The sequence below is a fragment of the Nonomuraea sp. NPDC050663 genome (assembly GCF_044456985.1).
Lineage (GTDB): Bacteria > Actinomycetota > Actinomycetes > Streptosporangiales > Streptosporangiaceae > Nonomuraea.
In genome coordinates this window covers 1-55,485 of sequence record NZ_JBITGL010000019.1, presented here as the reverse complement: position 1 = coordinate 55,485, position 55,485 = coordinate 1, and the positions used below count along the sequence as shown (strand labels likewise).

At 70.1% G+C, this 55,485-nt stretch carries 52 protein-coding genes, 1 tRNA gene and 2 pseudogenes (1 of these 55 only partly in view); 25 read left to right on the top strand and 30 right to left on the bottom strand.

Annotated features, from left to right (window positions below):
- Window positions 1-136: the beginning of an adenylyl-sulfate kinase gene (gene cysC / locus ACIBH1_RS40150; protein WP_397319305.1), read on the bottom strand. Its footprint begins 1,043 nt before the window's first position; 136 of the gene's 1,179 nt are visible here — the first part of the coding sequence; its start codon is at window positions 134-136; its stop codon lies off the left edge, out of view.
- 131 nt (window positions 137-267) lie between these two features.
- On the opposite strand from cysC, the gene ACIBH1_RS40145 reads away from it, so the two are divergent.
- Both ACIBH1_RS40145 and ACIBH1_RS40140 read left to right on the top strand, forming a co-directional pair.
- Window positions 268-777 (top strand): SigE family RNA polymerase sigma factor, encoded by a 510-nt coding sequence (locus tag ACIBH1_RS40145; protein ID WP_397319304.1) that lies wholly within the window; start codon window positions 268-270, stop codon window positions 775-777.
- Complete coding sequence (locus tag ACIBH1_RS40140) at window positions 774-1,976, top strand: hypothetical protein (RefSeq protein ID WP_397319303.1); 1,203 nt, start codon at window positions 774-776, stop codon at window positions 1,974-1,976. The genes ACIBH1_RS40145 and ACIBH1_RS40140 overlap by 4 nt, the downstream gene beginning before the upstream one ends.
- On the opposite strand, the gene ACIBH1_RS40135 is transcribed toward ACIBH1_RS40140, so the two are convergent.
- On the bottom strand, window positions 1,973-2,680 hold the full coding sequence (locus tag ACIBH1_RS40135; RefSeq protein ID WP_397319302.1) for a methyltransferase domain-containing protein: 708 nt from the start codon (window positions 2,678-2,680) through the stop codon (window positions 1,973-1,975). The genes ACIBH1_RS40140 and ACIBH1_RS40135 overlap by 4 nt on opposite strands.
- 148 nt (window positions 2,681-2,828) lie before the next feature.
- Between ACIBH1_RS40135 and mfd the strand changes: the two genes are divergently transcribed.
- The 3 genes and pseudogenes from mfd to ACIBH1_RS40120 all read left to right on the top strand — a co-directional run bounded on the left by mfd (window position 2,829) and on the right by ACIBH1_RS40120 (window position 7,867).
- Window positions 2,829-6,311 carry a transcription-repair coupling factor gene (gene mfd, locus ACIBH1_RS40130; RefSeq protein WP_397319301.1) on the top strand — a complete coding sequence of 1,161 codons (3,483 nt, stop codon included), beginning with the start codon at window positions 2,829-2,831 and terminating at the stop codon, window positions 6,309-6,311.
- Between the two features lie 19 nt (window positions 6,312-6,330).
- A pseudogene (locus tag ACIBH1_RS40125) lies at window positions 6,331-6,945 on the top strand (SurA N-terminal domain-containing protein); the annotation flags it as partial.
- 1 nt (window position 6,946) lies between these two features.
- Window positions 6,947-7,867 (top strand): MazG family protein, encoded by a 921-nt coding sequence (locus ACIBH1_RS40120; protein WP_397319300.1) that lies wholly within the window; start codon window positions 6,947-6,949, stop codon window positions 7,865-7,867.
- Here the strand turns inward: ACIBH1_RS40120 and ACIBH1_RS40115 are convergent.
- From ACIBH1_RS40115 to ACIBH1_RS40105, 3 genes are read right to left on the bottom strand one after another with little or no spacing between them, the layout of a single operon-like run.
- Window positions 7,864-8,391 (bottom strand): hypothetical protein, encoded by a 528-nt coding sequence (locus ACIBH1_RS40115; protein WP_397319299.1) that lies wholly within the window; start codon window positions 8,389-8,391, stop codon window positions 7,864-7,866. The genes ACIBH1_RS40120 and ACIBH1_RS40115 overlap by 4 nt on opposite strands.
- On the bottom strand, window positions 8,388-9,092 hold the full coding sequence (locus tag ACIBH1_RS40110) for a class I SAM-dependent methyltransferase (protein ID WP_397319298.1): 705 nt from the start codon (window positions 9,090-9,092) through the stop codon (window positions 8,388-8,390). Before ACIBH1_RS40110 ends, ACIBH1_RS40115 begins: the two co-directional genes overlap by 4 nt.
- A gap of 4 nt (window positions 9,093-9,096) precedes the next feature.
- Window positions 9,097-10,245 carry an endonuclease/exonuclease/phosphatase family protein gene (locus ACIBH1_RS40105; protein ID WP_397319429.1) on the bottom strand — a complete coding sequence of 383 codons (1,149 nt, stop codon included), beginning with the start codon at window positions 10,243-10,245 and terminating at the stop codon, window positions 9,097-9,099.
- A gap of 159 nt (window positions 10,246-10,404) precedes the next feature.
- Here ACIBH1_RS40105 and ACIBH1_RS40100 point away from each other — a divergent pair, with 159 nt between their 5' ends.
- The 11 genes from ACIBH1_RS40100 to ACIBH1_RS40050 all read left to right on the top strand — a co-directional run bounded on the left by ACIBH1_RS40100 (window position 10,405) and on the right by ACIBH1_RS40050 (window position 21,216).
- A complete protein-coding gene (locus tag ACIBH1_RS40100) occupies window positions 10,405-12,225 on the top strand; it encodes a protein kinase (RefSeq protein WP_397319297.1) in 1,821 nt (606 codons plus the stop codon).
- Window positions 12,226-12,292: 67 nt separating this feature from the next.
- The gene (eno, locus tag ACIBH1_RS40095) at window positions 12,293-13,570 is read left to right on the top strand and encodes a phosphopyruvate hydratase (protein WP_181614318.1); all 1,278 of its coding nucleotides are present in this window, start codon (window positions 12,293-12,295) and stop codon (window positions 13,568-13,570) included.
- A gap of 45 nt (window positions 13,571-13,615) precedes the next feature.
- Complete coding sequence (locus tag ACIBH1_RS40090) at window positions 13,616-14,248, top strand: septum formation initiator family protein (RefSeq protein WP_397319296.1); 633 nt, start codon at window positions 13,616-13,618, stop codon at window positions 14,246-14,248.
- A complete protein-coding gene (locus tag ACIBH1_RS40085; protein ID WP_397319295.1) occupies window positions 14,238-14,726 on the top strand; it encodes a DUF501 domain-containing protein in 489 nt (162 codons plus the stop codon). Before ACIBH1_RS40090 ends, ACIBH1_RS40085 begins: the two co-directional genes overlap by 11 nt.
- Entirely contained in the window at window positions 14,717-15,634 is a 918-nt protein-coding gene (locus ACIBH1_RS40080; protein ID WP_397319294.1) for an exopolyphosphatase, read from the top strand. Before ACIBH1_RS40085 ends, ACIBH1_RS40080 begins: the two co-directional genes overlap by 10 nt.
- Before the next feature lie 269 nt (window positions 15,635-15,903).
- Window positions 15,904-17,289: a hypothetical protein gene (locus ACIBH1_RS40075; RefSeq protein WP_397319293.1), complete on the top strand. Its 1,386-nt coding sequence runs from the start codon at window positions 15,904-15,906 to the stop codon at window positions 17,287-17,289.
- A gap of 96 nt (window positions 17,290-17,385) precedes the next feature.
- Window positions 17,386-18,147: a uracil-DNA glycosylase gene (locus tag ACIBH1_RS40070; RefSeq protein ID WP_397319292.1), complete on the top strand. Its 762-nt coding sequence runs from the start codon at window positions 17,386-17,388 to the stop codon at window positions 18,145-18,147.
- A gap of 93 nt (window positions 18,148-18,240) precedes the next feature.
- On the top strand, window positions 18,241-19,545 hold the full coding sequence (locus ACIBH1_RS40065; RefSeq protein ID WP_397319291.1) for an NAD(P)/FAD-dependent oxidoreductase: 1,305 nt from the start codon (window positions 18,241-18,243) through the stop codon (window positions 19,543-19,545).
- Window positions 19,546-19,762: 217 nt separating this feature from the next.
- Window positions 19,763-19,835: transfer RNA gene (locus ACIBH1_RS40060), tRNA-Leu, on the top strand.
- A gap of 202 nt (window positions 19,836-20,037) precedes the next feature.
- Window positions 20,038-20,826: a Bax inhibitor-1/YccA family protein gene (locus ACIBH1_RS40055; RefSeq protein WP_397319290.1), complete on the top strand. Its 789-nt coding sequence runs from the start codon at window positions 20,038-20,040 to the stop codon at window positions 20,824-20,826.
- Between the two features lie 156 nt (window positions 20,827-20,982).
- On the top strand, window positions 20,983-21,216 hold the full coding sequence (locus ACIBH1_RS40050) for a DUF4287 domain-containing protein (protein WP_181614325.1): 234 nt from the start codon (window positions 20,983-20,985) through the stop codon (window positions 21,214-21,216).
- Between the two features lie 53 nt (window positions 21,217-21,269).
- On the opposite strand, the gene ACIBH1_RS40045 is transcribed toward ACIBH1_RS40050, so the two are convergent.
- From ACIBH1_RS40045 to ACIBH1_RS40035, 3 genes are all read right to left on the bottom strand, one after another.
- A complete protein-coding gene (locus ACIBH1_RS40045; protein WP_397319289.1) occupies window positions 21,270-22,487 on the bottom strand; it encodes an acetyl-CoA C-acetyltransferase in 1,218 nt (405 codons plus the stop codon).
- 141 nt (window positions 22,488-22,628) lie between these two features.
- Entirely contained in the window at window positions 22,629-23,969 is a 1,341-nt protein-coding gene (locus ACIBH1_RS40040; RefSeq protein WP_397319288.1) for a PQQ-binding-like beta-propeller repeat protein, read from the bottom strand.
- 52 nt (window positions 23,970-24,021) lie between these two features.
- Entirely contained in the window at window positions 24,022-24,996 is a 975-nt protein-coding gene (locus ACIBH1_RS40035) for an SGNH/GDSL hydrolase family protein (protein WP_397319287.1), read from the bottom strand.
- Window positions 24,997-25,139: 143 nt separating this feature from the next.
- On the opposite strand from ACIBH1_RS40035, the gene ACIBH1_RS40030 reads away from it, so the two are divergent.
- The gene (locus ACIBH1_RS40030) at window positions 25,140-26,513 is read left to right on the top strand and encodes a cystathionine beta-synthase (RefSeq protein ID WP_397319286.1); all 1,374 of its coding nucleotides are present in this window, start codon (window positions 25,140-25,142) and stop codon (window positions 26,511-26,513) included.
- Between the two features lie 60 nt (window positions 26,514-26,573).
- Here ACIBH1_RS40030 and ACIBH1_RS40025 read toward each other — a convergent pair whose 3' ends face one another.
- The gene (locus tag ACIBH1_RS40025) at window positions 26,574-27,752 is read right to left on the bottom strand and encodes a sensor histidine kinase (RefSeq protein WP_397319285.1); all 1,179 of its coding nucleotides are present in this window, start codon (window positions 27,750-27,752) and stop codon (window positions 26,574-26,576) included.
- Between the two features lie 141 nt (window positions 27,753-27,893).
- Here ACIBH1_RS40025 and ACIBH1_RS40020 point away from each other — a divergent pair, with 141 nt between their 5' ends.
- Window positions 27,894-28,124 carry a hypothetical protein gene (locus tag ACIBH1_RS40020; RefSeq protein ID WP_397319284.1) on the top strand — a complete coding sequence of 77 codons (231 nt, stop codon included), beginning with the start codon at window positions 27,894-27,896 and terminating at the stop codon, window positions 28,122-28,124.
- 321 nt (window positions 28,125-28,445) lie between these two features.
- Here ACIBH1_RS40020 and ACIBH1_RS40015 read toward each other — a convergent pair whose 3' ends face one another.
- Both ACIBH1_RS40015 and ACIBH1_RS40010 read right to left on the bottom strand, forming a co-directional pair.
- Entirely contained in the window at window positions 28,446-29,372 is a 927-nt protein-coding gene (locus ACIBH1_RS40015) for an RNA polymerase sigma-70 factor (RefSeq protein ID WP_397319283.1), read from the bottom strand.
- 43 nt (window positions 29,373-29,415) lie between these two features.
- A complete protein-coding gene (locus ACIBH1_RS40010; protein WP_397319282.1) occupies window positions 29,416-29,799 on the bottom strand; it encodes a DoxX family protein in 384 nt (127 codons plus the stop codon).
- Between the two features lie 811 nt (window positions 29,800-30,610).
- Between ACIBH1_RS40010 and ACIBH1_RS40005 the strand changes: the two genes are divergently transcribed.
- Window positions 30,611-31,750 (top strand): cystathionine gamma-synthase, encoded by a 1,140-nt coding sequence (locus ACIBH1_RS40005; protein ID WP_181614333.1) that lies wholly within the window; start codon window positions 30,611-30,613, stop codon window positions 31,748-31,750.
- Window positions 31,751-31,763: 13 nt separating this feature from the next.
- Here the strand turns inward: ACIBH1_RS40005 and ACIBH1_RS40000 are convergent, their stop codons facing one another.
- The 3 genes from ACIBH1_RS40000 to ACIBH1_RS39990 form a co-directional block, all read right to left on the bottom strand.
- The gene (locus tag ACIBH1_RS40000; RefSeq protein ID WP_397319281.1) at window positions 31,764-32,504 is read right to left on the bottom strand and encodes a hypothetical protein; all 741 of its coding nucleotides are present in this window, start codon (window positions 32,502-32,504) and stop codon (window positions 31,764-31,766) included.
- Window positions 32,505-32,604: 100 nt separating this feature from the next.
- Window positions 32,605-33,036 (bottom strand): hypothetical protein, encoded by a 432-nt coding sequence (locus tag ACIBH1_RS39995; RefSeq protein ID WP_397319280.1) that lies wholly within the window; start codon window positions 33,034-33,036, stop codon window positions 32,605-32,607.
- 49 nt (window positions 33,037-33,085) lie between these two features.
- Window positions 33,086-33,208: a hypothetical protein gene (locus tag ACIBH1_RS39990; RefSeq protein WP_397319279.1), complete on the bottom strand. Its 123-nt coding sequence runs from the start codon at window positions 33,206-33,208 to the stop codon at window positions 33,086-33,088.
- A gap of 138 nt (window positions 33,209-33,346) precedes the next feature.
- Here ACIBH1_RS39990 and ACIBH1_RS39985 point away from each other — a divergent pair, with 138 nt between their 5' ends.
- Window positions 33,347-33,769 (top strand): DUF6292 family protein, encoded by a 423-nt coding sequence (locus tag ACIBH1_RS39985; RefSeq protein ID WP_397319278.1) that lies wholly within the window; start codon window positions 33,347-33,349, stop codon window positions 33,767-33,769.
- Window positions 33,770-33,813: 44 nt separating this feature from the next.
- Here the strand turns inward: ACIBH1_RS39985 and ACIBH1_RS39980 are convergent, their stop codons facing one another.
- Window positions 33,814-35,757, bottom strand: coding sequence for a hypothetical protein (locus ACIBH1_RS39980; protein ID WP_397319277.1), 1,944 nt, complete (start codon window positions 35,755-35,757; stop codon window positions 33,814-33,816).
- Window positions 35,758-35,781: 24 nt separating this feature from the next.
- On the opposite strand from ACIBH1_RS39980, the gene ACIBH1_RS39975 reads away from it, so the two are divergent.
- Window positions 35,782-38,733: an ATP-binding protein gene (locus ACIBH1_RS39975; RefSeq protein ID WP_397319276.1), complete on the top strand. Its 2,952-nt coding sequence runs from the start codon at window positions 35,782-35,784 to the stop codon at window positions 38,731-38,733.
- Window positions 38,734-38,739: 6 nt separating this feature from the next.
- Here ACIBH1_RS39975 and ACIBH1_RS39970 read toward each other — a convergent pair whose 3' ends face one another.
- The 3 genes from ACIBH1_RS39970 to ACIBH1_RS39960 are packed head-to-tail and all read right to left on the bottom strand — an operon-like array spanning window position 38,740 to window position 41,815.
- The gene (locus tag ACIBH1_RS39970; protein WP_397319275.1) at window positions 38,740-39,579 is read right to left on the bottom strand and encodes an NAD(P)H-binding protein; all 840 of its coding nucleotides are present in this window, start codon (window positions 39,577-39,579) and stop codon (window positions 38,740-38,742) included.
- A 53-nt stretch (window positions 39,580-39,632) separates the two neighbouring features.
- The gene (locus tag ACIBH1_RS39965; RefSeq protein ID WP_397319274.1) at window positions 39,633-40,337 is read right to left on the bottom strand and encodes a hypothetical protein; all 705 of its coding nucleotides are present in this window, start codon (window positions 40,335-40,337) and stop codon (window positions 39,633-39,635) included.
- Between the two features lie 56 nt (window positions 40,338-40,393).
- The gene (locus tag ACIBH1_RS39960) at window positions 40,394-41,815 is read right to left on the bottom strand and encodes a sigma 54-interacting transcriptional regulator (RefSeq protein ID WP_397319273.1); all 1,422 of its coding nucleotides are present in this window, start codon (window positions 41,813-41,815) and stop codon (window positions 40,394-40,396) included.
- Between the two features lie 77 nt (window positions 41,816-41,892).
- Here ACIBH1_RS39960 and ACIBH1_RS39955 point away from each other — a divergent pair, with 77 nt between their 5' ends.
- Together ACIBH1_RS39955 and ACIBH1_RS39950 are read left to right on the top strand one after the other, a co-directional pair.
- Window positions 41,893-43,053, top strand: coding sequence for an FIST N-terminal domain-containing protein (locus ACIBH1_RS39955; protein WP_397319272.1), 1,161 nt, complete (start codon window positions 41,893-41,895; stop codon window positions 43,051-43,053).
- Between the two features lie 64 nt (window positions 43,054-43,117).
- Window positions 43,118-44,053, top strand: a complete 936-nt coding sequence (locus ACIBH1_RS39950; protein ID WP_397319271.1) for an ROK family protein — start codon at window positions 43,118-43,120, stop codon at window positions 44,051-44,053.
- A 4-nt stretch (window positions 44,054-44,057) separates the two neighbouring features.
- Here ACIBH1_RS39950 and ACIBH1_RS39945 read toward each other — a convergent pair whose 3' ends face one another.
- From ACIBH1_RS39945 to hppD, 11 genes are all read right to left on the bottom strand, one after another.
- Window positions 44,058-44,909: a hypothetical protein gene (locus tag ACIBH1_RS39945; protein WP_397319270.1), complete on the bottom strand. Its 852-nt coding sequence runs from the start codon at window positions 44,907-44,909 to the stop codon at window positions 44,058-44,060.
- Complete coding sequence (locus ACIBH1_RS39940; RefSeq protein WP_397319269.1) at window positions 44,906-45,745, bottom strand: hypothetical protein; 840 nt, start codon at window positions 45,743-45,745, stop codon at window positions 44,906-44,908. The genes ACIBH1_RS39945 and ACIBH1_RS39940 overlap by 4 nt, the downstream gene beginning before the upstream one ends.
- 14 nt (window positions 45,746-45,759) lie before the next feature.
- On the bottom strand, window positions 45,760-46,650 hold the full coding sequence (locus ACIBH1_RS39935; protein ID WP_397319268.1) for a hypothetical protein: 891 nt from the start codon (window positions 46,648-46,650) through the stop codon (window positions 45,760-45,762).
- Window positions 46,647-46,979, bottom strand: coding sequence for a PadR family transcriptional regulator (locus ACIBH1_RS39930; RefSeq protein WP_397319267.1), 333 nt, complete (start codon window positions 46,977-46,979; stop codon window positions 46,647-46,649). The genes ACIBH1_RS39935 and ACIBH1_RS39930 overlap by 4 nt, the downstream gene beginning before the upstream one ends.
- Before the next feature lie 37 nt (window positions 46,980-47,016).
- Window positions 47,017-47,895 (bottom strand): hypothetical protein, encoded by an 879-nt coding sequence (locus tag ACIBH1_RS39925; RefSeq protein WP_397319266.1) that lies wholly within the window; start codon window positions 47,893-47,895, stop codon window positions 47,017-47,019.
- Complete coding sequence (locus ACIBH1_RS39920; RefSeq protein ID WP_246379898.1) at window positions 47,892-48,215, bottom strand: PadR family transcriptional regulator; 324 nt, start codon at window positions 48,213-48,215, stop codon at window positions 47,892-47,894. Before ACIBH1_RS39920 ends, ACIBH1_RS39925 begins: the two co-directional genes overlap by 4 nt.
- A 27-nt stretch (window positions 48,216-48,242) precedes the next feature.
- Window positions 48,243-49,055, bottom strand: coding sequence for an alpha/beta fold hydrolase (locus ACIBH1_RS39915; RefSeq protein WP_397319265.1), 813 nt, complete (start codon window positions 49,053-49,055; stop codon window positions 48,243-48,245).
- Window positions 49,052-49,447, bottom strand: a complete 396-nt coding sequence (locus ACIBH1_RS39910; protein WP_397319264.1) for a helix-turn-helix domain-containing protein — start codon at window positions 49,445-49,447, stop codon at window positions 49,052-49,054. The genes ACIBH1_RS39915 and ACIBH1_RS39910 overlap by 4 nt, the downstream gene beginning before the upstream one ends.
- 66 nt (window positions 49,448-49,513) lie before the next feature.
- On the bottom strand, window positions 49,514-50,935 hold the full coding sequence (locus tag ACIBH1_RS39905) for a M1 family metallopeptidase (RefSeq protein WP_397319263.1): 1,422 nt from the start codon (window positions 50,933-50,935) through the stop codon (window positions 49,514-49,516).
- A 34-nt stretch (window positions 50,936-50,969) separates the two neighbouring features.
- Window positions 50,970-51,401: an RDD family protein gene (locus ACIBH1_RS39900; RefSeq protein WP_397319262.1), complete on the bottom strand. Its 432-nt coding sequence runs from the start codon at window positions 51,399-51,401 to the stop codon at window positions 50,970-50,972.
- A 34-nt stretch (window positions 51,402-51,435) separates the two neighbouring features.
- Window positions 51,436-52,545, bottom strand: coding sequence for a 4-hydroxyphenylpyruvate dioxygenase (gene hppD / locus ACIBH1_RS39895; RefSeq protein ID WP_397319261.1), 1,110 nt, complete (start codon window positions 52,543-52,545; stop codon window positions 51,436-51,438).
- A 67-nt stretch (window positions 52,546-52,612) separates the two neighbouring features.
- Here hppD and ACIBH1_RS39890 point away from each other — a divergent pair, with 67 nt between their 5' ends.
- Window positions 52,613-53,092, top strand: a complete 480-nt coding sequence (locus tag ACIBH1_RS39890) for an Lrp/AsnC family transcriptional regulator (RefSeq protein WP_181614355.1) — start codon at window positions 52,613-52,615, stop codon at window positions 53,090-53,092.
- Between the two features lie 98 nt (window positions 53,093-53,190).
- A complete protein-coding gene (locus tag ACIBH1_RS39885; protein ID WP_397319260.1) occupies window positions 53,191-55,299 on the top strand; it encodes a transglycosylase domain-containing protein in 2,109 nt (702 codons plus the stop codon).
- Between the two features lie 87 nt (window positions 55,300-55,386).
- Here ACIBH1_RS39885 and ACIBH1_RS39880 read toward each other — a convergent pair.
- Window positions 55,387-55,485, bottom strand: a pseudogene (locus ACIBH1_RS39880) (IS481 family transposase); the annotation flags it as partial.

Below are 55,485 nucleotides of genomic sequence, written 5' to 3'. Positions count from 1 at the left end.
TGCCGTCGACGAGCGTGCCGCGCTCGACGACGGAGTGGGCGTCGTCGTGGCCCATGAAGCCGGTGAGCGGGGCGAAGGCGCCGTTGAGCAGCAGCTCGAGGTCGGCGAGCTCGCGGGCGTCTGGCGTGTACGTCATCCAACTATTCCGATCAGCTTGGTAGGAAACACTCTAGCTTGTGATCCAAGTCTTACGGAAGCCAGGCATAGCGAGAGGGCCGATGAGGCGTCTGGGAGGGTGTCGAAAGCAAAACTCCCCTGGAGGTGATCGTGGACGCCGCAGACGAACGAGGCTTCCGCGAGTTCGTTTCCGCGCGCTCACCCGCGCTGATGCGCCTGGGCTACCTGCTGGCGGGCGGTGACCAGCACGCTGCGGAGGATCTCGTGCAGGCCGCGCTCGCCAAGCTGGCGGTCAAGTGGAAGCGGGTCGATGCGCCGGAGGCCTACGTCAAGCAGGTGATGTACCGCCAGCAGATCAGCTGGTGGCGTACGGCGTCGCGGCGGCCGGAAGTGATTCAGGCGCGGTTGCCGGAGAGCCCGGGTCTCGACCGCACGCACCAGAGCGAGCTGCGCATGGTGCTGCGCGAGGCGCTGGCCAAGCTCACCCCCCGGCAGCGCACCGTGCTCGTGCTGCGTTACTTCGAGGATCTGCCCGACACCGAGGTCGCCAAGGAACTGGGCGTCTCGGTCGGAACCGTGCGCAGCACCGCGCACCGCTCGCTGGCCAGGCTCCGCGAGTTGTCACCCGAACTTGCCAGGGAACTGGAGACCGTGTCATGACCGACCTGCTGCGCGAGACGCTGGGAGAGTGGGCGGGCGACGCCCGTGTCCCGCACGACCTGGCCGAACGGGCGCTGAAGAAGCGCCGCCGGCCGATGCTCTGGATCGTTCCCGCTGTCGCCGTGGCCGCGGCGGCCGCCGTCGCGCTGGTGGTCGTACCGGGCGGCGAGAGCGCCGCGCCCGACCCGGCGGCGACCGTGAGCGTCGAGGTGACGCTCCCGCCCAGGCCGGAGCCGGAGAACGACATCAAGGCCGACGTCGACAACAACCCTCCCGCCACGCTGATCGCCGCCGGGCAGTACGCCGTCTCGGCCTTCTACACGCTGAAGGGCGGGCCCAACAACGGCGATCCGCTCGACCGCACGTGGTCGCTCTACGACCCGCGCACCGGCGGCTACGAGCGCACCGACTGGGCCTGGGTGGACGTCGCGCCAGGCCTGCACCTGGCCGCCGTCCTGGAGGGCCAGGACCTCGGCACCCGGATCGGCATCATGGACATGAAGACCAGGCAGATCCTGCGCTGGATCGACCTGCAGAACCCCACGGGCTCGGTGGTGTGGTCGCCCGACGGCACGAAGGTGCTGGCCACGACCTACTCCGACTACCCCGACATGGTGCAGGGAGAGGGCCGGCAGCACCCCGACGTGCACAAGCCGGCGCGCACCGGCTACTACATCGTCGACGTCGCCACCGGCCAGGCCGACCACCACGCCCTGCCCTCGATGCCCGACAACCAGATCGGCGACCCCGAGGGCAAGCCGTTCAACCCCAACCGCCGCCAGGACCTCGGCTGGAGCGTCGACGGTGCGCTGCTCTGGCAGCCGACCGCGACCCAGCCCGCCAAGGTCTACCTCACCTTCGACGGGCAGCCGGCGGATGCTCCCGACAAGGCCCAGGCCGACTCCTACCGTGACGAGCCGATCTGGTCGCCCGACGGCACCAAGCGGCTGTACGGCGACGGCCTGCCGACCCCGGTGCTCGACCGCGAAGGCAAGGAACTGGGCAGGCAGAAGCTGCTGCAGCAGTGGGCGTGGGCCGACAACGAGAACATCATCGGCCTGGGCTGCTACGGCGAGTGCGAGAACGAGTTCCACAGCAGCATCGTCGTGACCAGCGTCGACGGCACCAAGGTCACGCAGCTGTCCACCTACCAGAAGGGGGACGACGGCCGCTGGTGGCCGGTGCTGACCCGCCGCTAGATCAACCGGGCGAAGTGGTTCTGCGGCTTGCGGATGACCATGACGACCTCGTCATGAGCCGAGGTGTAACGGCCCCGGCTCATGCGCGAGACCAGTCCTACGGCCGCGGAGCCCAGCCGGCCCATCGCCGGCCCGCTCGTGGCCGTCTCCGAGTCGGTGACCATCAGGCCGCGCGAGAGGCAGAACGCCAGCATGCCCTCGCGCGAGGTGACCGGCTCGTAGACGGCGGGCAGCGGCCCGGCGCCGTCGTCTCCGGTCAGGTACGGCCAGGCCAGGCGGCGCAACCACGACGGCGTGACCCGGTCGCAGAACCCGTACGCGCTCGAACGGTCGCGCATGCGCAGCAGGAGCAGCCCGCCGGGCCGCAGCCCGTTGAGCATGCGGTCGAGCACCAGCTCGGTGTGGTGGATGCGCTCCAGCAGGAAGTTCACGAAGATCACGTCGAAGGAGCGCGGCGGGATCGGCACGGAGCGCAGGTCGCCCAGGCTCCACGAGTCGAGGCCGGTGTCACCCTCCAGGGCGGCGTGCACCTGCTCGAGGTCGTCGTCGACGCCGGAGATCCGCGCCTCGACCCGGTCGAGGACCAGGCCGTGCTCCCGCGCGCATCCGGCCACCAGCAGATCGAGCCGCCGGCCCAGCTGCTCGGTGTACTGCTCGCGGATGCGCTGGCCGAAGACGTCTCCTCTTACCCGCAGCTCAGACATGTCACTCAGAGTAACTTCATAACCGCCGTTCGTGAGGGATTTCCCCCACCTCACCTCACTGTCGGAGGCAGAGACTAGTCTGGGAAGCACAAACCCCCGTGTCCGGTCCGGCCGGGGGTGGTCGTGTTGCCGTCGTGGGGCTGTGGGCATGAGTCTTTCCGGTCTTCTTGATCTCGTCTCCGCTGACCAGAAACTGGCCGGCGCGCTGTCGTCCGAGGGGGACGTGGCGCTCATCGCGCCTGCCCCGATGCGGCCGTTCGCGGTGGGCGCCCTGGCGGGCCGCCGCACCGTGCTGGCCGTCACGGCGACCGGCCGGGAGGCCGAGGACCTGGCGGCCGCGTTGTCGTCGCTGATCGACCCGGTCACCGTCGCGGTCTTCCCCGCCTGGGAGACGCTGCCGCACGAGCGGCTGTCGCCGCGCAGCGACACCGTCGGCCAGCGCCTGGCCGTGCTCAGGAGGCTCGCCCACCCGATCGAGGGCGACCTGGCGGCGGGCCCGCTGCAGGTGATCGTCGCCCCCGTGCGCGCGCTCCTGCAGCCGATCGTGAAGGGCCTGGGCGACCTGGAGCCGATCCGGCTGAAGGCCGGCGGCGACGCCGACCTCGACGAGGTGGTGACGCGGCTGGTCGACAACGGCTACCACCGGGTCGACATGGTCGAGAAGCGCGGCGAGGTCGCGGTGCGTGGCGGCCTGCTCGACGTCTTCCCGCCGACCGAGGAGCACCCGCTGCGGCTGGAGTTCTGGGGCGACACGGTCGAGGAGATCCGCTGGTTCAAGGTGGCCGACCAGCGCTCGCTGGAGGTGGCCTCCGACGGGCTGTTCGCTCCGCCCTGCCGCGAGCTGCTGCTGACGGCCACGGTGCGCGAGCGCGCCAGAGCCCTGGCGCAGGAGCACCCCTCGCTGGCCGAGGTGCTCGACCAGCTGGGCGAGGGCTCGCCGGTCGAGGGCATGGAGGCTTTCGCCCCGGTGCTCGCGGGCGAGATGGACCTGCTCGTCGACCACCTGCCGAAGGACGCCGCGGTCTTCGTCTGCGATCCCGAGCGCATCAGGGGCCGGGCCGAGGAGCTCGTGCGCACCAGCCAGGAGTTCCTGGAGGCCTCCTGGATCAACGCGGCGGCGGGCGGCGAGGCGCCGATCGACCTGGGCGCCGCGGCCTTCCGCACCCTTGAGGAGATCCGCGACCACGCCGACTCCCTGGGCCAGGGCTGGTGGAGCATGGCGCCGTTCGGCAACGGCATCGAGCTCGACGCCCACGACAGCGAGGCCTACCGGGGCGACACCCGCAAGGCGCTTGGCGACATCAAGGCGTGGCTCGCGCAGGACAAGGCGATCGTGCTGCTCAGCGAGGGCCACGGGCCCGCCGAGCGCATGGTCGACCTGCTCAAGGAAGTCGACGTGCCCGCGCGGCTCGAGGAGTCGATCGACAAGCCGCCGGCCGGCGGCGTCGTGCTGGTCTCCACCGGCCTGCTGGAGCACGGCTTCGAGACCCCGACGCTGGCCGTCCTGACCCACCTCGACCTCGTCGGCCAGAAGGCCTCGACCAAGGACATGCGGCGGCTGCCCTCCCGCAGGCGCAACATGGTCGACCCGCTGCAGCTCAAGGTGGGCGACTACGTCGTGCACGAGCAGCACGGCGTCGGCCGCTACGTCGAGATGGTGCAGCGCACCGTGCAGGGCGCCACGCGCGAATACCTGGTCATCGAGTACGCCAAGGGCGACCGGCTCTACGTCCCCACCGACCAGCTCGACGAGGTCACCCGCTACGTGGGCGGCGAGGCGCCGACGCTCAACCGCATGGGCGGCGCCGACTGGGCCAAGGCCAAGTCGCGGGCGAAGAAGGCGGTCAAGGAGATCGCCGGCGAGCTCATCAGGCTCTACTCCGCCCGCATGGCCTCGCCCGGCCACCCCTTCGCGCCAGACTCACCGTGGCAGCGCGAGATGGAGGACGCCTTCCCCTACGCCGAGACCGGCGACCAGCTGGAGGCGATCGACGAGGTCAAGCGCGACATGGAGCGGCCGATCCCGATGGACCGGCTGATCTGCGGCGACGTCGGCTACGGCAAGACCGAGATCGCGGTGCGCGCGGCCTTCAAGGCGGTGCAGGACGGCAAGCAGGTGGCCGTGCTCGTGCCGACGACGCTGCTGGTGCAGCAGCACATGTCGACCTTCACCGAGCGGTTCTCCAACTTCCCCGTCGTGGTCAAGCCGGTCTCACGCTTCCAGACCGACGCCGACGTCAAGCAGACCCTCGAAGAGCTGCGCGAGGGCAAGGCCGACGTGGTCATCGGCACCCACCGCCTGCTCAACCCCGAGGTGCGCTTCAAGAACCTCGGCCTCATCATCATCGACGAGGAGCAGCGGTTCGGCGTCGAGCACAAGGAGGCCATGAAGCATCTGCGCACCCAGGTCGACGTGCTGGCCATGTCGGCCACGCCGATCCCGCGCACGCTGGAGATGGGCCTGACCGGCATCCGCGAGATGTCGACGATCCTGACCCCGCCGGAGGAGCGCCACCCGATCCTCACCTTCGTCGGGCCCTACGACGAGAAGCAGATCGCCGCGGCGATCCGCCGCGAGCTGATGCGCGACGGCCAGATCTTCTTCGTGCACAACCGGGTCGCCTCGATCAACAAGGTCGCCGCCCGCCTGAAGGAGCTCGTGCCAGAGGCGCGCGTCGCGGTGGCCCACGGGCAGATGAACGAACACCAGCTCGAGCAGATCATGGTCGGCTTCTGGGAGCGCGAATACGACCTGCTGGTCTCCACGACCATCGTCGAGTCTGGCCTCGACGTGCCCAACGCCAACACGCTGATCGTCGACCGGGCCGACAACTACGGCCTGTCGCAGCTGCACCAGCTGCGCGGGCGCGTCGGCCGTGGCCGCGAGCGCGGCTACGCCTACTTCCTCTACCCGCCGGAGCGCCCGCTGACCGAGACCGCGCACGAGCGGCTGGCGACCATCGCCCAGCACACCGAGATGGGCGCGGGCATGTACGTCGCGATGAAGGACCTGGAGATCCGCGGCGCGGGCAACGTGCTCGGCGCCGAGCAGTCGGGCTTCATCGCGGGCGTCGGCTTCGACCTGTACGTCCGGCTGATGGCCGAGGCCGTGCAGGAGCAGAAGGCCAAGCTCACCGGCGAACCCGCGGTCGAGGAGCGTCCCGACGTCCGGGTCGAGCTGCCGATCAACGCCCACATCCCGCACGACTACGTCACCTCCGAGCGGCTGCGGCTGGAGGCCTACAAGCGCATCGCCGCCATCGCCTCGGAGAACGACATCGTCGCCGTGCGCGAGGAGCTCACCGACAGGTACGGCAAGCCGCCGCTCGAGGTCGAGAACCTCCTGGAGGTGGCCAGGTTCCGCATCGCCGCGCGCAAGGCGGGCCTGTCCGATGTGGTGCTGCAGGGCACCAACATCAAGTTCGGTCCCGTGGTGCTGAGAGAATCCCAGCAGGTGCGGTTGCAGCGGCTCTACAAGACGGCGATCTACAAGCAGGCGGCGGAGACTCTGCTGGTTCCCGTGCCGAAGACCAAGCCGGTCGGCGGGCAGCCGCTACGCGACCTGGCCTTGTTGAAGTGGTGCGGCGACCTGGTCGAGGCGATGTTCCTCGAGCCCGCACGGGTAAGCTAAGCCGCGGTTTGTTCGGAAAGGGACCAACGTGAAGTCGATTCGAGTGGCCGGTGTCGCAATCGCCGCCGGGATTGCGCTGACCGCGTGCTCCCAGCCCGTCGAGGCCGGGGCCGCGGCCGTCGTGGGCCAGGACCGCATCTCCTCCAGCGCCTTGAACCAGGAAGTCCGGGCCTACACCGCGGCCCTGGAGCGGGCGAAGATCAACCCGGCGCAGCTCGGGGTGCCGGTCAACCAGTACGTCCTGCAGCGCATGGTCACCGAGTCGCGCTTCAGGCAGCTGGTCGCGAAGTACGACGTCGCCATCTCGGAGACCGAGGTCGACACGGCGCTGAAGAACCCGGGCCAGATGCAGACGCCCGAGATGAACCTCCTGGCCAAGGGGCTCGACCCGGCCGATCCGCGCGGATTCATCCGCTCAGAGCTGGGCGTCTACAAGATCATCGATCAGCTGGGCGGCCCGAACAACCAGCAGGCGATGCAGAAGGTCCAGCAGGAGTTCGGGTCGATCAAGGTCGCGTTCAACCCGCGCTACGGCGCCTACGACGGCCAGAACCAGACCTTCGTCGACACCGGCCGCTTCGGCAAGCTCACCTCGGTGCAACAGCAGCAGCCGCAGCAGGCGCCGCAGGGCTGACATGCCGCTGATCGTCGTCACCACCTCGCCGCGGGTCGCGCCCGGCCTGCTGTCGCCGCAGGCCTGGCGGGCCCTCACGGCCGGACCCGTGCACACCGCCGACCCCGGCCACCCGGCCCTGCCCTATCTGGCCGAGGCCGGGGTCGAGGTCGTCGTCGTGACCCCCGACCCGGCCTCGTGGGCGCGCCGGGCCGTCACCGAGACCGTCGTCTGGCTCGACGCCACCGAGGAGCAGATGCGCGGCTTCGGCCACGCCGCCCTCGCGCTGGAGACGCCGCCGGAGATCGAGGTCATCCCCGGCTCCTACGACCTGCCGGGCGCGCGGGTGCTCGACCTGGTCTCGGTCATGGACCGGCTGCGCACCGAGTGTCCGTGGGACCGCAAGCAGACCCACGCCTCGCTGGTGCCGTACCTCATCGAGGAGGCCTACGAGGTGCAGCACTCCGTCGAGTCCGGCGACCTCGACGCCCTGCGCGAGGAGCTCGGCGACGTGCTGCTGCAGGTCGCCTTCCACTCGCGGGTCGCCGAGCACTTCGACATCGACGACGTGGCGGCGGGCATCGTCGACAAGCTCGTCCGGCGCCACCCGCACGTCTTCAGCGACGTCTCGGCCGAGACCGCCGACGAGGTCAACGCCAACTGGGAGGCCATCAAGGCCGCCGAGCGCTCGTCGTCGGGCAAGAGCTCCGTCGACGGCGTGCCCACCGGCCAGCCCGCCCTTTCCCTGGCCGCCCAGCTCATCAAGCGCGCCGACCGCTCCGGCGTGCCGGAGTCGCTTGCCCACGCCGTGGGCCAGGGCGTCGCCCGCGAGCTCTTCGACCTGGTGCACCGGGCGCTGGAGGCCGGGCTCGACCCCGAGGCCGAGCTGCGGGCCGCCGCCCTGACCTACCGCGACCGCATCGTCGCCTGGGAGAACCGCTAGCCGACCACGGCCTGGAGCAGGCCGTAGACGAAGCGCGCCTGGTAGGGGCGGTCGTCGTGGGCGAAGTCGACCGTCCACTGCTGCGGCGCGGCCCCCTCGCCCTGCCTGGCGCCGGGGAAGCTCGCGCACACGTCGCCGATCACGCACGTCCACGGGCGCAGTCCGGCCATGGACACCTTCTTGTCGCCCGTCGGCCGGACGAACCACTGGTTCCACACGCGGCGGTCGGGCCCGACCATCACCTCGAACTCCAGCCCCGGCCAGTACGGCAACGCCCAGCGCACCACATCGCAGGTGACGGCGCCCAGGGAGTGCTCGCCCCGGTACGACGGCTCCCCGAGCGCCGAGCGGTACGGCGACAGGCCCTTGGCGTAGAAGGTGCGCCTGGTCCACTGGCTGTGCGCGGCGCCCTCCTCGCCCCGGCTCGCCCGCAGGTCGGTGAGCGCCTGCTGGACACGGTCGGAGTTGAGGTCGCGCATCCGGTGCATCAGCGTGAGCTGGAACTGGCGCACGCCGTAGGTCATCGGCTCGCCTCCACGTACTGGATGAACCCCGAGGTGCGCTGCGAGACGTCGGTGAAACCGCGCTCCCGCAGCGCCCCGGTCACCTCGTCGTCGGCGAACAGCCGTACGCCCGTGACCCGCCGCACGATCTCCTCCAGGCCCGGCACCCGCCGCGTGGTCATGAGCGCCAGCCGACCGCCCGGCCGCAGCACCCTGGTCATCGAGTCGAGTGCGTCGAAGGGCCGGTCGAACAGGTAGAGCGCGGCGAAACACGCGACCGCGTCGAACGTCTCGGAGGAGAACGGCAGGCTGACCGCGTCGCCCCGCACGTACTCCACGTTGGCGTCGCGCGTGTCGCGCACCGCGGTGTCGAGCATGGTCGCCGAGGCGTCGATGCCCACCACCAGGTCGGCGCCGGGAGCCAGAGCACGCGTGACGTTGCCGGGCCCGCAGGCGACGTCGAGGATCACCTCGCCGCCCGAGAGCCGGAGCATGTCGTGCAGCATCGCCATCTCCTGCACCGTGCTCGGCCCGAACGGCCCGCCCTTCGACAGGCCGATCAGGTAGGGCCGCCACAGCCGCTCGTAGACGAGCGGGAGCTGGGTGGACTGCATCAACCGTTGCGCGAAACTGAGCGGCACCTGCTCGGCCCCGAGCAGGTCGAGATAGCCGCGCGAGGAGTCGCCGCCGGGAACGTCGAGCAGTTTTCTGACTCGCTCCATGTGATCAGGATGACACGTCCACCCACACCAGCCGGTGATCGGAGCTGGGGAAGGGGAAGACTCCCGTCAGGCGCGACAGCGGGTCGCTGCGCACCGGCCAGAAGACGCCGCCGCCGAGCACCTTGAGCCCGTGACGGGAAGGCAGCACGTAGTCGGCACGCAGGTTGCCCGGAGCGGTGTCGGAGAAGTCCGCCGTGTCGTAGCGCGGGTCGCCCCTGTGGGTGGTGTTGGCGCCGCCCTGCAGAGCCGCCGCCTCGCTCGCGCCGTCGCTCGACGGGGCGAAGGACGCGTCGACGCGCTTGTTGCCGAGCAGCTGGTGGATGGCGCCGTCATAGGAGTCGCCGTCGAAGGGGTCGGCGTTCTGGTCGCCCGCGATCACGAAGCTCTCGCCGCCGCGCAGCCCGCCTCGCCTGCCCCTGTCGTCGTAGACGTAGCGGGCGCCGTTGACGTAGTCGGCCCAGAAGCGGATCTCGTCGTGGTTGCGGCGGCCGTTGCGGTCCTCGGCCCCGTCGAAGGTGGGCGGCGTGGGGTGGCTGGCCAGCAGGTGCACGGTGTCGCGGCCGACGCGCAGCGACAGGTCCCAGTGCGACTTGGACGACAGGCGGAGGACCGCGAGCTCCTCGTCGGAGTACCAGCCGGGCGGGATGACGTTGCCGGGCATGTCCTTCCACAGGAAGTTCTGGAAGGTGCGCACGTTCGTGATCGGGTACCTGGAGTAGACCGCCATGCCGTACTGGCCGGGGAAGACGCCGAAGCCGTAGGCGTCGTCGCCGTAGCCGGGGGCGCCGGGCGTGGTCACGACCTGGCCGTCGTTGTTGAGGTCGAAGCCGGAGGCGATGCCGGTGTTGCTGGGGGCGGTGTAGCGGTAGCGGTAGCGGATCGCCTCCGCGCCGTTCTGCCCGACGCGCAGGTAGTTGTCGTGGAAGAGGCGCAGCGCCGTGCCCTGCGCGTCGAAGTCGAACTCGTTGACCAGGACGACGTCCGGGCGGGCCCGCTGGATGATCTCCGCGATCACCTTGGCCTGCGCGTTGTCCGGCGTCGACAGGTCGGTGACGAGCTGGCCCTCCACGTTCCTGTTGAGGGAGGCGTTGAAGGTGGAGAAGCGGACCTGCGTCTTGGACGACGCGTCGGCGGGCACCGCGAGGAGCGGCATCGCGAGTGCGGCAGTCAGAAGGGTGCGCCAAAGTTTCACGAGCGGATCGTGCCACGCCGTGCCCGCCCGGTAACCGGCACAGATCGCCTGTTTCCCCAGTGTTCGTCTGGCATAACAAGTCCCGAAATGGCAGGCTTTTCCGCCGGGGGAGAGGGGCACATGACCGAGGCACGCGCGCTGCGGCGCGACGATCCGCGGGAGCTGGCCGGATACCGGCTCACCGGCGTGCTCGGCGACGGCGGCCAGGGAACCGTCTACCTGGGGCAGCGAGGCGGGCGCCACGTCGCGGTCAAGGTGCTGCACGCGCGGCTGGTGGGCGACCGCCGTGCCGTACGCAGGTTCCTGGCCGAGGCCGCCACCGCGGCCAGGATCGAAGGCGCGGGGACGGCACGCGTCGTCGACTCGGGCATGGCCGAGGAACGGCCCTACCTGATCAGCGAATACGTCGACGGCCCCTCCCTGCAGCAGCACGTGCAGAGGTACGGCCCGCTCGACGGCGACGAGCTCGACGAGCTGGCGATCGGCACCATCGGCGCGCTGTCGGCCATCCACCGGGCCGAGATCGTGCACAGGGACTTCAAGCCGTCGAACGTCCTGCTGGGCCCCGACGGCCCGCGGGTGATCGACTTCGGCATCGCCAGAACCGTCGACTCGGCGACCACGGCGACCAGTTCGGTGGTCGGCACCCCCGGATACATGGCGCCCGAGCAGATCGCGGGCGAGGACGCCACGGCCGCCTCCGACGTCTTCGCCTGGGCCGCGACCATCGCCTTCGCGGCCACCGGGAGCTCGCTGTTCAGCGCGGCCAACATTCCCGCCGTCATGCACAGGGTGTTGACGGCCGAGCCCGACCTGTCGGACGTCGAGCGGCCGCTGCGCTCGGTGCTGACCGACTGCCTGCGCAAGGACCCGGCGCGGCGGCCGATCGCGCGCCAGGTCCACGCCCGCCTGACCAGGCAGGCGCCCGCCACGCCGGCGCCCCTTCCCGCGTCCGTACGGCGGCGCAGGCTCCTGGCCGCCGGAGCGCTCGCGCTGATCCTGGCAGTCGGGGCCCTCAAGACCATGTGGTGGCCCGACCGACTCCCCGAGGCCTCCGGGCCGGAGCTCCACGTGACCCCGGCGAACACGCCCGGCTTCGGCCAGGCGCTCGGCGACCCCTTCGGCCCGGCGGGCGACCAGGTCACCGCGATGGCGGTCGGCTCCCTGCTCGGCGACCCGATCGTGGCCGCGGCCGGCGGCGGCGAGATCCACCTCCTGCGCCCCGGGGCCGAGCGCCCCGCCTACCCGGAGATCCCGGTGGGCTCGCCCACGGTGACCTTCGTGGCGGTCACCGAGGTGGACGGCCGCGCGATGGTCGTCTACGTGGCCGGCGGGGTCCTGCGCACCTGGAACGTCGCCGAGGCCGAACCGGGCAGGTTCTTCACCTGCGACTCCGAGAACCCGCCCGTGGCGATCGCCGGGGAACGGGCCTACCTCGGCTGCCCCAACGGGCGAGTGATCACCGTGGACCTGCGGAGCGGCCGGCCCGTGGGCGAGCCCCAGGTGTTCGAGTCCGTGGTGACCGCCCTGGCCTGGGACGGCTTCCAGCTCGTCGTCGGCACCGGCGACGGGCACCTGCTCAGGGGCGGCGCCCGTGCCGCCGCGGGAGCCCCCGTCACCAGGATCGGCCACCTCGGCGGCGCGCGGATCGCCGTGGTCACGACCGACGGACGCGTCACCGTCTACGGGCCCGACCTCGCCGAGGTCGTCTACACGGCCGAGACCGCCCAGCCGCTGGCCGACGTCATCGAGCGCGGCGGCGAGCTGGTGACCCTCGCCGGAGGCCAGGGCCTCAGCGCCCAGGAGGGCGACCGCGAGGCGCGGCTGCTGGCCGAGCGGCACGAGGTCACCGCGATCGCCGCGGGTGAGCTCGGCGGGCGCGCCGTGGTGGTGGCCGCGATCGGGGGATCACGGCTGCGCGCCTGGAACCTGGACCGCTAGCCGTACCAGGTAGTAGACCTCGGTAGGCTTCTGACGCAACTGCCCTTCAACTCTAGGAGCGCTTGACGTGGCTGCCATCGAGGTCGTCTACGCCCGTGAGATCCTCGACTCCCGCGGAAACCCGACCGTCGAGGTCGAGGTAGTCCTCGACGACGGGAGCACCGGCCGTGCGGCCGTGCCCAGCGGCGCCTCCACCGGCGCCTTCGAGGCCGTCGAGCTGCGTGACGGCGAGGAGCGCTACGGCGGCAAGGGCGTGGAGAAGGCCGTGCTCGCCGTGACCGACGAGATCTTCGACGAGGTGCACGGCGTCGAGGCCGAGGACCAGCGCATCGTCGACCAGATCATGATCGACCTCGACGGCACGCCCAACAAGGCCAAGCTGGGCGCCAACGCCATCCTGGGCGTCTCGCTGGCCGTGGCCAAGGCCGCCGCCGACAGCGCCGAGCTGCCGCTCTACCGTTACGTGGGCGGCTCCAACGCGCACCTGCTGCCCGTGCCGATGATGAACATCCTCAACGGCGGCGCCCACGCCGACACCAACGTCGACATCCAGGAGTTCATGATCGCGCCGATCGGGGCCGAGAGCTTCCGCGAGGCCGTGCGCATGGGCACCGAGGTCTACCACGCGCTGAAGAAGGTGCTCAAGGAGAAGGGCTACGCCACCGGCCTGGGCGACGAGGGCGGCTTCGCGCCCAACCTGCCGTCCAACCGCGACGCGCTCGACCTGATCCTGGTCGCCATCGAGAAGGCGGGCTACACCCCCGGCCAGGACATCGCGCTCGCGCTCGACGTGGCGGCCTCCGAGTTCCACAACGACGGCGTCTACACCATCGACGGCAAGGGCCTGTCGGCCGACGAGCTCATCGCGTTCTACTCCGACCTGGTCGCCTCCTACCCGCTGGTCTCCATCGAGGACCCGCTCGACGAGAGCGACTGGGAAGGCTGGAACAAGATCACCAAGGCGCTCGGCGACAAGGTGCAGCTCGTCGGCGACGACCTGTTCGTCACCAACCCCGAGCGGCTGGCCCGCGGCATCGCCGAAGGCACCGCCAACGCCCTGCTGGTCAAGGTCAACCAGATCGGCACCCTCACCGAGACCCTCGACGCCGTCGAGCTCGCCCACCGCAACGGCTACCGCTGCATGATGTCGCACCGTTCCGGGGAGACAGAAGACACCACCATCGCCGACCTGGCGGTGGCCACCAACTGCGGCCAGATCAAGACCGGAGCCCCGGCCCGATCCGACCGCGTGGCCAAGTACAACCAGCTGCTCCGCATCGAGGAGCAGCTCGACGATGCCGCCCGTTACGCGGGTCGCGCGGCTTTCCCGAGGTTCCAGCGCTAGATTCGGTTCGGCGCTGCCGAACCCCCGAATCTGGAGCGAACTTCGATGAGTGACGAGGCTAGGCCCGGGAGCAACCGCGAACGCGAGGAGACCACCACTCCACGCGTGCCCCGACCGACTCCCGGAGCCAAGCCCGGCGGTACTTCCGGCAAGTCCGGCTCCACCGGCAAGCCCGCCGCGTCCGCCGCGGGCAAGGCCGGTGGCTCCGCCGTACGGCCCAGCAGCGGCGGCACCTCCGGTTCCAGTTCCGCTGCCGGCCCTGGCGCCGGTGCCTCCGCGGGCAAGCCGAAGCCGCGCCGACCGCAGCTCACCGGGCGGGCCGCCATCCTCGCCGTCGTCGTCTGCGCGATCGCGATGAGCCTGGCCTACCCCGTGCGCGAATACATCGCCCAGCGCCGCCAGCTCACCGAGCTGCAGGCCGAGAAGGACAGGGTGCTGGCCGAGCAGCGCAAGGTCGAGGAGCAGCGGCGGCAGGTGCAGGATCCCAACTGGACCAAACGCACCGCACGCGAGCGGCTGCACTACTGTGACCCGGGCGCCAAGTGCTACATGGTGCCCAAGCCGAAGCCGAGCGGCGGCACGACCACCGCCACACAAGACTCGGCGACACCGCCCTGGTACGAAACGTTGTGGGAGTCGGTGGTCGCCGCCGACACGGGGGAGACAAGTGGAAGCTAGCGACGTCGAGGCCATCGGGCGGCAGCTCGGCCGCGAGCCCCGCGGACTGCGCGAGGTCGCCCACCGCTGCCCGTGCGGGCGCCCTGACGTGGTCGAGACCGCGCCCCGCCTGCCCGACGGCACCCCCTTCCCGACCCTGTACTACCTGACCTGCCCCAGGGCCAACTCCGAGATCGGCACGCTCGAGAGCTCGGGGATGATGAAGGAGATGCAGGCACGCCTGGCGGAGGACCCCGCGCTGGCCGCGGCCTACCAGGCGGCGCACGACGACTACCTCGCCCGCCGCGACAAGGCCGCCGAGGATTCGGGCGTCGAGCCGCTGCCGCCTGGCACCCAGAGCTCGGGCGGCATGCCCACCCGCGTGAAGTGCCTGCACGCCCTGGTCGCCCAGGAACTGGCCGTCCCCGGCAGCAACCCGTTCGGGCGCGAGGCGCTCGACGCGCTGCCCGAGTGGTGGGCGGAGGGACCGTGCGCGTAGCCGCCATCGACTGCGGCACCAACTCGGTGCGGCTGCTCATCGCCGACATCTCCGGCGACGAACTCACCGACGTCGAGCGCCGGATGGAGATCGTCCGGCTCGGCCAGGGCGTCGACCGGACCGGACGGCTCGCCCCGGAGGCCCTGGAGCGCACGTTCGCGGCGATGCGGGGGTATCGCAAGCTCATCGACCAGCACGGGGCCGGGTCCACACGCGTGGTCGCCACCAGCGCCACGCGTGACGCGGCCAACCGCGACGAGTTCGTGGCGGGAGTGCTGGAGATCTTCGGGGTGGAGCCGGAGGTGGTGTCCGGCTCGGAGGAGGCGCAACTGTCGTTCACCGGCGCGACCCGCGGCGCGCAGGGTCCCGCCCAGGCGCCCTTCCTCGTCGTCGACATCGGTGGCGGCTCGACCGAGTTCGTCGTCGGCTCCGAGGCGGCGCAAGCCGCGCTCTCCGTCGACATCGGATGCGTGCGCCTGACCGAGCGCCACCTGCGCGACGCGGGCGACCCTCCGTCGGCCGAGGCCGTCGACCGCGTGATCGCCGACATCGAGGCCGCCCTCGACAAGGTGGCGGACGCCGTCCCCGTCGACGGCGCGCGCACCCTGGTCGGCCTGGCCGGTTCGGTGACCACGGTGGCGGGCATCGCCCTCGACCTGCCCGAATACGACCCCGAGCGCATCCACCACTCGCGCATCCCGGCCGCCCGGGTCCACGAGGTGTCGGCCGGCCTGCTCTCGATGACGCACGACGAGCGTGCGGCGATCCCGGTCATGCACCCGGGCCGCGTCGACGTCATCGCCGCCGGCGCGCTGATCCTCGACCGCATCGTCAGGCGCTTCGGTTTCACCGACGTGGTGGTCAGCGAACACGACATCCTCGACGGGATCGCCTGGTCTCAGGTCTGACGCCGCGCGATTGTGACCTGACGGTGATCCTCGCTCCCGGCGCCGGTTTCCGCATTTCCGCAGGTAGCGATCGCGTTGCAGGAAAACCTGAAGTTTTTGCAACGAAATATGGACATCAGCTGCCAGTTGTCCGTATTGAGCGGGCAATCGAGTTTGTGCTTAAGTAAAGAGGCTTTACGGGGGCTTTGCCATCTTGCCGTGCGCAGAAGGCGACGGCGTGGCGACCGTTCCCGAGCGTGTCTTTCCTCCTAGGAATGGAGCACTCTCACATGAAGTCTCTCGGTTTGGCCCGCAGGATGGCGGCGCTCGGCGCCTCCACCGCGGTGCTGGCCACCATGGTCGCGGGGCTGATGGCCGGCTCCGCCCAGGCGGCCACCTCGGCGACGGCCGGGTCGGCCACCTCGTCCGCCGCCGCGAAGCCCAAGGTCTCGGTTGCCACGCCCGTTGTTTCTGAGAAGCACTACTGGGGTGGCTGTCCGACCACGGTCAAGTTCTCCGCGAAGATCAAGGTGAAGCTGACGGGTGGCAAGACCACCCTGGCTTACCGCTGGCTTCACGGTGACGGGTCCAAGAGCAAGGTCTCCACGATCGGGCTCAAGGGCAGCGGTACGAAGTACGTCACCGTCAAGCAGTCGCTGACCTTCGACGAGAACGTCAAGGGTTGGGAGGCGCTGCAGGTCCTCGGTCCGCGGAAGGTGACCTCGAAGAAGGTCTACTTCCAGGTCGAGTGCACCAACGGCATGCCGACCCACCCGCAGAGCCCGTCCGCATGGGCCAAGGCCTGGGCGAGCCCCGACCACTACGTCGGTTCCTGCAACGTCGGCGCCAGGATCAACTTCTCCGGCGTCATCAAGGTCGACGACCCGCGCTGGGTGCGTTACCGCTGGATCCTCAACGGTGACGTGGTCGACCGCGGCGCGGTCAAGGTGTACGACACCCGTCGTGTCGGCTTCAGCTTCACGCCTCGCGAGAGCCACCGTGGCTGGGCCGTCCTGCAGCTCCTGGGCAAGAACGCCTCGGACTCCAACCGCGTCCACTACAAGGTCTGGTGCAAGGACGAGGCCCCGGCCACCGTCTCTGTCTCCGAGATCAACGTCAAGGTGAACGAGGCCGTGTGCCCCGCCACCCCGTCGGCTGACTTCAGCGCCACGCTGTACGCCAGCCGCAAGACCCTGGTGCACTTCAAGTGGACCGTGGGCGACAAGGTCGTGACCGGTTCCGAGTGGGTCGACGGGTCGAAGACCATCGTCGGTCCGAGCCGCACCACCACCGGTGGCGCCACCCTCGAGGTGACCGGCCCTGTGTCGATCACCCGTAACGCCACTGTCGTCCTGGCCTGCAAGCCGGCTCCGTCGGGCACCGTCGTGGCCAACTGGGTCGACGCCGACTGGGTCAACGTCGTGTGCGAGGGCACCACGGTCAAGTCCGCCGACCTCAAGGTCACGGGCAAGTTCACGGTCACCGGCACCAAGACGGTCGACTGGAGCCTGTCCACCGCCGCGGGTGTGGCGACTTCGGGCTCCGACACCCTGACGAACGATTCGAAGGTGGTCAGCGCGACCGTCTCGAACGCCAGCCTGACCGGCAACTTCGGCAAGCTGGTCGTCCCCGGTGATGACGAGCTCGACAACATCGGCGCGCCGACCTGCGCGTAGTTCGCACCTCTGATTCGGGCGGCTCTCAGTTCCACGGAGAGCCGCCCGTTTCGTGTCCCGGGCGTCTCGGTGCTCCGATGAGGCACCATCAGTCCCATGAGCTTCGTACGGCCCGGCACAGGGTGGCCCGATGACCCGGCGACCCCCGGAACCCCGGTCGCCCACACCCCGGACGACGTCCGGAAGCTGGCCGCCGCCAGCGGTAGCCTCGGTGAGCTCACCGCGCGCCAGTCGGTGTGCAGGACCTGCCCCCGCCTGGTGGAGTGGCGCGAGGAGGTCGCCGACGTCAAGCGGCGGGCCTTCGCGGGCGAGACGTACTGGGGCCGCCCCATCGCGGGCTGGGGCGCGGACGACCCCAAGCTGATGATCGTCGGCCTGGCTCCGGCGGCGCACGGCGGCAACAGGACAGGCCGCATCTTCACCGGTGACCGCAGCGGCGACTGGTTGTTCGCGTCGCTGCATCGCACCGGCTTCGCCGTACAGGAGACGAGCACGCACGCCGGCGACGGGCAGGAGCTGGTCGACGCGCGGATGGCGGCCGCGGTGCGGTGCGCGCCGCCGGCCAACAAGCCCACCCCGCAGGAGCGCGACGCCTGCCTTCCGTGGCTGGTCAGGGAGCTGGAGCTGGCCAGGCCGCGCGTGATCGTGACGCTGGGCGGCTTCGCGTGGCAGGCGTTGTGGGCGGCGCTGCCCGACGCGCCGAGGCCGCGGCCGGTCTTCGGGCACGGTGTGGAGGTGCGGCTGGAGAGCGGCGTGACGGTGCTGGGCTGCTACCACCCGAGCCAGCAGAACACCTTCACGGGCAGGGTGACGGCGCAGATGCTCGACGACGTGTTCCGCCGCGCCGCGGCACTGTGACGCGTCACACGCAGCGGAGGGAATGACCGCCGGGGGAAGTTCGTTTACGCTTGTGAATGCTTTCACAAGCTTCCACCTAAGGAGTGGGTCAAGGTGAAGGACATCTTGATCGTTGGCGGCGGATACGTCGGCATGTACACAGCACTGCGCCTTCAGCGCAAGCTGCGCAGGCCCCTGAAGAAGGGCGACGTGCGCATCACCGTCATCGACCCTCAGTCCTACATGACCTACCAGCCGTTCCTCCCGGAGGCCGCGGCGGGCAACGTCCAGCCGCGCCACATGGTCGCCTCGCTGCGCCGCCTGCTTCCCAAGGTGCGCATACTCAACGGCATGGTGACCAAGGTCAACCACGCCGCCAAGCGGGTGACCTTCCAGCCGGCGGAGGGCGAGGAGCGAGAGGTCGGCTACGACGTCGTCGTCATGGCCGCCGGCTCGATCTCGCGCACCCTGCCCATCCCCGGCCTGACCGACGTCGGCATCGGCTTCAAGTCGGTGGCCGAGGCGATCGCGCTGCGCAACCGCGTCCTCAGCAAGATCGACCTGGCCGAGTCGACCGAGGACCCGGCGCTGCGCAAGAAGGCGCTCACGTTCGTGGTGGTCGGCGGCGGATTCGCCGGCGTCGAGGCCCTGGCCGAGCTCGAGGACATGGCCAAGGACGCCACCCGCTACTACCGCAACATCAAGCCCCAGGACTTCCACTGGGTGCTGGTCGAGGCCAGCAACCGCATCCTGCCCGAGGTCGGCCCCGAGATGGGCCGCTGGACCCTGGAGCAGCTGCGCGAGCGCGGCATCGACGTGCGCATGGAGACCAGGCTCAACTCGGCCGTCGGCGGCCACATCGAGCTGTCGGACGGCACCGCCTTCGACGCCGAGACGCTGGTCTGGACGGCGGGCGTCAAGCCCAGCCAGGTGGTCAACGCCACCGACCTGCCGATCGACGACCGCGGCCGGATCAAGGCCACCCCGAGGCTGAACGTCGAGGACACCCCCGACGCCTTCGCCGCCGGCGACGTCGCGGGCGTGCCCGACGTGACGATGCCGGGGGAGTACTGCGCCCCCAACGCCCAGCACGCCGTACGGCAGGCCAAGGTGCTGGCCGACAACATCGTGCGCCATCTCGACGGCGACGAGCTGAAGGAGTACCGCCACAAGTACGTCGGCTCGGTGGCGGGCCTGGGCCTGCACAAGGGTGTGGCCAACGTCTACGGCGTGAAGCTGCGCGGCTTCCCGGCGTGGTTCATGCACCGCACCTACCACCTGTCGCGCGTGCCCACGCTCAACCGCAAGGTCCGCGTGGTCGTCGACTGGACCCTCGCGCTGCTCTTCAAGCGCGAAACGATCTCGCTGGGCGAGATCGAACACCCGCGTGACGGGTTCCGTGCAGCGGTGAACAGCTAGTTTTCAGTACGGCTTGCGCCCCGGTGTGCCATCTTTGGCACATCGGGGCGTTTTGCGTTCAAAGTCGGTTGCCAGACAGTCCCGAGCCTGTGACCATCTATGAGATGCCATTTCAAGCCCGCAGCATTCACCACGAACCAGGACCACCCTCACATCTGTGACGCATGATGCCAAGTTGTGCTCCTCGGGAGCATGGTCTGAATCGTATGATTGCCGCGCCCCCGTAGCCCAATGGCAGAGGCAAACCCCTTAAAAGGGTTGATGTGCGGGTTCGACTCCCGCCGGGGGCACTGGCATGCCCCCGGAATCATTATGCCATTGACCAGGCATTTCTTATTAACAGAGAACTTATGTGGCCCCGGGAACTCCAGGCGACGGTCGCTCGTTGATCCTTCGCCCGACACCCTCGGTTGACCACGAACCACAGCGCGAGTGGCCGGTGCGAGCGTCGGTCGATAAGGTGATCGCACTGGTCGCAGCGTGGAGGCAGCGATGGAAAGCAAGAACCCGATTTTCAGCAGGTCCCAGTACACCCACCCGGGGCAGTACCAGACGCCGACCCCTGGTCACCTGCAGGACATGTACGACGCGCCGGCGTACCAGCCCCCGGCGCCTCCGGCCTACCGGACGATGACCATCGATGACGTGGTCGTCAAGGGCTTCCTGACCCTGGGCACGCTGGTCCTCACCGGCGCGGCCGCCTGGGTGCTCAACGTGCCCATGGGCGTGGCCATCGTCTTCGGTCTCGTCGGCCTGGTCCTCGGCCTGATCGCCTCGTTCAAGCAGAGCACCAACCCGGCGTTGATCCTCGGCTACGCCGCGTGTTACGGCGTTTTCGTCGGCGCGCTCAGCCTCGCCTACGAGAACTTCTTCAACGGCATCGTCCTGCAGGCGGTGATCGGTACGGCGCTGGCCTTCGCCGGCACGCTGGCCGTCTACTCCCTGCGCATCGTCCGCGTCAGCAACAAGATGGTCAAGTACGTGACGGCGGCGTCGATCGCCGTGCTCGGCCTGATGCTCGTCAACCTGCTCGTGGGCATCTTCGTCCCGGGCGGCTTCGGCCTGCGTGAGGCGGGCCCGCTGGGCTACGTCTTCAGCATCGCGATGATCCTGCTCGGCGTCTTCTTCCTCCTGCTCGACTTCGCGGCGGTGGAGGAGGGCGTGCGCGCCGGTGCTCCGGCGAAGTTCGCCTGGCAGTGCGCCTTCGGCCTGACCCTGAGCCTGGTCTGGATCTACCTGGAGGTCCTGCGCTTCATCAGCTACTTCTCCAGCAGCGACTAGAGCTGATCGACACGAGACCCCGCCGGGTGCTCCCGGCGGGGTCTTGCGCGTTCCGCAACCACGCGGCAACGAATTGCTGCCGTCCAGGGGGTTGCGATTTGGCATCTTCTATTGCAGTGTCGAGCAAAGGACCTGTCCCAATCCGTGGAGGTGCCCATGTCCTTGAACCACTCAATGGAGACGCAGACGAAGCTGATCGCAAGAGTCCCGGCCATCACGGGACGCGAACTCCCCGAGTGGTTCCAAGCCATCGACAACGGCCCGTCCTTCCTCCGCTGTGATGAACGGGCTAACTGGCTGGCCGACGAGCACGGACTGACCCACGGCTACGCCGCGGCGATCGTCCTCGAGCACGAACGGCACCGCCGCACCCGGATGGGCTTCATCTAGAAGCCCTCTACAGGCCCAAGGGGTACGGCTGAGCCGTACCCCTTCGACTTGGGCTAGCCCAGGCGCTCCAGGATCATGGCCATGCCCTGGCCGCCGCCCACGCACATCGTCTCCAGGCCGATGCTCTTGTCGTGGTGCTGCAGGCTGTTGATGAGCGTCGAGGTGATCCGCGCGCCCGTCATGCCGAACGGGTGGCCGACGGCGATGGCGCCGCCGTTGACGTTCAGCCGGTCGAGCTCGATCCCGAGGTCCTGGTAGGACGGGATGACCTGGGCCGCGAACGCCTCGTTGATCTCCACCAGGTCGATGTCGTCGATCGCCATGCCCGCGCGGGCGAGCGCCTGCTTGGTGGCCTCGACCGGGCCCAGGCCCATGATCTCGGGCGAGAGGCCCGTGACGCCGGTCGAGACGATGCGGGCCAGCGGCGTGATGCCGAGCTCGGCGGCCTTGGTGTCGCTCATGATGACCACGGCGGCGGCGCCGTCGTTGAGCGGGCAGCAGTTGCCGGCCGTGACCGTGCCGTCGGGGCGGAAGACCGGCTTGAGCTGCGAGGTGCCCTCGTAGGTGATGCCGGCGCGCGGTCCGTCGTCCTTGCTGACCACGGTGCCGTCGGGCAGCGTGACCGGGGTGATGTCCTTCTGCCAGAACCCGTCGGCCAGCGCCTTCTCCGCCAGGTTCTGCGAGCGTACGCCGAACTCGTCCTGCTCGCGGCGGGAGATGCCCTTGATCTGGGCCAGGTTCTCGGCCGTCTGGCCCATCGCGATGTAGATGTCGGGGACCTTGCCGTCCTCGCGCGGGTCGTGCCAGGTCTGGCCGCCGCCGGCGAAGGTCTGGGTGCGCTCGACGGCCTCGCCGAAGATCGGGTTGGTGGTGTCGGGCAGCGAGTCGGAGTTGCCCTTGATGAAGCGGGAGACGGTCTCCACGCCGGCGGAGATGAACACGTCGCCCTCGCCGGCCTTGATCGCGTGGAAGGCCATGCGGGTCGTCTGCAGCGACGAGGAGCAGTACCTCGTGACCGTCGTGCCAGGAACGGTGTCGAGCCCGAGCATCACCGAGACCACGCGGGCCATGTTGAAGCCCTGCTCACCACCGGGCAGGCCGCAACCGAGCATGAGGTCGTCGACCTGGTTCGGGTCGAGCTGCGGAACCTTGGCCAGCGCCGCCTGGATCATCTGGACTGTCAGGTCGTCGGGACGGATGTCCTTCAACGACCCCTTGAAGGCGCGGCCGATGGGCGAGCGAGCGGTCGCGACGATGACTGCCTCGGGCATGGTTATCTCCTCTGTGTGGCTCCAATCGCGATGTTACTTCTTGGTACGGCAGGTGCCAGGCGGCGGGGAGGGCAAAACAGAACTTTCTACTGTAGAACGCGAAAAAGGGCCGGATGGACCGGCCCTTTTGGTGAATACGGCTCAGCCGTACATGCCCGGCGCATCCGCCGAGCCGTCCTTGACCCCGTGAACGGCGCCCTTCTCGTCACGCCACAACCGCCAGCCGCCCTGGCTGCCCGTGAACCAGGCGGGCGGCGCGGAGGCGGCCTCGGTCAGCTTCTTGCCGGTGGCCAGGTCGTAACGGCACAGGGCGGCCGTGGAGTAGAAGCCGGGAATCTGCTGGCGCAACTGCAGCGGCTTGGGATCGGTCACGCAGAACGACCAGCCCTTGGCCTCCTCGATCGGCAACTGCTTGCCGGTCGCCAGGTCGAAGGTGCTGCCCTTGGTGTTGTGCTTGAGGAAGCCCAGCCGGTCCATGGCGTCGGGGAAGGCCAGCCACCAGCCCGAGCCCGGCACCTGGCCGGCGGTGATCTGCCCGACCACGCGGCCGCTCTCGGCCTCCAGGCGGGCGAAGCCGCCGTACTGACCCTGCTGGTCGACCGGGCGCACGATCGGCGCGAAGCCCGGGTTGCCGCTGGGGTAGACGCGCACCACCGAGGGGCGCATCCAGTTGATCGAGCCGTCGGTGAGCTTCACCGAGAACAGGCCGAACGTCGAGACCCGGCGGGAGCGCGGGTTGGTGTACGGCGCGACGTAGCCGACCAGGTCGTCGCCCGTGGCGCCGAAGGCCCAGCCGCCCGACATGTCGATGCCCTTGCCCAGCGCCTGCTCGATCGGCTGCTGCCACTGGATCTTGCCGGTCCTGATGTCGTACGACTCGATCATCGGGTTGGCCGCCAGGCGCAGGAACAACACGCGACTGGCGTCGGCCCACTCCACTTCGGCGATGCCGGGCAGCGTCCACCTGGTCTTGCCGTCGGCGGGGTCGAGCACGACCACGCGGGCCGTCCTGAGCGCCGTGTGCTCCGAAAGGCAGATGTACGACCCGCAGCGCTGGGGGCCGAAGGTGGAGTGCACGGGACGGGTCCACTTCTGCTTGCCCGTGCGCCCGTCGCGGGCGATCAGCAGGGCGTTCCAGCGGCCCTTCTTCAGCGGGTCGAGCGCCGCGACGACCGCCTGGTCCTTGCCGGTCTCGACGATCGCGGGCGGGGAGACGCCCATGCCGGGCAGGCGGCCGGCCATCGTGGTGGGGAAGGCCCACAACCTCTTGCCCGAGGACTGGTCGAGGGCGACCGTCTCCAGCGAGCCGTCGGTCTTCATGGAGGTCAAGGTCACGATGCCGCCGCCGGTGACCATGCGGCTGATGGCGTTGACCTCGTTGTTCTGCCAGGTGGGGAACTCTGCAGTCGCGGCGTCGCTGCCGGAACACGCGGCCAGGGCCAGCATTCCGGCGAGCGCGATGGCCGGTTTCGCACGGAGCACGGTCTATCCACTCCTAGGGGGATGAGGAGTGACGGCCAGTCGTCGCGAAGAATCAGGGACGACGGCGCAGCATCGTCACCCACCTGCCGTAGGGACCTGTCGCGCGCCCTTCGACCCGGGTCGCGGTCACCTCGGTGCCCGGTTTCTCCGCGGCGGTCGCCGCCGCAAGGTAAATCGGTTGCAGTCCAGTCGGGATCTGTGCGTCACGTGCGGGTCGCGGCTCGGGCCACAACTCCAACGCAGCGCACACAGAAGGTAGCACCGCGTAAGCGGCCTGCGCGTAACCTCGGTCACTTGGATGGAAACGATCGGGTCCGAACATTTCGCCGGGATTTGTGGCGAATTCCGGCCCCAGGATGTCGGCGAACGCCACAGTACGTCCCCCCGCTTCGACCACCGCGATGGTCTGCGCGGCCGCCAGCTGGCGGCTCCACCGGCGCGTCACCCACCTCAACGGCTGGGCGATCGGGCGCACCGTCCCCAGGTCCGGGCAGGTGCCCACCACCACCTCGGCGCCCGCCTCACGCAGCCGGTGCACCGCCTTGGCCAGATGCCGTACGGCTGTCGCGGGCGGGGTCTGCGTGGTGACGTCGTTGGCGCCCACGAAGATGATCGCCACGTCCGGGTGTTCCTTCAGCGCCTTGTCGACCTGGGGGCGCAACTCCACCGACGCCGCGCCCGACCTGCCGAACACACGCAGCCGTACCGGACGCTCCGCGACGGCGGCCAGGCCGTTCGCGATGAGGACCCCCGGCGTGTGGGCCGGATCACTCATGCCCAGGCCCACCGAAGTGGAATCGCCCAGCATGACCAGACTGATCGGCATGCCGGGGAAAGCGCCGTACGAACCGTCCGCCGTCGGGCCCTCCATGCCGTGCGGGCGGCCGATCACCTTCCTGGCCACCAGGCCCTCGGCGAGCAGGAGGCCGTAGGCCGTGACTCCCAGCGCGGTCAGCCCGCCGCCCCCGACCGCCGCGGCGGCCGCGATCCTGCGCGCAGCCCGCGCCACCCCCGGAGTCCAGATCATTTTTCGTCCGTCCCCCCTCAGACCTCGAAGGTCTTCGCCCCCAGCGGCCTGGCGACGGTAGCTTTTGATTGGAAACTAACCGAGTGCCCGCCACCCAACCGGCGCTCGGGTTATGCAAGCGGCAAAAGAAGGTGAACACCTCGGTGCGCGTTTACGATTCCCTGGTCGAGCTGATGGGCAACACCCCCCTCGTCAGGCTGCACAAGGTCTCGGCAGGGTTGCCGGCGCAGGTGCTCGCCAAGGTCGAATATTTCAATCCAGGCGGCTCGGTCAAGGACCGCATCGCCGTACGGATGATCGACGCGGCGGAGCAGTCTGGCGCCCTTCGTCCCGGCGGCGTGATCGTCGAGCCCACGTCGGGCAACACCGGTGTCGGCCTGGCCATCGTGGCCCAGCAGCGCGGCTACCGGTGCGTCTTCGTGGTGCCCGACAAGGTCGCCTCCGACAAGATCTCGGTCCTGCGCGCCTACGGCGCCGAGGTGGTGGTCTGCCCGACCGCCGTCTCGCCCGACCACCCCGAGTCCTACTACTCGGTCTCCGATCGGCTGGCCCGCGAGATCCCCAACGCCTGGAAGCCCGACCAGTACTCCAACCAGCAGAACCCCGACTCCCACTACCACACCACCGGGCCGGAGCTGTGGGAGCAGACCGAGGGGCGCATCACGCACTTCGTCGCGGGCGTCGGCACCGGCGGGACGATCAGCGGCACCGGCCGGTACCTGAAGGAGATCTCCGGCGGGAAGGTGAAGATCATCGGGGCTGACCCCGAGGGCTCCGTCTACTCCGGCGGCAGCGGCCGGCCATACCTGGTCGAAGGCGTCGGCGAGGACATCTGGCCGGCCACCTACGACACCACCATCTGCGACGAGATCATCGCGGTGTCCGACAAGGACTCCTTCAACATGACCCGCCGCCTGGCCCGCGAGGAGGCGCTGCTCGTCGGCGGCTCCTGCGGCATGGCCGTCGTCGCCGCGCTACGCGTGGCCGCCAAGGCCTCGCCCGACGACGTCGTGGTGGTCCTGCTGCCCGACGGCGGACGCGGATACCTGTCGAAGATCTTCAACGACGAGTGGATGGCCGACTACGGATTCCTCACCACCTCCTCCCCCGAGGAGGGGCTCGTCGGCGACGTGCTCGCCCGCAAGGGGACGGAGCTGCCGGAGTTCGTCCACGTGCACCCGCACGAGACCGTCGGCTACGCGATCTCCATCATGCGGGAGTACTCCGTCTCGCAGCTGCCGGTGATGAAGGAGGAACCGCCCGTCATGGCCGCCGAGGTCGTGGGCGCCGTCGTCGAGCGCGACCTGCTCGACGCGCTGTACCGCGGGCGGCTGACGTCCGACGCGCCCATCGCCGACCACATGTCGCAGCCGCTGCCCACGATCGGGGCGGGGGAGCCGGTGGCACGCGCGGTGGAGGCGCTGGAGAAGGCGGACGCGGCCGTGGTGCTCGACGACGGCAAGCCGACGGGCATGCTGACCCGCCAGGACCTGCTCGCCTTCCTGGCCAGCCGCTGACCCACCGACGGCCCCCGGCTGAGACCGGGGGCCGTCATGATGGCTCTTGCGCGCCCGCCGTCATGATGGCACCTCCGCCACGACCTCCCACGCCCCCTCCTCCGTGGGCCCCGCCCACAACCGCCCGCCCAGGGCCTCCACCCGCTCGGCCATCCCGACCAGCCCGAACCCGCCGCCCAGCCGCTTGATCCGCGGATCGGCCGCCGAACTGTAGTTGCGCACGCGCAGCCGCACCCCCTGACCGCCGCCCAGCAAGGCCGGCGGCATGTACGGCCCGCCCACCGGCCGCAGATCCACCTCCACCCAGCCCGTGCCCGGCGCGTGCCTGCGCACATTGGTCAGCGCCTCCTGCAGCACCCGGTGCAACGTCGTCAGCACCTCCGGCGCCAGCGCCCGCTCATCGAGCCCCGTCCCCACCTCGAAGGCCACCTGCGGCCCGCTCGCCGTGAAACTCTCCGTCAGCAGGCGCAGATCCGCCAGCGTGGTGCCCGGCCTGCGCGCCGCCTCGTCATCCGCACGCAGGACCCCCACCAGCCGCCGCATCGACGTCAACGCCTCCGTGCCCGCGTTCGCGATCGCGTCCAGCGCAGGACCCACCGCCTCGGGCTTCATCTCCGCCACCGTCTTGGCCGCCTGAGCCTGCACCACGATGCCCGTGATGTGATGCGCCACCAGATCGTGCAACTCCCGGGCGAGCTCCAACCGCTCCGCCCGCCGTACCGACGACAGGGTGTCGCGCCTGCGATCCTGCTGGATGCGCAGATACAGGCCCAGCCCTTCCGCGACCGACCACCCCACGAACAGGACGAACGAGAACGCCAGCCCCGCCGACCCCTGGTAGTCGCGCCCGACCCCCTCCGCCATCAACGCCACCAGACCGACCAGCGAGAGCAGTACGGCACGCCGCATCGGCGTCACATGCCGCAACAGGCTGATCGTCAGCAGCAGGATCGCACCGCTCTCGGCCATGCCCGGCATGCCCGGCGTGTTCGTCACCCCGATCACCAGCGACGTCGCGAGAGACAGGCCGACCGTGACGCTGAAGCCCTTCACCAGGTGGCGGCGCCTGAGCATGATCGCCACGATCCCGGCCACCCCGCACAACGGCACCAGGAACTGGGCGCCCCGCACACTGGCCGACGCCACCACATCGACCAGCAGCAGCATGCCGAGCCAGCCGACCATCGCGATCTCGCTGAGGCGTTGCACCCAGTAGACGATGCGTTGCGTGTCCCCCACGGAAACAGAGCCTAGGCCGGAAGTCTGACCCGACATATCAACCGTTCGGCCGAGTCGCCCCTGCACAGACCCAACCTTCAGGCGAGGTGGCGGCCCTGCGCCTTCGCCCATGCTGGAAGACGTCGGAAGGGGATGAGGGACATGGTCGTCATCGGATTCGTGCTGCTGGCCGCGGGGCTCGGCGTGGGAGTGCTGCTCGCGCTCGCCGACCCCGTGATGCTCTCGCGGATCAACGGGGAACCGGCCGAGGGGTCCAGCGGACGGTTCATCAACGCGCCCCGAGCGGGGGCCGGGGCGGAGGCGCCGGAACCGGCGCCCCTGCGGCTGCCGTCGCAGCGGCAGCCGGTGGACAGCACGCCGAAGGCGGCCTGAGGGTCCGGGGGCAGGCGTCACGAGCCCGTGTGATCGAGTCGGGGGACTTGATCACACGGGCTCGTGTCATGTGGGGGTTAGGTACGAGGGCTCGGTAATGCGGAGCAGCCGGCACGCGGTGGGCCGAGTACGCGGTGGGCCGAGTACGCGGTGGGCCGAGCACGCGGGCGTCAGGCACCCGAGGCCTCAGGTATCCGAGGTGCCAGGTATCCGAGGTGCCAGGCATCTGAGGCGTCAGGCATCTGAGGCGTCAGGCATCCGAGGCGCCAGCGAAGCGGTCGATGCCCGACCACCGGCCAGCGCACAGAACGCCCCGCTCGCTCACTCCTCGACCCGGCGAACCCGCCTCACCTCGCGGTCGATCGCCCACGCGTCCGCCACCGGCCCCACATGTCCGAGCTTCTCGGGATTGATCACCGCCCGAATCGTCTGAACTCGTCCCTCCACCACATCCAGCACCAACGCGTACAGCACCTTCCCCTCCCGATCACGGAAGATCGCCCCCGGCTGCCCGTTGACCTCGTGCGGTTCACCCACCACCCCGACGGCGGCCATCCGGGGAAAGACCGACGCCAGCAACCGAGCCACGTTCCCCGCACCCATGACCGCCTTGGCCAGCTGCGGCGCCTTGCCGCCACCATCGCCCACCACCGCCACGTCGGCCGCCAGCAGCTCCTGCAGCGCATCGACGTCCCCCTCGTGAAGGGCGTCGAAGAAGCGCGAAGCCAGCTCCTCCCGCTCTCTCCGATCCGCCTCGAAACGCGGCCGCCCCTCGGCCATGTGACGACGCGCCCGGACCACGAGCTGCCTGCACGCCGCCTCCGACCGCCCCACCGCCGTCGACACCTCGGGGAAGCCGAAGTCGAACACCTCCCGCAGCACGAACACCGCCCGCTCGAGCGGAGACAGCCGCTCCAGCAGCACCATCGCGGCCATCGACAAGGAATCGGCCAGCTCCGCCGCCCGCTCCGGGTCCTCGTACGGGTCGGCGAGCAGCGGCTCGGGGAGCCAAGGCCCGACGTACGCCTCGCGCCGCGCGCGGGCCGAGCGCAGGACGTCGATCGAGATCCTGGTCACCGTCGCCGACAAGAACGCCTTGGCCGACCGTGCCTCCGTCGGCGAGGTCTCGAAGCGCAGCCACGTCTCCTGCACCGCGTCCTCGGCCTCGCTCACGCTGCCCAGAATCCGGTAGGCGAGCGAGAACAGCAGCGGTCGCAGCTCTTGGAACTCCTCGGCCTTGTCGTCCATCAGAGCTTCTCCCTCCCCGATCGTCATCACGGTAAGCCAGGGGTCACGCGGCGAACGATCCAGGACCGAAACGGCCCCACGCCACGAACGCCGCGATCAGGAGATAGGCCACATTCACGGCCACGAGCGCGAACTCTCCGCGCCGCCCGTGGGTGACCATCGCGCCGATCATCAGCAACACCCAGCAGACCGCGGTCACCGGCACCATGATCGGCGCGATGTCGAGAACCGCCGGAAGGATCAAACCGACGGCGGCCAGAACTTCGAGTGCGCCCAATGTTTTGACGAACCCAACGCTCCGCTCCGCCGTCCAGCCGCCACCGGAGGCGGCCGACAGCTTGTCCTTGGGCACGAACAGCTTGGTGACACCACCGGCCAGCGCGATCAGGGCCAGGACTCCGGTGGCGATCCACAGTGCGAGGTTCATCGTGTGCTCCTTGAGCTGAAGTCGTCCTCACCCTCTAGACGAGACAGCGCCGGCCCCAGTGACATCACCGATCCCGGGACCCGCCCGCCCAAATGACCGCTGCTCCCGGAGCACGCCAGCCTGGGTGACTGCCGCTCCTGGGACGCGCTCGTCCGGGTGGCCGTCGCTCGCGGGACGCGCTCGTCCGGGTGGCCGTCGCTCGCGGGACGCGCTCGTCCGGGTGGCCGTCGCTCGCGGGACGCGCTCGCCCAGGTGACCGTCGCTCCGGAGGCACGCTCGCCCAAGTGACCGCCGCTCGCGGAAGACCGGCGTCGACCGACGTGCGCCGTGGGCGGCTGACGTCCGACGCTCGTTGACCGCCGGCTGCCGGGCGTTGAGCGACGCTCGTCGGGGCAGCGGGCAGCGGGCAGCGGGCAGCGGGCAGCGGGCAGCAGGACGCAGGCGGAGGGCCGGCAGAGCGGAGGGCGGAGGGGCGGAGGGCAGCGGGGCGGAGGGGCGGAGGGCAGCGGGGCGGAGGGGGATGGGTCGTGGGGTTGTGGGGCATGGGCCGTGCGGTCGTCGGCTGTGAGCGGTGAGGCCGTTGGCCGTTGGGGGCGGAGGGCTGGCGCAGGCGCGTGGGTGTTGGAAGGGGCGGCGCGCGGAAGCTGTGGGCGGCGACGACCCACCGGGTGGTACCGGGTGGTACCGGGTGGTACCGGGCGGCACCGGGCGGCACCGGGCGGTACAGCACAGCGGGTGACGACGGACGGCGGGGCGGGTCGGTGGGGAAGGGGTGCAGTGGGTCGGTGCGGGTCCGGGATAGCGTGGCGGTATGAGCAACGGTTTCGAGACGCTGGCCATCCACGCCGGGCAGGAGCCCGACCCGCTGACCGGCGCGGTCGTGCCGCCCATCTACGCCACCTCCACCTACAAGCAGGACGGTGTCGGCGGGCTGCGCTCCGGATATGAATACAGCCGCTCCGCCAACCCCACGCGGACGGCGCTGGAGGAGGCGCTGGCCGCGGTGGAAGGCGGGGCGCGGGGTCTCGCGTTCGCCTCCGGGCTGGCGGCCGAGGACACGGTGCTGCGCGCGCTGTGCAAGCCGCTCGACCACGTCGTCATCCCGAACGACGCCTACGGCGGCACCTACCGGCTGTTCGCGAAGGTGAACGAGCGGTGGGGGCTGCACTACGACCCGGTGCCGCTCGGCGACCTCGACGCGGTCGCCGCCGCGGTGACGCCGAAGACGCGCCTCATCTGGGTCGAGACGCCCACCAACCCGCTGCTCGGCATCGCCGACATCGCCGGGCTCGCGCAGCTGGCGCACGACTGCGGCGCGCTGCTGGTCGTCGACAACACCTTCGCCTCGCCGTACCTGCAGAGACCGCTGGAGCTCGGGGCCGACATCGTCGTGCACTCGACCACGAAGTACGTGGGCGGGCACTCCGACGTGGTCGGCGGCGCACTGGTGGCGGGCTCCGCCGAGGTGGGGGAGCAGCTCGCCTACCACCAGAACGCGATGGGCGGGGTGGCCGGGCCGTTCGACTCGTTCCTGACGTTGCGCGGGCTCAAGACGCTCGGCGTGCGCATGGACCGGCACTGCGACAACGCCGAGCGCGTCGTCGACCTGCTGACCGCGCACCCCCGGGTCACGCAGGTGCTCTACCCGGGCCTGGCCGAGCACCCCGGTCACGAGGTGGCCGCCAAGCAGATGAAGAGGTTCGGCGGGATGGTCTCCTTCCGCGTCGCCGGGGGCGAGGCGGAGGCGGTCGAGATCTGCAACAGGACCAAGCTGTTCACCCTTGGGGAGTCTCTCGGCGGGGTGGAATCGTTGATCGAGCACCCGGGGCGGATGACTCACGCGTCGGCGGCGGGCTCTCCGCTGGAGGTGCCCGCGGATCTCGTGCGGCTGTCGGTGGGCATCGAGACCATCGACGACCTGCTGGCCGATCTCAGCCAGGCGTTGGGGTAGGCAGGTCCAGAGCTCAAGCCCTCGGCCGCGAGGCCGGGGGTTTCTGGTGTGTGGGTGCGGGGTGGATGCCCTCGGCGGTTGCCTTGAGCTCGGCGGGGGCGAAATGGGGCGCGAGGCGGACGGAGAGGGCGACGCCGGGGGTGGGGAGCCAGAACACGTGGGTGGCGTCGCGGAAGGCCTGGTGGGGGCCTACTCGGGTGGCGTGCCAGGTGGTGAGTGGGCGGTCGTGGTGGTCGGCCATGTAGGTGCGCAGGGTGGAGAGGGTCGTCAGGTGGGTGGCTCGGATGACGATCACGGTGAGGTCGACCGTGTGGCCGTGACGGGTCCGGCGTTCCCAGACGCGGGAGGTGAAGGTGGCGCCGCCGTCGTCGTCGGGTTCGTAGGTGAAGTCGCTGACGAGGGGGCCGATGCGGGGCGGTAGGTGGGTGATGGTGAAGCCGTCGAGTGGGGTCTCGTGGCCGATGCGGGTGGGGGATGCCGCGGCTGGGAGCGCCGTGACTAGGAGGGCGAGGCACAGGGGGAGGGCTACGGCGATGGCCAGGGCGCTGGACAGGCTGAGGGCCAGGCTGGGGGCCAGGCTGGGGGCCAGGGCGATGGGGGAGCGCCCACGGCGGCTGCGGTGGGGGTGGGGCCGGCCGGAGAGGAAGCGGCCGCGGTGGCGGAGGGGTCGGCTGGAGAAGAAGTGGCCGCGGTGGGTGCGCTCGGAGCGGGAGCGGTGGGAGAGGGTGTAGGGGGAGGAAGTGCGGGGGTGCATGGCACAGGATCGTGTCACGGTCCGCGCTTGATCATTTACAGCCTGTGGATAACTGGTGAAGACCGGCGGGGGACGCCGGTCTTCACGCGAGAAGGGACCACTACTCCGGCACGACCATCAGGAACAGGATGACCAGCCAGATCAGCGAGACGATGCCGCTGAGTGCGGCGATGCGGCCGTTCTGGACCTTGGCGTCGTCGCTGGGCGTCTCGTTGGACAGCGCCCGTACGGCGATGCGCAGATCCCGGTCGATCAGGAAAAGCAGCACGAGGGCGACGATGAAAAGCGTCATGGAAGCGGTCATGTACCACTCGCCGAGCTTTCCATCGCCGATCGCGATGCCCGCCCATATGCCGAACAGCAGCACACCCAGGACGCCGATGCTGTAGATCCTGTTCATCCGCTGGAGATTCTGCAGGACGGCGACGTTCTTGGTGCGAATGACGCGGGGAGCCGACATGGTCAGGGCGGTGGAGGGGCCGACGGTGAAGACCGCGAAGGCGACGTGCAGCCAGATGAGGACGGAAGGCATGCCGCTGAGAGTAGTCTCCCGGGATCTCCCCAGGAGACTCGACACTCGTTCACTCAGCGGGAGGCGCGTCCACGACCGGGGTCTCCTCGACGTCCGAGGAGTGGTACATGCACATCTCCCAAGCGATGACAGCGACGACCATCATCAGGACCAGAAGAATCATTGCGATCATAAGGCACTCCTCCTTCCCCGAGACGCTCCGAAATATCGTCCGTAATGACTAGACGCTCGGGCAATCCAATTAGTTCAGCTTGGGTAGGCTGGAGTGCTGCTGTTTTCCCTTACCGATTGGGCACAAAGGAGTGCCGTCGTGGCCGTCAGGCATGTCGACCCCTATTCAGATGAATGGCTGACCCAGCCGACCTCGTACGTCCGCCATGTGATCGACGAGCTCAACGCGAGCGAGTGGTGGATGGGTCCGTGTGATCCGCGCGAGGTGACGATCCTGCTCGGCGACGGGTTCGCGCTGGTGTGGGACGAGGAGAGCGGCTGGAGGCTGGGCGAGTTCGTCGCCGGCGGGCCGGAGCGGCACACGGAGCTGACCGGGGTGCGCTATCTGGGCGGCGGGTTGCTGCCGCGCCCGGCGCGGGTGCCCGACGCGCTCGCCGACGCCCGCGCGGGGGTGGGCGGGTGTACGGCATGGCGGCCGTGTTACCGGTCTCACCGCAACGCCCGCGACGGGTTCGATGTGGCGCTCGACTACTACGCGGGAGCGGGGCACATCCGGGGCTGATGGCGAGAGCGATCAGCCCCGTAGGTAGGGGTGGCCCGCCCTGCTCAGCGGCGGATGCGGCGCTGGCGCAGGAAGTCGCTCACCACGTACTCTCCCAGCCGCTCAGCGCTGGGAGAGAACACCCGCCCCCCGTTCCGCCGCGCCACCTCGTCGACGAACTCCTTCAACCGCTCGTCCGCCGCCAGCATGAACACGTTGATCGTCGCCCGCCGCCGCGTCATCTTGTCGATCTCCGCAAGCGTCAGCTCCAGCGTCTCCCGTGACGGCGGCCATTCGAAGGCCGACTGCCCGTTGCGCAGCAGGTGCGCGGTGGGCTCGCCGTCGGTGACGACCAGCACGACGGGTTCGAAGTCGGGGTGCCGGTCGAGGTGGCGTCCGGCGATCAGGAGCGCGTGGTGCAGGTTGGTGCCCTGGACCATGTCCCAGTCGAGCCCCGCCAGTTCGTCGGGCTGCAGCACTCGCGCGTAGTTGGAGAACCCGACGATCTGCACGGCGTCCTGCGGGAACTTGGATGCGACGAGCGTCTGGAGCGCGAGGGCGGTCTCCTTGGCCGCGGCCCAGGTGCCGCGCAGCGCCATGGAGTACGACAGGTCGACGAGCAGGCACACGGCCGCCGCGCTGCGCCGTTCGGTCTCGGCGACCTCGAAGTCGTCGACCGACAGCTGGATGGTGCTGCCGGTGCGGCGGATGCCGTTGACGAGGGTGCGCACCACGTCGATGGGTTGCTCGTCGCCGAATCGCCAGGGCCGGGAGGCGCCGGTGAGTTCACCGGCGGCGCCGGCGTCGTGCTGGTCGTGGTCGCCGCGGCGGCCGGCTTCCAGGGAGGTGAAGACGCGCCGCAGCGCGGTCTCGCCGAGCCGCCGCACGGCCTTGGGGGTGAGTTCGAGCTTGCCGCGCCGCCGCTGGAGGTAGCCCTGCTCCTCCAGTTCGCGTTCGACGCGCTTGAGCGCTTCGAGGTCGTCGACGGCGGAGCGGCCCAGGGCACGGCGGATGGAGGCTTCGTCGATGTCGTCGAGGCGGGCGCCCGGGTAGTCCTGCCGCAGCGCCGCCTCCAGCTGGTTGAGGTCGGCCAGTTCCTCCAGGGCGGTGACGGCGTCGCCCATGCCCATGGGGTCGTCGCCGGTCATGCGCTCGGGGGAGTTCCACGCGAGGTCGGGCCGCCGGGTCTGGAGCTGCTGCCCGAGGCGGCGCATCTGGTCGGAGAGCCCGGACTGTTCGAGGGTCTGCGCCATGAGGGCGGCCAGTTCCTCGCGCTGGCGCGGGGTGAGCGAGGCGAGCATGCGCTGGGTGGCGGCGGCGCGCCGGGCGAGCTGGTCGACGAGCTCTTCGAGGTTGCGGGGCTGCTCGGGGAAGAGGTCGCCATATTTCGACATAAAACGGTCGAAATCTTCTTGCGTGTGTTCTCCCCGCGCGTCCGCCTCCAGCATGTCGTTGAGCTCGCCCATCATCTGGCGCACACGTTCCATGGCCGCCGGATCGGGGTTGGCCAGCGCCTCACGCAATCCACGGAACTGGCTGTCGAGCACCTCCTGCCGCAGCAGCGCCCGCAGCTCCTCGAACGTCTGCCGCGCCGCCGCCGACCGCCACTGGTACGAGCTCAGCTCCTGGATCGCGCTCGCCGTGTCGTCGGGCAGGTTGTCGAGCTCGGCCTCGCGCAACCGCGCGTCGTCGGAGGGATCGGGGAACAGCTCGGCCCGCTCCTGGCCGATGGCCTGGTCGAGCAGCGCCCGTGCCCGCTCCAGCGTGCCGTCGAGCCGTCCGCGCTCACGCAGCTCGCGCCTGCGCCGCCGTACCTCGCGCAGCATGTCGTCGAGCCCGCGGTTGTCGCGCATGCCCGGCAGTCCCCGCTTGAGCAGGTCGCGCAGGGCGTGGACGGGCGTGGATCCGGACAGGATGGCATCGCCCATCTCGTCCAGGGCGGCGCGCACGTCGTACGGCGGAGCCAGGGGGTCGGGGCCGTCGTGGTACTCGCCATAGCGGTAGGCCATGCCCTCAAGCTACGTTATTTCCTGATGATCGGCAGAGATGGGGAACTGGCGATCCTGCGCACGGCACTCGAACGCGCCGCGACCAGCCACGGGGGGCTCGTCCTGATCTCGGGCGAGGCCGGCATCGGCAAGTCGACGCTCGTCGCCGAGGCCGTACGGGGCGCCAGGATCGCGAGCGGTGCGTGCTGGGAGGGCGCGCCCGCCTACTGGCCCTGGATCCAGGTGCTCAGAGCGCTCGGCGCCGACGACGGCGTGGTCAGGTCGGCGGGCAGCGCCTTCGAGCTGTACGACACGGTGACCGGGCTGCTCGTGGGGGCGAGCCCCCTGGTCGTGGTCCTGGAGGACCTGCACTGGGCCGATCCCGCCTCCCTCAAGCTGCTGGAGTTCGTGGTCCAGCACACCTGGTTCGAGCGCCTGCTCGTGCTGGCCACGCTTCGCCCCGGCGAGGTGGAGCTGAGCCCGGCGCTGGCGCTCAAGGCGACGACGATCACCCCCGGGAGCCTGTCGAGGCGGGAGGTGGCCGAGCTGATCGCCGCGACCACCCGCCACGAGCCCGACGAGGCCCTGGTCGAGCAGATCGCCGAGCGGGCAGGGGGCAATCCGTTCTTCGTCGAGCAGCTGGCGCGCCTGTGGCAGGGCGGTGCGACGCTGCCCGCCGCCGTCAGCGCGGTGGTGGACAGCCGCCTGTCGCGCCTGCCCGCGCAGGTGCTCGACACCCTGCGCACCGCCGCCGTGCTGGGCCGCCGCTTCCGCGCCGATGTGCTGGGCGCGGCGATGGGCAGGCAGGTGGGAGGGGATCTCGACCAGGCCGTCGTGGCGGCGCTGATCGTGCCGGACGAGGGCGGCTTCCTGTTCGTGCACGATCTCATCCGCGAGACCCTCTACGCGTCCCTGACCGACCGCGCGGCCCGTCACGGGGCGGCCCTGCGCGCGCTGGCCGGGGCGCCGCCCGCCGAGCGGGCCGAGCACGCCTTCCTCGCGGGGTCGGCCGAGGCGCCCGGCCTGCTGATGGCCGCGGCTCGCGACGCCGGGTCGCGGCTGGCCCCGGAGGAGGCGGCGCTGCACTACGCCCGCGCGCTGGAGCTGGCGCGCGAGCCCCGCGAGCGGGCGGAGATCGGGCTGGAGCTGGGTACGGCTCTGCACTGGGCGGGCGACGTGGCCGGTGCGCGCAAGGCGATGGACGACGCGCTGGGCCTGGCACGCGAGCTGGACCAGCCCGCCCTGCTGGCGCTGGCCGCGCTGAAGTGCCACGACGTGAACTACGCCGAGCCCGGCCAGTGGGCCGACTTCGTGCGCCGGGCGCACGGCGAGCTGGTGCGCAACCCAGGGACGGGCCCCGCAAGCGACCAGAGCGGCCCCGCAAGCGACCAGAGCGGCCCGGCAAGCGAGCACAGCAGCTCTGCAAGCGACCTCACCAGCCCCGGCAGCGGCCTCGACACCGCCGCCCGCGACCTCAGCCTCCTGGTCGCCGAGCAGGCCACCGGCGACGACCACCTGGTCTACGCCCTGCTGTCACGGCTAGGCGCCATCTGGGGCCCCGGCACCCTGGACGAGCGCGGCGAGCTGCTCGACCGCCTGGCCGGGATCGCCCGCCGCACCGGCGACGAGCAGCTGGCCACCGACGTGGCCTCCTGGCGTTTCACCGCCCTCCTGGAGCGGGGCGACCCGCGCTACGCCGAGGCGCACCGCACCGTCCTGGCCCGTGCCGAGCTGCCCCTGCAGCAGCACGAGGCGCTGATCGAGCGCCGCCTGGTCGCCGCGCTCACCGGCAGGTTCGACGAGGCGCAGGAGCTCGCGCTGGCCGCCTACGAGCTGGGCGAGCAGCCCGCGATCAGCCGCGACGACCTGCGGTGGACGCAGTTGTGGTCGGTCGAGCTGCTGCGCGGCCGGCACGAGGAGGCCGACGCCCTGCTGGCCGAGATGGAGGCGGGAGGCAGCCTCCACACCGGGCTCTTCCGCGCGGTCACGGCCGTGCAGCGGGGCGAGGCGGCCAGGGCCAGGGCCCTGCTGGCCGAGGTCATGACCAGCGACGAGCAGTACCTTCGCTGGATGTCGCCGCTGTGGTTGCGTTTCCAGGCCCAGGCCGCCGCGCTCACCGGCGACCCGTCGCTGATCGCCAACGCGCGGGCGGCGCTCGAGCCGTACCGGGGCCAGTGGGCGCTGACGGCGACCATCAGCGTGGACGGGCCGTTCGTGCACTGGATCGCCGTGCTCGACGCCGCGCTCGAACGCTGGGACGAGGCAGCGGAGGGTTTCACCGAGGCCTGGCGGGCCGCCGACCGGCTGGGCGCCCTGCCGTGGTCGATCGAGGCCCGCGCGCGCCTGACCGAGGTCATGCGGGCCAGGGGAGAGGACCCGGCCGGGCTGGCCGCCGAGGTCGAGCGCGACGCCCTGGCCATCGGCATGGCCGTACGGCTGCCGCGTCCTGGCGACCAGGTCTTCCGCCTCGACGGCGAGGTGTGGACGTTGTCGTTCGCCGGCCGGACGGTGCGCCTGCCCGACTCCAAGGGGCTGCGCGACCTGCACCTGCTGCTGTCGTCACCGGGCGCGGAGATCTCCGCCGTGCGCATGCTCGACCCGGCCGGTGGCGAGGCGGTCGTCGCGGCGCGGAGCATGGGCGGCGACGAGGTGCTCGACGACGCGGCCAGGGCGTCGTATCGCCGGCGGCTGGAGCAGCTCGACGACGAGATCGACCGCGCCGCCGTACGGGACGACCATGAGCGGGTGGCCCGCCTCGACCACGAACGCCAGGCACTGCTCGAGGAGCTGCGCCGGGCGGCCGGGCTGGGCGGGCGCGCGCGGCGGCTGGGCGACGAGGCCGAGCGGGCGCGCAAGGCGGTCACCAACCGCATCCGCTACACGCTGCGCCACCTCGACGAACGCCACCCCGAGCTGGCCGCGCACCTCAGGGCGGCGTTGTCGACCGGTGCGACCTGCCGTTACCAGCCGCCGGCGCAGACGGCCTGGCGGTTGTGAAACCGCCTACCAGGCCGTCTGCTGGACCTGGTGGTCGCGGAAACGGTCCGCGTTCTCCGCGGCCCACTGCGCGAAGGTACGGCCCGGCCGCCCGGTGACCGCCTCGACCGTCGGCAGCACGGTCTTGCCGGCTTCGGGCATGTTGAGCCCGAGCTGGACGGCGAACTCGATGTACTCCGGTTCGGCGCCCCAGGATCCCATCTGGTCGCGCAGCTGCTGCTCGGTGAGCTGCTCGAAGCGCAGCTCCCGGCCCATCGCCTCGCCCAGGATCCGCGCCCGCTCCTCGGCCGTCAGCGCCTCGGGACCGGTGATCATGTAGACCTCGCCCTCGTGCCCTGTCCCGGTGAGCGCGGCGACGGCCACGGCGGCGATGTCGGCCTCGTGCACGACCGCGCTCGGCTGGTTGCCGAAGACGCGCACCACGCCCTCGGCCGCGATCGAGTCGGCCCAGTCGATGTAGGCGTTGTTCATGAACTCGACGCCCTGAAGCTGCGTCCACGGCAGGTCGGACGCGCGCAGCGCCTCCTCGACGGAGTTCTCCTCCCAGCTGCTGAGGACCGTCACCCGCCGGACCCCGGCCTTGGCGGCCAGGGCCACGATGTCGGGGCCCGTCTCCAGGGCCTCGGTGCCGTTGAGCGTGAACAGGTGCATCGCCGTCACGCCCTCGAACGCGGGGGCCAGGCCGGCGGGGTCGCTGAGGTCGCCGCGGGCCACCTCGACGCCGTCGGGGAAGCTCGCAGCGGCCGGGTTGCGGGTCAGCGCGCGAACCTTCTCGCCGCGCGCCACCAGCTGCTCGACCACGCTGCGTCCCACGGTCCCGGTCGCTCCGGTCACCAGAATCGTCATCTTTCCTCCCAAGGTCTGTGCCCAGGAGGCGCTAAAACGGTTCTAGCGGACCGCTACGCGTCGCCGAAGACCTCCCAGAACTCGGAGACGTACCCGCTGACCGGCTCGTAGGAGAGCTGGACCAGCACCGGGTACTTCCAGGTCTTGGAGATGCGGTTCAGGTCGGTGTGCGTGCACCGCTTGGTGCCCAGGCCGTCGCGGGAGGCGTTGACGGGCTCGCCGGTCAGCCAGCCGTCGCGGCACTTGGCCGTGACCCGGTAGAAGCTGCTCATCCAGGTGTAGCCGAGCTTGCGGCCCTTGAAGAGCAGGGTGCCGTCACCGGCGCGCGAGGCGGTGCCCTGGACGGTCGTGAACTTCAGCGTGGACGTCATGATCTCGGTCACCCGCGTGGCCTTGGAGCCGGTGTACTCCAGCCGTACGGCCACCGGGCCCTGGCCGAGCGTGAAGGCGAGATCCTTGGCCTTGCACGGGGTCTTGCCGCGGCCGAGCTTGTCGATGTTGACCTCGCCCTCGGTCTCCTTGCGGTCGCAGGCGACGGTGACGCGCCGGTAGGCGGCCTTGGCGTAGTCGAGGCGCAGCTCCTTGGCGCCCTTCTTCAGCTTGAGCGTGTAGCGCTGCTTGGCGTTGGTGGCGGAGGTGGGCAGGATGCGGAGCTTGTTCGTCCCGTCGGCCCAGGCGTAGCCGTACACCGTCTTGGGAGCGGTGGTCGGCGCGGCCACGAGGCCGAGGGCGAGGGCGGACACGGCGAGCAGGTGCATATGGGACTCCCCCGAAATTGCGGACACCCATAGGACGCACGAACCCGCCGATATGTTTACGTCCGGTAGATCGTGACCCCGTCGACGTCGTCCTTCGACAGCCGCCGCATCAGGTAGAGCCCTTCGAGGGCGAATTCGAGAGCGGCGGCGGCGTGACCGGGCGACTCCTCCTCCAGCCCCAGGCGCGACATGATCTTCGCCAATCCCGTCACGGGCCCGATGCGGCGCAGCAGCTCGCCCGCCGGTACCAGCTCGCCGGACTCGACCTGGTTGCCCTCGGCGAACCGGTCGGTCAGCGCAGCCAGGTCCATGCCGCCCAGGTGGTAGCGGAAGGTCTCGCTGACGGCCCGGCGCAGCAGGTGCGACAGCACCTCCAGCTCCCTGCCCTCCTCGCTGACCTCGAACTCCACCTTGCCGCGCAGGCTGTGCACCACGACGGGCAGGTCGCACACGCGGGTGACCGGCTGCTCCTCGCCCGTCAGGGCGGCCCTGCGTACGGCGGAGGCGGCGGCGGTCTCGGCGGCGGCGATCGAGAAGCGGGCCGAGACGCCGGAACGCGCGTCGACGGCGCTCGACTCGCGCACCAGCCGGGTGAAGCGGGCCAGCACCTCGATCAGGTGGCCTGGCACCTCCGCGCCGATGTCGGCACGCGACTCCTGGCGGATCAGCTCCAGCTCGTGCTCGACGGACTGCGGGTAGTGGGTGCGGATCTCGGCGCCGAACCGGTCCTTCAGCGGGGTGATGATGCGCCCGCGGTTGGTGTAGTCCTCGGGGTTGGCGCTGGCGATCAGCAGGATGTCGAGCGGCAGGCGCAGGTTGTAGCCGCGCACCTGGATGTCGCGCTCCTCCAGCACGTTGAGCAGCGAGACCTGGATGCGCTCCGCCAGGTCGGGCAGCTCGTTGACGGAGAAGATGCCGCGGTTGGTCCGGGGGACCAGGCCGTAGTGGACCGTCTCGGGGTCGCCCAGGGTGCGCCCTTCGGCGATCTTGATGGGGTCGATGTCGCCGATCAGGTCGCCCACGCTGGTGTCGGGGGTGGCGAGCTTCTCGCCGTACCTCTCGTCGCGGTGCTTCCAGGCGACCGGCAGCTCCTCGCCCACTTCCTGGGCCAGCCGCCTGCACCGGGTGCACGAGGGCTCGTAGGGGTGGTCGTTGATCTCGCAGCCCTCGACGACCGGGGTCCACTCGTCGAGCAGCCCGGTGACGGTGCGGATGAGCCGCGTCTTGCCCTGGCCGCGCTCGCCCAGCAGGACCAGGTCGTGACCGGCGAGCAGGGCTCGCTCCAGGTGCGGCAGGACCGTGTCGTCGAAGCCCACGATGCCAGGAAAACGGGATTGCCCTGCCCGGAGCCTGGCCAGCAGGTTCGCGCGTATCTCGGCTTTCACGGTGCGATGGACGTGACCGCTTCCTCGCAACTCGCGCAGATTTCGTGGCTGGTGCACGGAGTCGAGACTACGTGGCTGGCGGGCCGTTCGCATCGTGGCGCTATTTCGGATCTTGACTAATTCGTACGAGTGCTTCCCTTCGATATGGGGAGATAGGCAATGTGTCAGTGTTGACGAGTCGTTTCGCCGACGGCCTGTCCGTCGGAACGGACCTGGTGACGGCGGCCGAGTCCGCGGTCAGCCAGGCCCTTTCGAGACTCAGCGGGCCCGCCGACCTGGTCTGCTTCTTCGTCTGCGGCGAGGATCCCGACGACGTCACCCTGGCCGGCATGCGGGCCATGGACGTGGCCGGAGACGCGATGGTGATCGGCTGCAGCGCCACCGGCGTGATCGGCGACGGGCACGGGGTCGAGCTCGTGCCGTCGGTGAGCGCCTGGGCCGCCACCCTCGACCACGCCAGACTGACCACCTTCCAGCTGGAGACCCTGACCGCGGAGGACCGGTTCGTCGTCGTGGGACTGCCCGAGCGTCACCCCGACGACCGGGTCGCCATCCTGCTGGCCGACCCCTACAGCTTCCCGACCGACGCCTTCGTCGAGCGCTCGGGCGAGGTGCTTGGCGACCTGCCCCTGATCGGCGGGCTGGCCAACGGCCTGCGCGGGCGCGACTCCGTCAGGCTCTTCGCCGACGGCGAGGTCTACACGGAAGGCGCCATCGGCGTCCTGATCAGCGGCGAGATCAACGTCAGCACCGTCGTCAGCCAGGGCTGCCGCCCGATCGGGCCCACCATGGCCGTCACCAGAGTCGAGGACAACCTGCTGCTGGAGCTGGCCGGGCAGCCCGCCCTCGCCCGCCTGGAAGACATCGTCAGCGACCTCGACGAGGACGACCGCGAGCTGGTGGCCTCGGGGCTGCAGATCGGCATCGCGATGGATGAGTACGCCGAGCGGCACGAACGCGGCGACTTCCTGATCCGCGGGGTGCTGGGCATCGACCCCGAGCGGGAGGCGGTGGCCATCGGCGACGTCGTCGAGATCGGGCGCACCGTGCGGTTCCAGGTGCGCGACGCCGAGACCGCGGACGAGGACCTGCACGCCCTGCTCGACGCCCACCGCGCCCAGCTGGGGCGGATCGACGGGGCACTGCTGTTCTCCTGCAACGGCAGGGGATCGGCGATGTTCGGCAGCGCCGACCACGACGCCGTGGCCGTACGCGACACGCTCGGGCCGATCGGGGTGGCCGGGTTCTTCGCCGCCGGCGAGGTCGGCCCGGTGGCCGGCCACAACCACGTGCACGGGTTCACCGCGTCGGTCCTGGTCTTCTCTTCGTGACCGAGCGGAGCGAGGGCACCATAGACACAGCATCCTGGATCATGAGGCCGGCGAAGGAGGCCTTGTGATCCTCGCTGTTGATGTCGGTGGCACCAAGATGGCCGCGGGGCTGGTGTCGGACGACGGCACGGTCGTCGACTCCCGGCGCGTGGCCACGCCGCAGGGCGCGGGGGCGGAGGAGTTGTGGAAGACCCTCCTGGGGCTCGTCGAACCCTTCGGCCGGGCCGACGGCGTCGGCATCGGCTGCGGCGGTCCGATGCTCTGGCCCGCGGGCGAGGTCTCGCCGCTCAACATGCCCGGCTGGCGCGGCTTCCCGCTGCGGGCCCGGCTCGAGGCGATGTACGGCGAGGCGCGCATCCACAACGACGCCGTGTGCGTGGCGGCGGCCGAGCACTGGCGCGGCGCCGGGCAGGGGAGCGCCAACATGCTCGGCATGGTCGTCTCCACCGGCGTGGGCGGCGGCCTCATCCTCGGCGACCGGCTGATCGACGGCGGCACCGGCAACGCCGGGCACATCGGGCACGTGGTCGTCGAGCCCGACGGCCCGCCGTGCGGCTGCGGGGGCCGCGGCTGCCTGGAGGCGGTCGCCCGCGGTCCCGCGCTGGTCGAGTGGGCGCTCGCGCGGGGTTGGAAGCCTGGGGGCGCTCCGAGCCGGGCCGCCGTGCCGTACGAGGAGGACAGGGCCGTGACCGGGCGCACGCTGGCCGACGACGCGAGGGCGGGCGACGAGGTCGCCCTGGCGGCCTTCCGCCGCGCGGGCCGCGCGCTCGGGCTGGCGATCACGGCCGCGACCCACCTGTGCGATCTGGACGTCGTCACCATCGGCGGGGGCCTGTCGCAGGCCGGGAGCCTGCTGTTCGACCCCCTGCACGAGACGCTGCGAGAGCACGCCCGCATGGAGTTCGCCCAGCGCGTGAAGGTGGTGCCGGCGGCGCTGGGCCAGGACGCCGGGCTCGTGGGTGCCGCCGCGCTGATCCTGGCCGCCGACCGCTACTCCTGAGGGCTCACCAGTCGAGGCCCCACTCCCGGCTGATCCGTTCGTTCATCTCCTGATGGCGCGGGCTGAACGCGGGCAGGAAGTCCTTGCCGCACTCCAGGTCGGCCAGGGCCGTCTCGATCTCCCTGTCCAGGTACGGCCTGGCCTCGTCGGCCGTGATCTCCGGCATGAACTTGGTGTCCGGAGAGGCCTCGGGGAACTGCTTGCTGCCGATCGCCCACAGCTGCGCGTAGACGCCCGCGGACGCCATCGTGACGACCTTGCTGGGCACGATGGAGGTGACCTCGACACCCTCGCCCCGCAGGCACGCGCCGTACACCCTGGCCAGGGCGATCAGCCGAGGGTCGGTGTCGAGCCGGCCGGCGGCTTCGTCGTCCAGTTCCTTCTGCGCCTGCTCGAAGTGGTCGACGAAACCCCTGACGCTCTTGCCGGTGAGCGCCTTGACCATCTCGACGTAGCAGGCGTCGGAGGCCTCCTGGTAGGCCTGGTTCTGGGCGGGCGACATGTGCTGCCTGACCCGGTCGTTGGGGTTGTTCGCGTAGACGATGGCGCTGTCGGCCAGGGGGTCGCCTGGGTGGACGAACCTGGCGAACGCCCTGAAGCCGTAGATCGAGCGCAGCCTCTTGCTCGCCGCGTAGTCGCCCAGCGCGGCCTTGCGCTGGTCGGCGGTGGGCTCGTCCCGCGGCGGCACGAAGACCTGGTACCTGAAGCCCCTGCGCTCCATGCACCCGGCGCGGTACTCCTCCTGCTGGCGCTGGCGGTCCGCCATCGAGGTGGGCCGGGTGGCCGGGACCGCCAAGGGCGCGGGCGAGCACGACACCAGCACGGCCGCCACCAGGGCCACGGCAGCGGCCCTCATTGCTCGGCGCCCAGCCCGTACTCAGCGTTGGCCTGGATGGTCAGCCGGTTGGCCTTGGGGTTGAACACGGCGTAGAAGTTCTTGCCGCACTCCAGATCCTGGAAGGCCGTGTTGATCTCGCGCTCGAAGTTTCTGCGCGCCACCTCGGGCGGGATGGGCGGCACCTCGCCGACGGTCGCGGGGTCGGCGTAGCGGGCCTCGACCTCTTCGAGCTTGGCCGTCCACGCCCGGATCCCGTGGGTGGCCAGGCTCGACGGGTTGTTCTCGATGGCCGGCTGGCCGGTGCGGTTGAGGCAGTCGGCGAAGAGCGAGGCCAGCACGATCAGCTCGGGATCGCTGTCGAGCACCTCGTCGACCTTGCGCTGCCTGTTGCTCTCGACCTGCGCGTAGTAGTCGGCGCGCGACCTGGCGGGGACACCGAGCACCTGGCCCACGGCGTTGACGAAGCAGCGCTCGGCGGCCACGTCATAGGTCCTGCGCTGCGCGGCCGACAGGGCCTTGCGCAGGTCGTGGTTGGGGTTGGAGTCCGCGGCCTCGACCCCTTCCGCCGAGGGGTCGGTCGTGTGCACGTAGCGGGCGAAGATCCCGAAGCCGTACTTCTCGCGGATCCGCCGCAGCGCGGTGTACTCGCCGTTGGCGGCGCGCCGCCGCATGTCGTCGATGCGCGGCGGCGGCACGTACGGGACGTATTTGAAGCCCTTCTGCCTCATGCAGTCGGCGATGGCCAGTTCCTGGTCCTGGCGCTTGTCCGTGCCCGCGCTCGTGACCCGCTCGCCGCTCGGCGTGGCGCAGCCGGCGAGCAGGAGCAGCGACAGGATCAGAAGCGTGGCCTTCATCGCAGACAGAGGGGTCAGAGCAGGACGTGACGCCGGGCCCTGAGCGGCACCGCGGTGGCCGCCCCGGTGAGCAGGAGCAGGAGCGCCCAGTGGGCCACGTCCTGCCGTCCGGCCGTGGCCATCGTCTCGATGAGCACGGCCGAGGCGGGCAGGAGGTACAGGGCCGCCGCCAGCCCCCAGCGGGAGTCGCCGGTCACGTGGCCGGCGTAGACGGCTGCCAGGAGGAGCACGGTCTCCAGCCCGACCCGGACCACGGCGGCGGGACTGCCCGCCACCAGGTCGAGCCAGGCCGGATCCGTGCCGGCGACCAGGGGCACCGCGAGGAGCCACCACCACGAACGCCGTCGCGGGCGTTCCTCGCGAATGGCCAGCGCCACCAGGCCGAGGATCATGAGCGACCAGGAGGCCAGCGGCGCCAGCGGGCCGCCGTTGCCGTACAGCGCGGGCAGTCCGTCCCAGGGGGCGTCGGCGAAGACCGGGAGCAGGGTCTCGTCGAGCCACGGCTTGCCGAGCGTGATCGCGACCACCTTCACGCCGGTGAGCAACGCCAGCGGGATGGCCAGGCCCAGCCGGCCGCGGAGCACGCACAGGACCACCAGGCCCGACATGCCCAGCCACACCGGGATGGACGACGCGTATGGGATCAGCACCGCGAAGTTGAAGAGGCCGAGCACCATGACGCCCAGATGGATGCCGTCGGTCCAGGCGGGCCCCTGCGCCGCCTCGACGATCCGGGCGCGCACGCCCCCGAGCACCAGCGCCCAGGCCTCCCTGGCCGGAGGGCTGGCCCTCGTGGGCTCGGCCCGATCAAGAAGTACACCGAGGAGTTCGTCCCCGTAGTCCGAGCGGTAACCGGTCGGGTAGGCGCGAAGCAACCACCGGTATCGGCGCTCGAGCCGACTCATGAGAAGGTCGCCCCGAGTGTGCGTCTGGTGACCACGGAGGCCGCTTCCTGCATCCGTTTGGCCTCGGCCTCGACCAGGCCGCTGCCCTCTTCCGTGATGCGGAAGTAGCGGCGTTTGCGCCCGTTGACGACTTCTTCGCGCTCCACCACGATGACGCCGTTGGAAGCCAGGCGGTCCAGCGCGCCGTAGAGGGTGCCGACCGCGAGGATGATCCGGCCCTGCGACAACTCCGCCACCCTCTTGAGGATCGCGTGCCCGTGGAGCGGACCGTCCAGGAGCGCCGCGAGCACGAAATACGTCTGCTCGCTGACGGATGATCCCCTTGACATGCCGGAAACATATTTCGTTGCTCGTAGTATCGTCAAGTCAATCCAGGGGATGCCTCCGATACCGGTACGGCAACGCCGCCGCGGCCACGGTGACGAAGGTCAGCAGGCCCCAGTAGGCCAGGTGCTGGCGCGACAGGAAGTCGAGGTGCTGGGCCATCTCGGTTGAGAAGACCAGCAGGTAGAGGGCGGAACCCAGGGCCCAGCGCGGGTCGCGCGAGACGTGGCCCGCCCACGCGCCCAGGGCGATGAGCGCCGCCTCCAGGACCAGCCGGTTGAGGCTCAGGGGGAAGGACTCGCCGCCCTCGGAGATCCACTCCGGGCCCGACCAGGCGACGAGGGGAAGCGCCGCGAGCCACCACACGGACCGCGGCTGCCGTACACCGCGCAGGACCAGCAGCGAGGCGGCGACCAGGATGTAGCCCGCGGCGACGGCGAAGGGGCTCGTGGTGGAGTAGAGCGCCCTATCGGTCAGGAGGTCGGGATAGACCGGGATGAGGGTGAGCTCGAACAGCTGCCCGCCGGCCGCGATCGTGGTGGCCTTCGCACCTGTCGCGACCACCAGGGGCAGGGCCAGGAGGGTCCGGCCGCGCAGGATGGCCAGCAGGGCCGCCAGCGACATGACGACCCAGATCGGGAGCGAGCCGAAGTACGGCAGGAGCGCGGCGGTGTTGGCGGCCATGATCGCCGTGACGCCCAGGTGCATGCCGTCCCACCACGGGTTGCCCCTGGCCAGCTCGTGCACCCTGGCCTGCAGGCCGCCGGAGACCAGGCCGACGACCTCTCGCGCCTCCGGCACCCGGCGGCCCGGCCTGGCGGAGTCGAGCAGCAGGTCGAGGAGCTCCCCGCCGTGCGCCGTGCGGTAGGCGCGCGGATAGCACCGCAGTAACCAGCGGTAACGGCGCTCGAGCACCGTCATGCGTAGTTGCGGTTGACGACCAGGGAGGCGGCCTCCAGCATGCGCCTGGCCTCGGCCTCCAGGATGCTCTTGCCGGACTGGGTGATGCGGAAGTAGCGGCGGCTGCGGCCGTTGACGATCTCTTCGCGGTCGACGAGGATCACGCCGCGGTCGCTGAGGCGCTCGAGGATGCCGTAGAGGGTGCCGACGGAGGGCTTGACCCTGCCGTTGGACAGATCGGTGACCACTTTCATGATCGCGTGTCCGTGGAGCGGGCCGTCGAGGAGTGCGGTGAGCACGAAATACATCGGCTCGCTGACTTCGTCGGTACCCCTGGGCATGTGGCTGAACATAACACGGGAAAGGGCCTACCTGACCTGGCCGCCAGCGGCCATCCAGGTCAGGATCGCCTCGCTCTGGCCGCGCAGGAGGTGCCCGGATTCCGGCAGCCACCGCACGGTCGCGCCGGGCGCCCGCTCCTCGACGATCTTCCTCGTGCGCTCCGCGTCGATCATGGCGTCGCGGCCGCCGAGGACGACCAGCATCGGCCGGTCGGTCAGGGGGAGCGAGGGAAGCGGGTCCCGCCTCGGGCGGAAGTGCGTGAAGATCAGCAGGATGAAGTCGGCCGCGGCCTGGTCGACACTGCCCAGGGCCACGCGCAGCGAGCGCTTGAGCCCCCACCGGCCCAGGGGCGCCAGGGCCAGCGCCTTGAGCGCGAAGCTCGGCCGCATCCTGCCCAGCCCGCCGGGGTTCAGCAGTACCAGGTGCTCCACCTTCGCGGGCCTGCGCAGGGCGTAGTCGAGGGCCACGAACCCGCCCAGCGACTCGCCGACCAGGCTCGCGCTGGTCAGGCCGAGGCCGTCGAGCACGCCGTCGAGCCACCGGGCGTGCCCGTCGGAGCCGAGATCGTGCCGCACCTCGGGGCTCAGCCCGGGCTCTCCCGGCAGGTCCACCGCGTAGACGCGGTGGTGCTCGGCGAGCGCGGCCACCTCCGACGCCCACCCCGCGCTGGTGCCCCCGGAGCCGTGCAGCAGGATCAGCGCGGGAGCACCGGCCGGCCCGCTGGCCACCACCGACGCCTCCGGCAGCTCGATGCGCTCGTACGGCACCGGCCAGTGCTCCATCAGCTTCCGGTAGGCCTGGTGGATCCGCTGCCTGCCCGCCTCGGTCTTGAAGATCATGCCATCGCCTCGATCAGCTTGATCAGGTCGGCCGTGATGCCCGGCTCGCCGAGGAGGACCACCTTCAGCCGGCCCCGCTCGGTGTCGTAGACCGTCTGGGCCTGGACCGACTGGCCGCCGCGCAGCGCCGCCATGAGGTGCGTCGAGATCCGGTCGGCGTCGTCGGGGCTGATCGCGTCGATCTGCACGATGCTCGACACCTCGACGTGGCGGCGCGTGCGGACCGGCTCGTCGCTGATGGGCAGGCCGGTGAACGCCTCGAGATCCTCACGCGTGATCCGGTACTGCTTGCCGATGCGGACGGCCTTCAGCTTGCCGTCGCGCACGTAGTTGCGGACTGTGCGGACGTGCAGGTCCAAACGGTCGGCGACCTGCTCGATCGAGAAGTACATGCACCTTTTATACCTCATCTTCCACGAAGATAGGTAACGATAGGGAGCAATGCGTCTCGTTGCGGGTTAGCTCGCCGCAGGCTTCTTCGCGGTGAACAACCACGCGTCGAACAGCGAGTCGAGCTGCTTGCCCGACACCTTCTCCGCCAGCGCCATGAACTGCGACGTGGTGACGTTGCGGTAGCGGTTCTGCGAGGTCCACTCCTTGAGCAGCTTGAAGAACGCCGGGTCGCCGACGGCCTTGCGCAGGGCGTGAACGGTCATGCCGCCCCGGGTGTACACCGACTCGTTGAACAGGTCCTTGGGCCTGGCCTTGCCCGGAGGGTAGGCCCACATCGGGTGGGTGGCCGCGCGGGCGAAGTAGCCCCGGAAGATCGCGTCGGCGGACTCGCGTCCGGCGTGCTCGGACCACAACCACTCGGCGTAGGTGGCGAACCCCTCGTTCAGCCACAGGTCGCTCCACCGCTTGATGCTCAGGCTGTTGCCGAACCACTGGTGGGCCAGCTCGTGGGCGATGATCGCCTCGTCGGGGTCGAAGCCGCCGTACATCGGCTTGGTCTGGTTCTCCAGCGCGTAGCCGGCGGAGAAGTTGTCGACCACGCCGCCGGTGGAGGAGAACGGGTAAGGGCCGAAGACCGTGCTCCAGTAGTCGGTGATCTTCCCGGACCAGGTGTAGAGGTTCTCCAGCGACGAGCGGAAGCGCGGGTCGACCGCGGCCAGGTTGACGATGCCGGAGGCGGTCTTGCCCTGGCGCATGTCGAACTTGCCGAGCGTCATGGTCGCCAGGTAGGTGACCATGGGGTGCTTCTCGCTCCAGGTGTAGGTGGTCTTGTCGCCCGAGGTCACCGGCTGGCGGGTCATCTCGCCGTTGGCCAGCGCGACCAGGCCCTTCGGCACGGTGATCTCGAAGTCGAACCTGGCCTTGTCGGCCGGGTGGTCGTTGGCGGGGAACCACGTCTTGGCGCCGTTCGGCTCGCAGGTGACGAAGGCGCCGTCGTCGGTCGGGATGAAGCCGTAGGTGCCCAGGTTGCTGGAGTCCTCGACCGGCTTGGGCTTGCCGGAATACACGATCGTGGCGGTGAACCTGGCCTTGTCGTCGATCGGCGTGGCCGGGGTCAGGGTCAGCTCGTCGCCCGAACGGTCGAAGGTGGCCGGCTTGTCGTCGATCTCGACCGACTCGACGTCGAGCCCGGCCAGGTCGAGGTTGAAGGCCGCCAGGCGCTGTTTGGCCACCGCCTCGATGGTCGCGGTGCCGTCGAGATGCTTGCGCGCCGGGTCGTAGGCGAGCTTGAGCCCGTAGTGGGCCACGTCGTAGCCGCCGTTGCCGTCGAGCGGGAAGTCGGCGTCGCCGATGCCGGGAGCGCCGTGCTCCGTCGACTCCGGCTGCTGCTTCTGCGCCGCGGGAGGCGACACGGTGTCGCCGCTGGAGGGGGAGCAGGAGAGCACGCCCAGCAGGGAAACACCGACCAGCGCGCACGATGACCTCATGAAACCAGAAGCCTACGCGAGGTGAGCGCGCGGATCAGGCATCTACGACGAGCGTCTTTCCCGCCTTGTCGTGCACGGCCTGCTTGCGGTCGTCGAACAGGATGAATCCCAGGTCGATAAGGGTGCCGACGCAGCACACCCAGCTCATGAGCTCGCGCACCAGCTCGCGCACCGCGATCTGGCCGACGGTCGCCTTCGAGCCGTCGACGGCGACGACCCGCATGCCGAAGACCTTCTTGCCCACGGTCTGGCCGTTCCAGAAGGAGTGCAGCAGCCAGAAGTAGAGGAAGCCGATGATCGACATCGGGATGACGTGCTCGACCGGAACCCGTTCCCAGATCTCCAGGTTGGTGTTCCACACCTCCTGGTAGCTCGTCCAGCCGAAGGGCGAGGAGACGATGGACACGATGATCATGTCCAGGATGCCTGCGAAGAGTCGCCGCCAGCGACCCGCGAGTGGTGCCATGCCGCCAAGATCACCACTCGCGGGTCAAGGGAAACTACAGGTTGCCCCTGCGTTCCTGCTCGCGCTCGATGGCCTCGAACAGCGCCTTGAAGTTGCCCTTGCCGAAACCGAGCGATCCGTGGCGCTCGATGAGCTCGAAGAAGACCGTCGGGCGGTCCTGGACCGGCTTGGTGAAGATCTGCAGCAGGTAGCCGTCCTCGTCGCGGTCGACGAGGATCTTGCGCTTCTTCAGCTCCTCGATCGGCGCGCGCACCTCGCCGATGCGCGCCCGCAGCTCGGGGTCGTCGTAGTAGGAGTCGGGCGTGTCCAGGAACTGCACGCCCGCGGCCCGCATGTGGTCGACGGTGGTGAGGATGTCGTTGGTGGCCAGCGCGATGTGCTGCACGCCGGGGCCGCCGTAGAAGTCCAGGTACTCATCGATCTGCGACTTCTTCTTGCTGATCGCCGGCTCGTTGAGCGGGAACTTGACCTTGCGCGTGCCGTCCGCCACGACCTTCGACATCAGCGCGGAGTACTCCGTGGCGATGTCGTCGCCGACGAACTCCGCCATGTTCGTGAAGCCCATGACCCGCTGGTAGAACGCCACCCACTCGTCCATCTTGCCGAGCTCGACGTTGCCCACGCAGTGGTCGACGGCCTGGAACAGCCGGCCCGTCTTCGTCGCGGGCGCGGCCACCAGCGGCTCGGCGGGCGCGTAGCCGGGCAGGTAGACGCCGGTGTAGTTGGAGCGGTCGACCAGGGTGTGGCGCGTCTCGCCGTAGGCGGCGACGGCGGCCATGACGACCTTGCCGTTCTCGTCCTCCAGCGTGTACGGCTCGGCCAGCCCGCGAGCGCCCTGCGCGACGGCGTGCGCGTAGGCGGCCTCCACGTCCGGCACGTCGATGGCCAGGTCGATCACCCCGTCGCCGTGCTCGGCCACATGCCGGGCCAGCCACGTGCCAGGACGGACCGACGAACGCAGCTCGAAGCGGGCGCCGCCCGAGGTCAGGACGTAGGCCACCTCCTCACGGCTGCCGTTCTCCGGGCCACGGTAGGCCACCAGCTTCATGCCGAAGGCGGTCGAGTAGTAGTGCGCGGCCTGCTTGGCATTGCCCACCGCGAAGACCACGGCGTCCATGCCGTTCACCGGAAAATTGTCGCTCATAACGCCCACTCTCGAATTCGATGGGCTTCTTGTGCAACAGTTACTTAAAACAGTGGACAATGTGTCCATGTCTATCGATGAGCTGGATGCCAGACTGCTCAATCTGCTTACCGTCGAGCCGCGCCTCGGAGTCCTGGAGTGTTCGCGGCGGCTCAACGTGGCGCGCGGGACGGTCCAGGCCCGGCTCGACCGCATGATCGCGCGCGGCGTCGTCACCGGCTTCGGGCCCGACGTGTCGCCGCAGGCGCTCGGCTACGGCGTCATGGCCTTCGTCACGATGGAGATCAAGCAGGTCGCGGGGCACGACCCCGTCGCCGACCGGCTCGCGCTCATCCCCGAGGTGCTCGAGGTGCACACCATCACCGGCGGCTCCGACCTGCTGAGCCGGGTGGTCGCCCGCTCCAACTCCGACCTGCAGCGGGTCATCGACCAGATCGTCGACGTCCAGGGCGTGGTGCGCACCTCTTCGGTCATCGCCCTCGACACGCCTGTGCCGTACCGTGTGTTGCCTCTTGTGGCTGACGTGCCGCGGCGCGGTTCGAGATAAAGCACCGTTACCAGTCGTTTATCCTTTCGCCACGTAGGAGCGATCGGGGGGATCGGATAGTGCGTTTGCGATTGCCGAAGCGGCGCGTATGGCGTTGGGTGCTCATCATCACGGGGGCGGGGATCATCACCGTGGCCGGGCTGTTCGCCGTGGCCTGGGCCATGACGCCCATCCCGGACAGCACCCAGAAGCAGGCCACCGCGCAGGGCTCGGTGATCTACTACCGGGACGGCAAGACCGTGCTGGCCCGGCAGGGCGTCAACCGCAAGAACGTGACGCTCGACACCGTGCCCACCCACGTGCGCGACGCCGTCATCGCCGCGGAGAACCGCTCCTTCTACACCGACAACGGCGTGTCCGTGAAGGACACCGCCAGGGCCGTGTGGTCCACCGTCAGCGGCCAGCAGCTGCAGGGCGGCTCGACCATCACCCAGCAGATGGTGCGCAACTACTACAGCGGGCTGTCGCAGGAACGTTCCATCATGCGCAAGTTCAAGGAGATCCTGATCTCCCTGAAGGTGGATCGGTCCAAGTCCAAGGACTGGGTGCTGGAGCAGTACCTCAACACCATCTACTACGGTCGCGGCGCCAACGGCGTCCAGGCCGCCGCCCAGGCCTACTTCGGCAAGGACGTCGGCAAGCTGTCGATCTCCGAAGGCGCCTACCTGGCCGCCGTGATCCAGCAGCCCAGCCGCTTCGCCGCGCCCGCCGGCGCCGACCTCGACGCCGCCAAGGCCCGCTGGCGGTCGGTCATCGACGCCATGGCCCAGACCGGCGCGCTCACCGCCGACCAGGCCGGGCAGCAGGTGTTCCCCGCGCTCATCAAGCCCAAGAACGTCTTCGAGCTCAAGGGCCAGGGCCAGGTCATGGTCGACCAGGTCAAGGAGGAGCTCAACCGGCGCGGCTACACCGACGAGGAGATCAACACCGGCGGGCTGAAGATCGTCACGACCTTCGACAAGAAGCTCATGGCCGCCGCCCAGCGCGCTGTCACCTCGGTCATGCCCGCCAACACGCCCAAGAAGGTCCGCACCGGCCTGGCCGCCGTCGACCCCGCCACCGGCGAGGTCGTCGCCTTCTACGGCGGAGGCAAGCCCGGCCAGTCGTGGGACAACGCCTTCAAGGCCAAGGTCCAGGCAGGCTCCACCTTCAAGGCCTACACGCTCGCAGCCGCGCTCGAGAACGGCGTCAAGCTCTCCGACCGCTTCGACGGCAACTCGCCCATGCGGGTCGCCAGCACGCCCATCAAGAACTCCGGCGGCGCCTCCTACGGCCAGGTCAGCCTCCTGCGCGCCACCCAGAGCTCCGTCAACACCGCCTACGTCGCCATCGGCCAGCAGATCGGCCTCGACAAGGTCGTCAAGACCGCGGAAGCCGCCGGCGTCCCCGCCGACCAGCTCAACCCGCACGCCTCCGCCGCCACCCTGCCCCTCGGCGTCGCCTCCATCAGCGCCGTCCAGAACGCCTCCGGCTTCGGCACCTTCGCCAACGGCGGCATCCACGTCGAAGCCCACGTCGTCAAGTCCGTGACCGACGCCGAGGGCAAGAAGGAGACGATCAAGCCGGTCAACGCCACCGTCGTCTCCAAGCAGGCGGCCGCCGACACCACCTACGCGCTCGAGCAGGTCGTCCGCGGCGGCACCGGCACCGCCGCCCGCCTCTGGGACCGTCCCGCCGCCGGCAAGACCGGCACCACCGACGCGTCCGCCTCCGCCTGGTTCACCGGCTACACGCCCCAGCTGTCGACCGCCGTCAACCTGTTCCGCGACGACAACAAGACCGTCGTGGTGGGCGGCAGCGAGCAGTACGGCGGGTCGCTGCCGGCGCAGATCTGGCGCTCCTTCATGAGCGAGGCCATGGAGGGCAAGCCGGTGGTGGAATTCCCCGAGCCGTCCGACTACGGGTACAGCTACAACACGCCGCAGGAGGACCAGAACACCGACGAGGGGGACGGGCTTTCCGACGACTTCTTCGAGGACGAGGGGGACGACGACTGGGACTCCGACACCACGGAGACCACCCCCATCGTCCCCGACCCAGACCAGGACACCGGCCAGGACGGCCAGGACGGCCAGGGCGGCCAGGGCGGCCAGGACACCGACCAGGGCCAGGACCAAGACCAAGGTCAGGGCCAGGGCCAGGGTGAGGGGCAAGGGACCGACGAGTCGGAATCCACACCCGCCGTGCAGGACACACCCACCGGCTGACCCTCCCCCTCCTGCCCACCCGCCCCACCCGCCCGCCCACCCGCCCCTGGTCCAGCGCGGGCGGGCGACCTCTGGCAGTGACCGTCCGCCGGGTGCGGGGTGTTCGTAGCGGCGGATCGGCCGGCCGGTGGCGCGGTCGAGGTGTCTGAGGTGGGCCAGCCGGTAGCGGGACAGGACGCGGTGCAC

Excerpts from the sequence above, each read along its gene's own strand:
- ACIBH1_RS40105 (WP_397319429.1), bottom strand. The coding sequence starts at position 10,245 with ATGCCGCTCCTCGCGGTGCCCGCCGACGCGTCGTCCAAGACGCAGGTC.
- ACIBH1_RS40135 (WP_397319302.1), bottom strand. The coding sequence starts at position 2,680 with ATGTCTGAGCTGCGGGTAAGAGGAGACGTCTTCGGCCAGCGCATCCGC.
- ACIBH1_RS40045 (WP_397319289.1), bottom strand. The coding sequence starts at position 22,487 with ATGCCCGAGGCAGTCATCGTCGCGACCGCTCGCTCGCCCATCGGCCGC.
- ACIBH1_RS40070 (WP_397319292.1), top strand. The coding sequence starts at position 17,386 with ATGAGCTTCGTACGGCCCGGCACAGGGTGGCCCGATGACCCGGCGACC.
- ACIBH1_RS40115 (WP_397319299.1), bottom strand. The coding sequence starts at position 8,391 with ATGACCTACGGCGTGCGCCAGTTCCAGCTCACGCTGATGCACCGGATG.
- ACIBH1_RS39910 (WP_397319264.1), bottom strand. The coding sequence starts at position 49,447 with ATGTACTTCTCGATCGAGCAGGTCGCCGACCGTTTGGACCTGCACGTC.
- ACIBH1_RS40035 (WP_397319287.1), bottom strand. The coding sequence starts at position 24,996 with ATGATCTGGACTCCGGGGGTGGCGCGGGCTGCGCGCAGGATCGCGGCC.
- ACIBH1_RS40015 (WP_397319283.1), bottom strand. The coding sequence starts at position 29,372 with ATGGACGACAAGGCCGAGGAGTTCCAAGAGCTGCGACCGCTGCTGTTC.
- ACIBH1_RS39900 (WP_397319262.1), bottom strand. The coding sequence starts at position 51,401 with ATGGCACCACTCGCGGGTCGCTGGCGGCGACTCTTCGCAGGCATCCTG.
- ACIBH1_RS39995 (WP_397319280.1), bottom strand. The coding sequence starts at position 33,036 with ATGCCTTCCGTCCTCATCTGGCTGCACGTCGCCTTCGCGGTCTTCACC.
- ACIBH1_RS39965 (WP_397319274.1), bottom strand. The coding sequence starts at position 40,337 with ATGCACCTGCTCGCCGTGTCCGCCCTCGCCCTCGGCCTCGTGGCCGCG.
- ACIBH1_RS39960 (WP_397319273.1), bottom strand. The coding sequence starts at position 41,815 with ATGCGAACGGCCCGCCAGCCACGTAGTCTCGACTCCGTGCACCAGCCA.
- mfd (WP_397319301.1), top strand. The coding sequence starts at position 2,829 with ATGAGTCTTTCCGGTCTTCTTGATCTCGTCTCCGCTGACCAGAAACTG.
- ACIBH1_RS39890 (WP_181614355.1), top strand. The coding sequence starts at position 52,613 with ATGTCTATCGATGAGCTGGATGCCAGACTGCTCAATCTGCTTACCGTC.
- ACIBH1_RS40120 (WP_397319300.1), top strand. The coding sequence starts at position 6,947 with ATGCCGCTGATCGTCGTCACCACCTCGCCGCGGGTCGCGCCCGGCCTG.
- hppD (WP_397319261.1), bottom strand. The coding sequence starts at position 52,545 with ATGAGCGACAATTTTCCGGTGAACGGCATGGACGCCGTGGTCTTCGCG.
- ACIBH1_RS39930 (WP_397319267.1), bottom strand. The coding sequence starts at position 46,979 with ATGTCAAGGGGATCATCCGTCAGCGAGCAGACGTATTTCGTGCTCGCG.
- ACIBH1_RS40100 (WP_397319297.1), top strand. The coding sequence starts at position 10,405 with ATGACCGAGGCACGCGCGCTGCGGCGCGACGATCCGCGGGAGCTGGCC.
- ACIBH1_RS40050 (WP_181614325.1), top strand. The coding sequence starts at position 20,983 with ATGTCCTTGAACCACTCAATGGAGACGCAGACGAAGCTGATCGCAAGA.
- ACIBH1_RS39905 (WP_397319263.1), bottom strand. The coding sequence starts at position 50,935 with ATGAGGTCATCGTGCGCGCTGGTCGGTGTTTCCCTGCTGGGCGTGCTC.
- ACIBH1_RS39990 (WP_397319279.1), bottom strand. The coding sequence starts at position 33,208 with ATGATCGCAATGATTCTTCTGGTCCTGATGATGGTCGTCGCTGTCATC.
- ACIBH1_RS40020 (WP_397319284.1), top strand. The coding sequence starts at position 27,894 with ATGGTCGTCATCGGATTCGTGCTGCTGGCCGCGGGGCTCGGCGTGGGA.
- ACIBH1_RS40005 (WP_181614333.1), top strand. The coding sequence starts at position 30,611 with ATGAGCAACGGTTTCGAGACGCTGGCCATCCACGCCGGGCAGGAGCCC.
- ACIBH1_RS40075 (WP_397319293.1), top strand. The coding sequence starts at position 15,904 with ATGAAGTCTCTCGGTTTGGCCCGCAGGATGGCGGCGCTCGGCGCCTCC.
- ACIBH1_RS40000 (WP_397319281.1), bottom strand. The coding sequence starts at position 32,504 with ATGCACCCCCGCACTTCCTCCCCCTACACCCTCTCCCACCGCTCCCGC.
- ACIBH1_RS39970 (WP_397319275.1), bottom strand. The coding sequence starts at position 39,579 with ATGACGATTCTGGTGACCGGAGCGACCGGGACCGTGGGACGCAGCGTG.
- ACIBH1_RS40110 (WP_397319298.1), bottom strand. The coding sequence starts at position 9,092 with ATGGAGCGAGTCAGAAAACTGCTCGACGTTCCCGGCGGCGACTCCTCG.
- ACIBH1_RS39920 (WP_246379898.1), bottom strand. The coding sequence starts at position 48,215 with ATGCCCAGGGGTACCGACGAAGTCAGCGAGCCGATGTATTTCGTGCTC.
- ACIBH1_RS39940 (WP_397319269.1), bottom strand. The coding sequence starts at position 45,745 with ATGAAGGCCACGCTTCTGATCCTGTCGCTGCTCCTGCTCGCCGGCTGC.
- ACIBH1_RS39980 (WP_397319277.1), bottom strand. The coding sequence starts at position 35,757 with ATGGCCTACCGCTATGGCGAGTACCACGACGGCCCCGACCCCCTGGCT.
- ACIBH1_RS40090 (WP_397319296.1), top strand. The coding sequence starts at position 13,616 with ATGAGTGACGAGGCTAGGCCCGGGAGCAACCGCGAACGCGAGGAGACC.
- ACIBH1_RS39915 (WP_397319265.1), bottom strand. The coding sequence starts at position 49,055 with ATGATCTTCAAGACCGAGGCGGGCAGGCAGCGGATCCACCAGGCCTAC.
- ACIBH1_RS40010 (WP_397319282.1), bottom strand. The coding sequence starts at position 29,799 with ATGAACCTCGCACTGTGGATCGCCACCGGAGTCCTGGCCCTGATCGCG.
- ACIBH1_RS40055 (WP_397319290.1), top strand. The coding sequence starts at position 20,038 with ATGGAAAGCAAGAACCCGATTTTCAGCAGGTCCCAGTACACCCACCCG.
- ACIBH1_RS40140 (WP_397319303.1), top strand. The coding sequence starts at position 774 with ATGACCGACCTGCTGCGCGAGACGCTGGGAGAGTGGGCGGGCGACGCC.
- ACIBH1_RS39945 (WP_397319270.1), bottom strand. The coding sequence starts at position 44,909 with ATGAGGGCCGCTGCCGTGGCCCTGGTGGCGGCCGTGCTGGTGTCGTGC.
- ACIBH1_RS39925 (WP_397319266.1), bottom strand. The coding sequence starts at position 47,895 with ATGACGGTGCTCGAGCGCCGTTACCGCTGGTTACTGCGGTGCTATCCG.
- ACIBH1_RS39935 (WP_397319268.1), bottom strand. The coding sequence starts at position 46,650 with ATGAGTCGGCTCGAGCGCCGATACCGGTGGTTGCTTCGCGCCTACCCG.
- ACIBH1_RS39975 (WP_397319276.1), top strand. The coding sequence starts at position 35,782 with ATGATCGGCAGAGATGGGGAACTGGCGATCCTGCGCACGGCACTCGAA.